Raw genomic sequence first — 57,671 nt, forward strand, 5'->3', positions numbered from 1 at the left:
CTCGCATCTCGCATCTCGCAAGCATAAAAAAACGCACAACCTAAGTCATGCGTTTTATATTTAAGCCTTTGATTTATCAATCACTTCGTTAGTGCATGACCTCTTCTTTAGCACCAACATAGATGAAATCCAATTCGTCTTTTTTCAGGGATACTTTAACCGTACCGCCATCAACCAAGCTACCGAACAGTAACTCGTTAGCAAGTGGTTTCTTAAGCTTCTCTTGAATAACACGTCCCATTGGACGAGCACCCATGGTCTTGTCATAGCCTTTATCAGCTAACCAGTGACGAGCATCCTCAGAAACCTCTAAAGACACGCCACGAGCGTCCAGTTGAACCTGAAGCTCGACAATGAACTTATCAACTACTTGGCTAATCACACTTGGGTCAAGGCTGTTGAACCAAATGATATTATCAAGACGGTTACGGAACTCAGGAGTAAATACCTTCTTTATTTCGCCCATCGCATCTGGCGCATGATCTTGTTGGATCAGGCCGATCGATTTCTTCTCGGTTTCAGCCACACCTGCGTTGGTCGTCATCACTAGAATCACATTGCGGAAGTCCGCTTTGCGACCATTGTTGTCAGTTAGCGTGCCGTTATCCATTACCTGCAGTAGCAAGTTAAAGATATCTGGGTGAGCTTTCTCGATTTCATCCAGTAACACAACAGAGTGCGGGTTCTTGATTACGGCATCCGTTAGCAAACCACCTTGGTCGTAACCAACATAACCAGGAGGCGCACCAATCAAGCGGCTCACTGAGTGTCGCTCACCGTACTCAGACATATCAAAGCGCAGAAGCTCAATACCCATCAACTTAGACAGCTGAACAGTCACCTCTGTTTTACCGACACCAGTAGGACCAGCAAACAAGAATGAACCAACAGGTTTATTGTCTGCACCCAATCCAGCACGGGTCAGCTTAATCGCTTCACTCAATACATCGATTGCAGGGTCTTGTCCGAATACCAACATTTTCATGCGCTCATCCAGTTTCTGGAGTGTATCTTTGTCTGAAGACGATACTGACTTTTCAGGAATACGCGCCATTTTCGCAACCATTGACTCAATATCAGCCACGCTTACCGTTTTCTTACGACGGCTTGCAGGTGCCAAACGACTACGAGCGCCCGCTTCATCGATTACGTCAATGGCCTTATCAGGAAGGTGGCGTTCATTAATGTATTTAGCTGACAGTTCCACAGCGGCACGCAACGCTTTGTTGGTGTAGCGCACTTCGTGGTGAGCTTCGTATTTTGGCTTCAAGCCAATCAGGATCTTGGTCGTATCGTCTAGCGATGGTTCAATAATATCTATTTTCTGGAAGCGACGAGCTAAAGCACGCTCCTTCTCAAAAATACTGCTGTACTCTTGGTACGTTGTTGAACCGATGCAACGTAATTTGCCACTGCTTAGTAGTGGTTTAATTAAGTTTGCCGCATCAACCTGACCACCCGATGCAGCCCCGGCACCGATAATGGTGTGGATCTCATCGATGAACAGAATCGCGTCTTCTTCTTTCTCCAGTTGCTTAAGAATCGCTTTAAAACGTTTCTCAAAGTCACCACGATATTTGGTTCCGGCTAACAGTGAACCGATATCTAGAGAATAAATTACGCTGCTCTGAATGATTTCAGGCACTTGTCCTTCAACGATGCGCCATGCAAGACCTTCCGCGATGGCAGTTTTACCTACCCCCGCTTCACCCACTAACAGAGGGTTGTTCTTACGACGACGACACAGAACTTGGATAGTGCGTTCTAGCTCTTTGTCACGACCGATTAGTGGGTCAATATTGCCCTGCTTTGCGACTTCGTTAAGGTTAGTAGCAAAATTTTCTAAACGGTCTTCAGAGTTAGCTTCTTCAGCATTTTCTGCACCACCAAATGAATCGGATGATGAAGGACTGTCGCCTTCGTTGCTCGCTTTGGTAATACCGTGTGAGATGAAGTTAACAATATCTAAGCGACTAATGTCGTTTTTCTTGAGAAGATATGCCGCGTGAGATTCTTGCTCACTAAAAATAGCCACAAGTACGTTAGCACCTGTTACTTCGCTGCGACCTGAAGATTGAACATGAAAAACAGCGCGTTGAAGTACTCGTTGGAAGCTCAACGTAGGCTGAGTTTCGCGAGTTTCGTCGCTTTCAGGGATAAGTGGGGTCGTTTGATCGATAAAAATATCGAGCTCATTGCGAAGAGCATCGAGATCAGCCTGACAAGCTTGGAGCGCTTCCTTGGCCGCATCATTTTCTAATAATGCTAGTAGGAGGTGTTCGACAGTCATGAATTCATGTCGCTTGTCTCGCGCACGAGCAAATGCGCCATTTAAACTCGTCTCTAATTCTTTATTTAGCATAAGTACCTCCTAAGGGAACAACAGTGTTGTTCGAGCAATTTATAATTGCTCCATTGTACATAGTAGCGGATGCTCATTTTCCTTTGAGTACATCGTGACCTGCGCTACCTTTGTTTCCGCTATTTCAGCACTGTATGTGCCGCATATAGCTTTACCTTCATAATGAACCTTGAGCATCACTTCCGTTGCTTTTTCGATATCTAGTGAGAAGAATCGCTCTAGGATCTCGATTACAAAGTCCATGGGCGTGTAGTCATCGTTATTCAACACAACGTTATACATCGCCGGTGGCTTTACTTTTGTTGCTTCTTTCTCCAGTAAATCTGAGCCTGGAGATGCCCATTCAAAGTTTCTGCTCATATCGCTTTGCTAAGGGTTATTTTTCGGAAGTCGTGAGTGTTTACCTAACTCAAATTTACCACATTCACGCTTTACGGTGTACTAAGAAACTGCACCTAGAAACAGTACCAAAAAATATTCCTCTATACTGAGCCTAATCCACCATTTCCATCGCTGCAAATAAAAGATCTCGATTAACAAGATTAACATATGTGATTGATTAAAAAGACGCCATAACTATTGATGCTAACGATAATATTACCGCTAAGTTACTATTTGGTTAATAGTTTGCGGTTAATCTCGAATGTGATTTGTTATTAAAATTGATCAATTTTATACCAATTTACTATTGACTGTGCTCAATCATTAGCTACATTGGAGCTAAAAGGTTTTTTAATACACTTTTGCAACATGAATTAAAATCAGTAACACGCTTCAAAAATTAACAATAAGGAATAATTACGCAGGGTAGCGTTAATTTCCGTAAGCAATGTACGAGATTCAAGCTATTAGCTGAAATTCTTTAGCTGGTAGGAATGATATCAATCGCACTTACAACAATTGATATAACAACGTTAGTAACAAAATGCATGAGGGATGTATAGCATGGCTACAGGTACAGTAAAATGGTTTAACAATGCCAAAGGGTTTGGCTTTATTTGTCCAGAAGGTGAAGACGGCGATATTTTCGCGCACTACTCCACAATACAAATGGAAGGTTATCGAACCTTAAAGGCTGGTCAGCAGGTCGACTATGAAGTAGAAAGTGGACCTAAAGGCTCGCATGCTAGCTCCGTTGTTCCTGTAGAAGGCAGCGCCGCAAAATAGGCGAATGCAAACTCATGTTAACCTCCATCAGTCGTCATTAACGGCTGACAGGTAAACAGAATATTGAAACCGCTCATTTAATACCTGTAACACAGGATTACGTGAGCGGTTTTTTTCGTTTTGGGGGCTCTAAAGTTGCTCACTGGACAATGAGCTCGAAGAGCTACTCCCCTTAAGCTAGGTCTTAAGAAGTATTAGACAGAAAAAAGACGCTTTAACATTATCGTTAAAGCGTCTTTCGTTTTGACTTTATCTATAACTTAGCTATCAGCCTAAGCAACTCGTTAGCAAATCACGTTCATGAGTGACTAACGATGAGTCCAATCACTATGCATCAATAAACGCGTTTAGCGTTGAGCTTGGGCGCATTAGTGTTGAAACCAATACATCGTCAAGTAGGTAGTAACCACCTAAGTCGCCAGCCACACCTTGAGCGTTGTTCAGCTCTGCAACGATCGCTTCTTCACTTTCAGCCAGTTGACTTGCCACACCTGCAAACTCAGCAGCAAGATCAGCGTCAGCCGTTTGCTCAGCAAGCGCCTTAGCCCAGTATGCCGCTAGATAGTAGTGGCTACCACGGTTATCAAGCTCACCTACTCGACGTGAAGGAGACTTGTTGTTATCAAGGAACTCACCCGTCGCTTTATCAAGCGCATCAGCTAGAACTTGTGCTTTAGCGTTACCTGTTACTACGCTCAGGTGCTCTAGAGATGCCGCTAGTGCCAAGAATTCACCTAGAGAATCCCAACGCAGGTGGTTTTCTTTCTCTACTTGTTGAACATGTTTAGGAGCAGAGCCGCCAGCACCTGTTTCAAACAGACCACCACCGTTCATTAGTGGAACAATCGATAGCATCTTAGCTGATGTACCAAGCTCTAAAATCGGGAACAAGTCAGTTAGGTAATCACGTAATACGTTACCAGTAACCGAAATAGTATCTAGGCCTTCTTTGATACGAACCAGTGAGTATTGAGTCGCTTCAAGTGGAGCAAGGATCTTAATTTCAAGACCATCGGTATCGTATTCAGGAAGGTATGCTTCAACTTTCTTGATAAGCTGAGCATCATGTGCGCGTGACGCATCTAGCCAAAATACCGCTGGAACACCCGATGCACGAGCACGCGTTACCGCAAGCTTAACCCAGTCTTGGATTGGTGCATCTTTAACCTGACACATACGGAAGATATCGCCTTCCTCTACGTCTTGCTCAAGAAGCACAGCGCCTGAAGCGTCAACAACTTGAACCTGACCAGCAGCTTCAAGGATGAAAGTCTTATCATGAGAACCGTACTCTTCCGCTTTTTGAGCCATCAAGCCAACGTTTGGTACGCTACCCATCGTTGTTGGATCGAACGCGCCGTTCTCTTTACAGAAATCAATAACCGCTTGGTAAATGCTCGCGTAGCTACGATCTGGGATCATTGCTTTGGTATCTTTTTGCTTACCTTCTGGATCCCACATTTGACCAGAAGAACGCAGCATTGCAGGCATAGATGCATCCACAATGATATCGCTTGGTACGTGTAGGTTAGTAATGCCACGGTCCGAATCAACCATCGCTAGTGGTGGCTGAGTCTCGTATACCGCTTGCAGGTCAGCTTCGATTGCTTCTTTCTGCTCTTGAGGAAGCGCATCAATCTTCGCGTAGACATCACCGATGCCGTTATTTACATCAACGCCTAGCTCTTCAAACAGCTGACCGTGTTTAGCAAATACGTCTTTGTAGTAAACCTTAACCGCGTGACCAAAGATCACTGGGTCAGATACTTTCATCATCGTCGCTTTCAAGTGAAGAGAAAGCAGTACACCTTGCTCTTTAGCCGATGCGATTTCTTTTTCGAAGAATGCAACCAAAGCGGCCTTATTCATCACTGACGCATCAATGATCTCTTTATCTTGCAGTGCAAAAGCTGGCTTCAATGTTTTCTTCGCACCATCTTTGCCAACGAATTCAATGCTAACTTCTGTAGCACCTTCAATGGTTACTGACTTTTCGCTACCGAAGAAGTCTTTGTCGTCCATACTTGAAACGTGCGACTTAGAATCTGCAGACCAAGCACCCATTGAGTGTGGGTTCTTCTTCGCGTAGTTTTTAACAGAAAGTGGAGCGCGGCGATCCGAGTTACCTTCACGCAATACTGGATTTACTGCACTGCCTTTGATTTTGTCGTAAGTCGCTTTTACTGCTTTCTCTTCGTCAGTGTTTGCTTCTTCTGGGTAATTAGGAAGTGCGTAACCTTTTGACTGTAGCTCTTTGATTGTTGCTTGAAGCTGAGGTACAGATGCAGAGATGTTTGGAAGCTTGATAATGTTTGCTTCTGGTGTCTTAGCCAATTCACCTAGTTCTGCTAATGCATCACCAATACGTTGCTCTTCGTTCAAATAGTCAGGGAAGTTGGCAATAATACGCCCTGCAAGTGAAATGTCGCGAGTATCAACGTTAATACCAGAAGAAGCTGTAAAAGATTGAATGATAGGCAGCAGAGAGTATGTTGCTAGCGCCGGAGCTTCGTCTGTAATGGTATAGATGATCGTTGGTTTTTCAGTAGGCATGAAATTTCCCTATAGTTCTTACAAGCTCATTTAAAGTAGTGAGCGTGTTATAAATTGACCAGTAAGCCACTCTAAGAGTGAAAACTGCTTACTCGATAGTCTTACTCTATCTTATTTTTCATACAATCTTGATGACAGCATGAACCAAATCCGTGAGTGCGTTGTTATAATAAAACACGAAGGTATAATTAAACAAATCAGGCTTAAGAGTCCATCAACTTGTTCTATTTTGTGTCTTTTAGGCGCGCAAATGATAGCTCAATTCCGTTTCAGTGAAAACTTTTCAGCACACTTCGTTTACATTTTTGCAAGGTAGTTAACATGTCTACTCGCTCACGCAGCGCATCTCGTTCAGACAAACCGGCTCGTTCTGGTGCAACATTAAAACAAAGCGGTAATAGACAAAGCCGAAGCAGTGATAAGAATAACACTGGCAATTCGCACAACAAATCTCACTCAAGCAAGCACCGATATAAAGGCAAGCCTACCAACACAAAACCTAAGGTAGCACTCGAGGATCGCAAAGTAATTCTGTTCAACAAGCCTTTCGATACTCTAAGCCAATTTACAGATGGCGAAGGGAGAAAAACGCTAGCGGACTTTATTCCAGTGAAAGACGTTTATGCTGCAGGTCGCCTTGACCGCGACAGCGAAGGGTTAATGGTCTTGACCAACGATGGTATTTTTCAAGCTAAGCTAACTCAACCAAACTCAAAATCCCCAAAGACTTACTGGGTACAGGTTGAAGGCGCACCTTCTGAGGAAGATTTAGATAAATTGAGAAAAGGTGTCGAACTAAAAGACGGCATGACACTGCCCGCTCAGGTTGAGGTGATGTCTGAACCTGTTGTGTGGGATAGAACCCCTCCAGTACGCTTCAGAGCCGCGATACCGACAACATGGTTGGCTATTACAATCATTGAAGGACGTAACCGCCAAGTAAGACGCATGACAGCCAATATCGGCTTCCCTACCCTGCGTCTTATCCGTTACTCAATGGGTAATATGAATGTGGGGCAGCTGCAGCCTGGTGAGTGGAAAGAGATTTAACTCATAGCAATATAAAAAAGCAAGATATTTATTATATCTCGCTTTTTTACACATGAAGATTGATTACTCTTGGTCAATCATCCACTTACGGAATTCTTTGCGCTCTTTTTTAGAAGCTTTTAGATACCAAGCTTTCAATTGCTCGACATTTTGAGTAACACTTCCCACAACGCTTGGGGCAGTTTTAAGATCTAGTTTCGGAGTATCCGATTGAGTTGTAACTGGAGAAGGAGCTATCGCAGTAGTCGTGGCAGTGACTAACGCACCATCGACAAACGTGATTCCTCGTTGATCGTTATGTTCTTTTACAAGCTTGTCCATTCCCATAAATGGAAGTAGACCTTTCTTGCCTTGAAGTAACTCTTGTTGATAGACAAGTTCGTTACCGTCTTGAGTTAAACGCCAATCGGGGTTTTGCTTTCTGAAAGCTTTTTCCGCTTCGCTTTTACTTCGAGCAACCGGGTGATCCAATTTAATTTCATTCCCACCTGCTTCAAACGTTAATAAATATGGCTTAGAAGTAAATACGCTATTACCACTACCACGACCAACTTCTTTGTCCATTCGGACAACAACTTGAGTCGTACCATTTCTTATTATATTCGTCCCCAATTTAGAATCAGCCTCTACACCATTAATGTAAAGAACAGAGACACCTTTGCTAGGAACCAGAGTTATAGCATGTGCAGAAAATGCAAGCATAGTTAAAACAAAGAATAATTGCTTTTTAAACATCACAGAGATTGACTCCTTTCATCAGGCACGTTGCCAAAAATAATTAAGTAATTATTATATGAAATATTAAACTGTAAAAATAAATAAAGCCACCCTGAGGTGGCTTTATAAGAAAGTTTTTAACTAAACTCAATTAGAAGCTAGCTTTAACACCTACAGCAACACCAGTGTCCGTGTTTTTCTGGTCTGTACCACCAACTTCAATGTAAGCCGTAGTGTTCGGAGCAAAGCCGTAACCAGCATTTACAAACCAGTTGTCGGCGTCATTGTCATTGTTGTCACTATCAGAAGTGCTGTAGCCAGCACCGATAGTTACTGCATCAATAGTGTAATCAGCAGCAAAAGCGATAGTATCTGCATCTACTTTTACAACTCCTGTATCCATTGTTGTCGCGTAATAGCCCAACTCAAGATTCAAGCTTTCAACGCCAGAGAAACGAGCTTCTAATGCCCAAATAGCGTCGTCCGCGCCAGGCGCCATCTTTTCCAATTCTGCGTAGCCATAGTATGCAGTGAAATCAAAATCAGCTACACGACCACCAAGTTTAAGATCGTAATACGCTCCATCTTTGCCAAGAGCATCTGTGCTGTCATTCTCATCTTGAGCAAGAGATGCTGTAGCATAGAATGTCCCTGTATCGATATCATAACGAATCATTTCATCTTGACAGAACTCACTACCATTTTCGAAGAAAGAGCTCACACCAAACTGGTAATCAGAACCAACACCAGCATCGTCTAGCGCGCCACACGTACGACCAACCTTCACAGAACCGTAGTTTTGAGTATATAAAGCCACATAGACATCACCAACATCTGCAGATGTAGAAGAACCGCCAGTTACTTCACCAGATGCTCCATCAAACTCCCAATAACCGCCAAAAGTTAGCTCGTCATTAAGCGCATAACGAACATCAAATCCAAAGTCAGCATCTTGAATTTCTTGCTGGAATTCTGAATCTTTTGCAAAACCTTTAACGTAAACAACTTCGATGTCGCCACTTAGGTTAACAGATAAGTCTTCCTGGTTGTAAATTTCGATTGCTTGTGCCGATGTTGCTGCAAACATAACACTTAGTGCTAATAGAGTCTTTTTCATAATAAATCCACTGCCTTTTCTAAGAATGGGAGATCCTTGCCCGGTTCCCTTTTATTTTTATGACTGGTCATTACCACTCTTTGTTGGTTAATCACCGTCACTAAATTTCGAGGTCTAGATTGCAAAAGATTATCCTGCGTGTCAAATAAACTAAAAACAAACCTAAAAAAAACACAAAGCAATCAAAATCAATCACTTACATTTTTTTTCATAGTTTTACGAGCAGCTTATCCTTAGTTTTATCAGGAAATATAATAATCCAAAAAAAGAACAAAACAGCATTTAACACCACAAACAACTTGTAAAAACGCCACACCTCAGGATTTAACACCTACAAGCAAGTCTTTTTTAATATTTATATTTCGCAACATAAATAAAATAGTTAAGTTCCTGATGGTTCAGTTTTTTTTTGTGAACAAGATCTACCTTTGATTCAAAAGCAAGCTATTTCACCGTAAATGTACCGACTAGTGATATGTGCTACTATCCTCGCTCCGTTACGTAGGTCACAGTATGCTAACTACTAAAATTCAAAAATCTATTCGCACCAGTTATCAAAACCTCCAAGATCAGTTGGACAACTTTGTACCTCGACGTGCTCAAAATTACCTTGTTGCAGAAATAGCGAAGACACTTTGTGGTCAATACCACAAAAGTAATCGCATGATTGTTGCAGAAGCGGGAACCGGGATCGGGAAATCACTGGCTTATTTAATGGCAACTATTCCTGTCGCTGTGCTCAATAACCGAAAAATAGTCATATCAACGGCGACGGTTGCGCTACAAGAACAGCTCGTCAATAAAGATCTCCCTCTATATAGAAGACTGACTGATCGAGAGTTTTCTTTCATATTAGCGAAGGGCAGACAGCGTTATTGTTGTTCCGAAAAGCTAGCCGCTGCCTGCGGGGTTGATGGCGGACAAATGGCCATGTTCGAATCTAAGCCAAAGAAGAAGGATATCGACCAACTTCAAACCATGTATCGTAGCCTAACCCAAGGTAAATGGGATGGTGACCGTGATTCGTGGCCAAAACCCATCGACAACATGATTTGGCAGATGATTGTCAGCGATAAGCACAGCTGTAACAACAGTATGCCTACGCATAGAGACTGCCCTTTCCAGAAAGCTCGCTCAGAGCTAGATAAAGCAGACGTGATTATCGCCAATCACAGTTTAGTGATGGCTGATGCAGACTTAGGCGGCGGCGTGATACTGCCTGAACCAGAAAATAGCATCTATATATTCGATGAAGCTCACCATTTACCGCATGTAGCCAGAGATCACTCTTCTGCGGCTGCGAGCTTAAAAGGCGCAGCATCGTGGTTGGAGCGTTTGAATCAATCAATCACTAAGCTTTCAGGCCTCGCTGACGAGAAACGTGTCCATCGATTTCGAAATGAGCTGCAAGACTCAGTGCAACAGCTGATCCCTACCCTGACTCAAATGAGTAAACAGTTTGACGCTAACCACTTTGAAGACGGCTTGTATCGCTTCGAACATGGCGACTTACCTGAGTGGCTTGAGAATGAATCAAAAGACCTCAAGCAACTCACACAAAAGGCGAGCCAAGCAGTTGCGAAGATTGCAGACCTGATTGCGGAACGAGTTAAAGACGGCGAGCTTTCAGCAAAGCTTGCAGAGCCGGCACTGGCAGAAATTGGCTTCTATATACAAAGAACAGAGAACCTTGCTCAAGTTTGGCGCTTAATGGCTGAACCGAAGAGAGAAAAAGGTGCTCCTTTGGCTCGTTGGCTCGAACTTAACAAAGAAAGCGAAGGCGATTTCGTTGTGAATGTTTCGCCACTAGAGGTAGGTTGGCAACTGGATCAACAAATCTGGAGCCGCTGTGTGGGTGCCGTATTAGTATCTGCGACCATGAGGGCGCTCAACTCTTTCAGCTTTTTCTGTCATCAAGCAGGTATCAGCCAAAAAGCAGAAGATGGCGTACAATTTTTGGCTTTGGCATCACCGTTTGATTACCAGAATCAAGCTGAGTTGATCGTTCCGGCAATGAAGTACGAACCACAAGCACCTCAGTTTACCGAATATCTTATTGAAATTTTGCCTAAGGTAATAGAAGACAAAAAAGCCAATCTCGTTCTATTCTCTTCTTACTGGCAAATGAACAAAGTTGCAGAGGCTTTAACAACAGATTTCGTTAAAAAGTCGTGGGCATTGCAGGTTCAAGGCGATACTTCACGAACTGAAATTCTAAAAAAACATAAAAAGCTAATAGACCAAGGTAAAACCAGCGTTCTTTTTGGAACTGGCAGCTTTTCTGAAGGTCTTGATCTACCGGGTGAGCTTCTTGAAAACCTCGTTATTACCAAGATTCCTTTTGGTGTTCCTACCTCTCCCGTAGAGCAAGCACATTCAGAATATATTGAATCACGCGGTGGTAACCCTTTTATGCAGATTACTGTTCCAGATGCGAGTAAAAAGCTTATTCAATCTGTGGGTAGACTACTGCGTAAGGAAAGAGATTCTGGTAAAGTCACGATCCTTGATAGACGCATAGTAACGAAGCGATACGGAAAGTCCCTACTCGATTCACTACCGCCTTTTAAAAGAACAATAAAATACTAATATCCCCTGCCCTTGAGGTAGTTATGGGCCTTCATCGCTAGGCCCTTGCATTCACAACCCAACATGACTAATCCATAGATTTTTCATGTGGCTGCCCTATCAGCCGATAACGAGAACACTAGCTATTTATGGAAATGATTGAGCCAACCATGTTGGTCATACTTGCTCTGGTTGCATTTGCAGCAGGCTTTATTGATGCTGTCGCAGGTGGCGGAGGGATGTTAACCGTTCCAGCTTTACTGTCACTTGGTTTACCGCCACACATCGCATTGGGTACTAACAAGCTTGCAGCAACCTTCGCTTCATCTACAGCTGCATTCACTTACTACCGTAAAAAGCTGTTCAAGCCTGAGTGTTGGGTCAATGCATTCATATCTACTTTAATAGGTGCGACCATCGGCACACTCACTGTTGATGCCATTAGCACCGAGTGGTTAGAGAAGGTATTGCCGTTAGTCATTCTTGCCGCAGCGGTCTATACCATTTTTCATAAGACTCCAGATGTGAGCCATAATGTGTCTCCTAAGCCATGCCCTGTGCTTAAGAGAAAACAAAAGTACCAAGGATTCATTCTTGGCTTTTATGATGGGGTTGCTGGCCCAGGAACTGGCGCGTTTTGGACGGTAAGCTCTATGGCGCTTTATCGCTTAAACATCTTACTTGCCTCTGGTCTATCCAAAGCCATGAACTTTACCAGTAACTTTACCTCTTTGGTGACCTTCGCGATTCTTGGTCATATTGATTGGGTTCTAGGTTTAACCATGGGCCTTTGTTTGATGGCCGGTGCATTTGTTGGCGCTCACTCTGCTATTCGGTTCGGTGCTACATTTATAAGACCTGTGTTTGTTACAGTTGTAAGCGTACTTGCAATTAAACTGGCATACGAAGCTTGGTTTGTGAACTTATAGGCAGTAGCCAACGGGAAGTGAAATGAATCAATTTTCAAAGCTAAAAAGTGTTATTGATACCTTGATTGGCCATTGCTCGCAGGTTGACAAATCTCGAGGGGCTTATCATCAAGCCTTGTTTGACCGAGCCTTATTTAAATGCGGCGCCTCTGTTTTGCTTCCCTATGCACTTGAAACTCAGGCAACGTACCGCACCATTGTACGTGAACAAACCTCAAATCAACTGACCGCGTCCAGAGCCAACTACCTGACAGAAAAGCTGACCAATCAGATTGCAGCAATCCAAAGAGAGTTAGCCAACCACGATTTACGCTTGGACCGAAAAAGCAAGTCAGGGAAAACCCTGAACGACCTATACAACGAACTCGCCCAGCACCAAGACTGGCAAAAGCGATTGGTCGATTTAGTACGAGTACGAAAGTTAGCGTTTGATTCTGCGCCTCGCCACAGTAAGAAAAAAGCGGAAGAGGCTTGGCAGTTAGCAAAAGAGCGATTAGAACGCTGTGAAGACTCAATGAAAAATATTGAGAGACTGATTAACTTAGAGAACCCTAAGCGAAATGAACACTGATAACACACCATCACCACTGGATAACGCACCAGAAGAAGTTAAGTTAGCTGTCGACCTGATCTATCTGCTCGAAAGCAACGAAATCGATCCAAAAGTCGCGTTAGAAGCAATCAAAATTGTCCAGCAAGATTTACAAGCCAAACTAGCATCTAGCATCTAGCATCTAGCATCTAGCATCTAGCATCTAGCATAAAAATATACAGGATTCACATGTACCAACTCAGCTTTTCTATGCCCGAGTTTCTTGAAAACTGCTGGCATAAAAAACCAACCATCTTAAAGGGTGGCTTCCAAAACTTCGTCGACCCAATTTCGCCGGAAGAACTTGCTGGTTTATCGATGGAAGAAGAAGTGGATTCTCGCTTTGTCTCTAACCTCGACAATCAGTGGACTGCAGAACACGGCCCATTCTCTGAAGAAAAGTTTGGCGAATTAACCGAAACTCATTGGCAACTGATCGTTCAAGCAGCGAACCACTGGCACCAAGGCGCAAATCAGCTGACTGAGGCGTTCCAAGCGTTACCAAACTGGTTATTCGACGATCTCATGATCTGCTACTCAGCACCTGAAGGCGGCGTAGGCCCACATATTGATCAATACGATGTCTTCATCATTCAAGGTCAAGGCAAACGTCAATGGAAGGTTGGCGCTAAAGATGTTGGCCAATACAAAGAGACTGTTCAAGCGTCTGCACTTCGTCAAATTGAAGGTTTTGACCCAATCATTGATGAAACTTTAGAGCCGGGCGATATCCTTTATATCCCACCAGGTTTCCCACATGAAGGGAGCACGTTAGAGCCGTCAATGAGCTACTCTATTGGCTACCGCTCGCCTAAAGAACAAGAACTGATCAGCAACTTTGCCGATTTTGTGCTTGCTCATGATATGGGTGACGTACACCTGCACGATCCAGAATTCAAAATGCAAGAAGGCTACGGAAAAATTCGTTCATCGGATTTAAGTAATCTCGCAGGCATGTTGAAATCTGCACTAGAGCAACCTGAAACCATCAGTGAATTCATGGGTTGTCTGCTAAGCCAATCACGCCACCAGCTTGATATCGTTGCTCCAGAGCCACTATGGACTCAAGAAGAGATCGCTCAACACATAGAGTCTGAAGGTGAGATTCACCGAGTATCAGGCTTAAAGGCGCTCTACCACGAAAATGAAAGCAACACGGCTTACATCAATGGCGAAGTGGTTAAGGTTGATGAAGCGGATTCTTCGTTACTCAACATACTTTGCGATGAGACCATGATTACCTCGGCTACTGCCCTATCTCCTTCGGGCATAACTGTCGTGACTGAATTGGTCAACAAAGGCTACTGGTTTATCGAAGAGTAAGCAGCGTCAACCGCTGGTTATTGCATAGCCTCTAAATAAACAATTAAAAAAGGGACAAATGAAATCTTCATTTGTCCCTTTTTCTATTCAAGAACTGGTTAAGGCTTAATGCTTATACCTTGAACTGATTGACCAACTTCTGTTGTTGTTGAGACAGTTGGTCAATTTCATTGCCGACTTGCTCAGAAGCCGCGGCTTGCTCCAAGATCTTCGCACTCAAATCGCGAATATTAACCACGCTTTGATTTACTTCACCGGAAACCGATTGTTGCTCTTCGGCTGCTCGAACGATCTGACTGTTCATATCACTGATCGCCTCAATAGAAGTAAAGATCGACCCCAGATCTTCAACTGCTTTCTGAACGTGTAGTGCTGTATCGTTAGCTAGGATATTGCCTTCTTGTATTGCTTCAACGACATCTTGAGTTCCAGCATGAACCTTGTCGATCACCGCTCTGATCTCACCAACCGATGACTGGGTGCGACTTGCGAGGTTTCTTACCTCATCCGCAACAACCGCAAACCCACGACCTTGTTCGCCAGCACGAGCCGCTTCAATCGCCGCGTTCAATGCCAGTAAGTTAGTTTGCTCAGAGATCCCTTCAATCACACTTAAGATCTCGGTGATGTTTCCGTTATTTTTTGCCAATTCTTCAACAATAGGAACAGCACTCGACATACGCTCCACCAGCTTTCTCATTTCACCTGCTGAAAGTTCGATGACTTGTTGCCCTTGTTGAGCAGAACGATTCGCTTCGCACGCTGCATCAACGGCCACTTCTGCATTTTGTACCACTAAGCCCGCAGTTTGAGTCATCTCTTCGGCCGCTGTCGCGACTAGATCCACTTCTTTAAATTGAGACTCGCTGCTTTCACGAGTACTTGATGCTGATGCTTTCGCTTGGCTGGTAGTATTTGCCACTTGTTCTGTGGTGTGAATGACTTCTTTGATTGTGTGTTGCAGCTTATCTAGGAACAGGTTAAATCCTTTTGACAACTGACCGATTTCATCTTGAGACTTCACTTCCAAGCGCTGCGTCAAATCACCTTCACCTGAAGCGATGTCATTCAACCTTTCCACAACCTGACGAATCGGCTTCACAATAGACAACGAGGCAAACGCGATAATGGCTAAGCCAAAGATAATAAACACTGTACCGGCGATCACTTCTGTTTTGATGCCTTCACTTAGCTTAGTGCTAATGATGGAATCCAATTTATTTGCGTCAGCGACGACACTGTCTCTTGGGATCTCAAACAACACCCCCCAAGTTTGGTTAGCTGCAACAACAGGTGCAAAGGCAAGTAACCACTCACCGTTCTCGCTCCATTGCGTTGTCACTTCACCACCAAAGATAAAGTCGGTCATTAAATCACTGTTTGTATTGCCACTTTGGAAAGTTGAACCGACTGCAATGCTTGAATCATCAGAAGCGATGACCGAACCATCTAGACTAACCACGTAAGCTTTACCCGCACCGTTAAACAAGCTCTGGTCAGATTGAGTAATCACACTGGTTAAACCATCAAGTCTTAGATCAATACCAAGAAAACCAATAGCAACGTCGTCAACCAAAATAGGGACTGAAATAGAGGACGTAAGTAGTGCTACACCACCACTGTTCACGACTCTCGGCGTACTAATACACGTTTGCCCTGAAGACAAAGGACAGTAAAAACGTTCGCTATTGCTGTCATCATTCAAGATAGATTCTGAAAGAACGTTCGCTAGAACATTTTCACCGTTATCTGCCACCTTCCAGTAAGGAGCAAAACGACCTTTTTCGTTAGAACCAACATAATCAGCATCGACATAATTCGCATCTTCACTATCGAGCAAGTCAGGCTTGAAAACTAGATACGCTCCTTGAATAGAGTCGAAGTTTAAAACCGAGCGACGAACCATTTCATCCAAGGCGGTACGAAGCTCTTCACTTGGTGTAAAGTTTTCGTCTGCATTGTTTTTTAGAAACTGAGCACTGGCCGCAAGCATCTCTGCGCGGTAAATAGCTTCGTCTACATAACGTTGAGTTTCTTGAGCGTTTAGCTGAGAAACAGACGCCAGCAACTGCTGAGTTTTATTGATAACTGATTCTGAACTTTGAGATTTGATGACTTGTTGATTGCTCGTCGCGTTGTAGATCGAGAAACCAATAAGAGACAGTGACGTAATGATTAAACAACAACCTGCTAAGAGGGTTATTTTCCACTGTACCGATAGAGAGCGCATTTAATATCCTTATTTAAGCCAAAAGACTTCCATAACCATAACTATCACATCGACAACGAATTGCTGTACACAATGTAAATGAGTTAGACGAATAGCTTAGCGGATAATTACAGCACAAATTGCTTACATATAAAACGAAAGTTTATACAAATGTTAATAGAGCGTGTTTTCTTCCTTTTTTCTGTGATTTCAAATGATGTACTCATATAATCATTAGCTGTGTTGCTTAGGTTTTAGCGCTTTGGACATAGCCAGAACATCGATATTTAAAGGAAGCCCACTCCACCCTCTCCCTCTTTAAAATGCAGTAACTTCGGATTAGTTTTTATAATCCAAGTTATAGATTTTTATCTTGATCAACTTCACACTTTTTGATTGCTAAGCCCGCAATCAAGCTCTAATATCTCACGCCTAGATTCCCTGAACACTTTATTCATTTGGCTCTCCTTTAATGGAGCGCTAAGGCTTTTTACGTCTTAATTTTTGGAGAGATACGCAAATGTCCGCCTCGTTTCCATTAGCGAAACTTACCTTTTTAATCGCTATTCTGACTGCCGTAGGTCAAATGACTCAAACGATGTACGTGCCTTCTATCGGTCATATGGCAGGTGAGTTCTTAGTTTCGGCATCTTCACTGCAGGCAGTGATGGCGTGTTACTTGATCCCTTATGGTCTGTCGCAATTTGTTTACGGCCCACTTTCAGATCGCCTAGGTCGTAAACCGATCATCGTGATTGGTTTGATCATCTACATCATCGGTACTTTGGTAGCATTGTTCGCTCACGAATATGAATGGTTCTTAGCGGGCAGCTTTATCCAAGGTTTGGGCATCGGTTGTGGTGGTGCGATGTCTCGTACATTGACTCGCGACTGTTTTGAAGGCGCAGAGCTGCACCGTGCAAACAGCTTGATTAGCATGTGTGTGATTTTCTCACCATTGATGGCTCCTGTACTGGGTGGTTACCTAACAGAAGTTTTCGGCTGGCGTTCTAGCTACTTATTCCTTGCGCTGTTTGGTATTGCTGTTGTGATCACTATGATGACGAGCATGATGGAAACACTGCCGAAAGAACGACGCAAGCATGAATCGGTTGCCAACAGCTACAAGTTCGTTCTGTCTGATAAACGTTTCCAAGGTTTCTTATTGGTATTAGTCGCAACCTTTGCTGGTGTAGCCGTATTTGAAGCAGCGGCAGGTGTGTTGCTTGGTGGCGTACTTGGCTTACCGGCAACCACAGTAAGCTTGCTGTTTGTCTTGCCTATTCCAGGTTACTTAGTCGGTGCAGGCTTATCTAGTTACATCGCACAACGTCGCTCTGAGCGCCGTGCATTGAATGTTGGTCTGGTTGCGATATTGGTAGGCTCAACAGTGGTATTGATACCGGGTCTGTTTGGTCAAACAACAGCATTAACTTTGATTGGCGGTGCCACAATTTACTTCTTGGGCGCTGGCATATTATTCCCAGCAGCAACAACAGGGGCACTTTCGCCATTCCCGTACCACGCTGGTACTGGAGGTGCGATTTTAGGTGGTATGCAAAATCTAGGTGCTGGCATCGCAACACTATTGGCATCGTTCTTCCCAGCTCAAGACCAACTGCCACTCGGTTGCTTGATGATTGCTATGTCATTCATCGCTATGCTTGGTTTACGTTGGGTTAATCGTAAACCTGACCACTCAAACGAAATGCCATTGGCTATTTAACGTAAAACTCGAATCTTGCTAAACAAAGGAAAGGGACATACTGAAAAGTGTGTCCCTTTTTGTTGCACATTTATTCCTTCCACTCTCACGTATCAGTAATTTCATTTAACATTGCTTTGATTTTTTGAAAACAATAACAGACACTTACGATGAAGGTGCATATCTAGAATCCAATTATAAATAATATCACTGGAACAACACCAACGTACCTGAACTCTCACAACAAAGGATGCTGGCATCAAAAAGAGTAAGGTGCACACTAGGGATATATAGATGCGTATCGCTTTAACCACATTAGTCGTATCAATAGCGCTTGTCGCCGGATGCAGCAATCAAGGAATATCAACCATGAACCACTACGCTCAATCACAGCTCGTCGCTCAGCAAACCCAAGCACCCGTTGCTAAGAAAGTCCCTCACGCAATGACGATTCATGGTGACTCCCGAATCGATGATTACTACTGGATGCGCGATGATGCACGCCAAGATCCAGAGATTTTGCAACAGCTTGAGCAAGAGAATCAGTACGCAGATACAGTGTTAAAACATACAGAAGCAGCACAAAAACAATTATTTCAAGAGATCAAAGGCCGAATCGCAAAAGACGACAATTCGGTACCGGTTCGCAAAGGCAGTTACTACTACTCGAATAAGGTCACAGGCGACAACGAATACCCAGTTCACCTGCGTGAAAAAAACTTTTTAGGCACAGACAAGCAAGTCATCTTAGATGTTAACGAGCTAGCAAAAGAGCATGAATTCTTCAGTATTGGTGGCTTAACGATCAGCCCAGACGAAAACTTGTTGGCCTATGGCGAAGATACGCTGAGCCGACGAATTTACACCATCAAGATCAAAGACCTCACAACAGGTGAATACCTAAAAGATGAAATTGAAGGCGCTTCAAGTGCAATCGCGTGGCAAAACGACAACCAAGCCTTCTACTACATCAAAAAAGATCCACAAACATTGCTGGGTTATCAAGTTTACCGCCACGTTTTAGGCAGCGCTCAAGCAAGCGATCAGTTAATCTACGAAGAGACCGATAGTGCTTACTACACCTCTTTGAGTAAAAGCAAAGATGGTGAACAGGTCTACATTTGGCATTCGAGCACAGAAACCAGCGGTGTCTCAGTCATCGATGCCAACAACCCAAAGGCTACAGCTGAGGCTTTCTACCCAAAAGAGACCGGCATAGAGTACAGCATCGCTAAGCTAGGTGATTGGTATTACATCTACACCAACTACCAAGCGGTCAATTTCCGTTTAATGAAAGTCACAGCTGAAGAGATGCATGATCGCTCAAAATGGGTCGATGTCATCCCAGCAGACGATAATACTCAGCTTGTAGATTTCGAGTTGTTTGATGACCATCTTGTCTACGAGCAACGCGCGGATGGCTTGTCTACAGTGAAAGTTCGCCAACTCTCAACAGGCCACGAGTTTCCACTTGAATTTAACGACACCGCATTTGCCGCTTACCTAACGAGTAACTATGAATTAGATAACGCAAAAGTTCGTATCTATTACAGCAGCTTAACCACGCCAGGTACTTACTATGATTTCGACCTAAGTACAGGTGAATCCGAACTCATGAAGCAAACACCCGTATTAGGTGATTTCGAAGCGGATAACTATCAATCAGAGCGAATCATGATTACGGCTCGCGATGGTAAGCAAGTTCCTGTCTCTTTGGTTTATCGTAAAGACTTATTTAAGAAAGACGGCACTAACCCAATCTACCAATACGGCTATGGGTCTTACGGCTCTACGATTGAACCTACCTTCAGCTCAACTCGCCTAAGCCTACTGGATAGAGGTTTTGTTTATGCCATCGCACATGTCCGCGGTTCAGAAATGCTTGGTCGCCCTTGGTATGAAGATGGCAAAAAACTGACCAAGCAAAACACGTTCAACGACTTTATTGATGTAACCAAAGAGCTTGTTGAAGAAGGCTACGGCGCGAAAGATAAAGTGTTCGCCGTTGGGGGGTCTGCTGGCGGTCTATTGATGGGAGCAATCATCAACCAAGCACCAGAACTGTACCGTGGTATTGGTGCACATGTTCCGTTTGTAGACATTGTGACAACCATGCTCGATGAATCGATCCCTCTAACCACCAATGAGTATGACGAATGGGGTAACCCGAACGATAAAGCCTACTACGATTACATGCTGGGGTACTCACCGTACGACAACATTAAGGTACAAAACTACCCGAACATGTTGGTAACGACAGGCCTGCATGACTCACAGGTGCAGTACTTTGAGCCAATGAAATGGGTTGCGAAGCTGCGTGAAATGAAAACAGACAACAACGTATTGCTGTTCAAAACCGATATGGAAGCCGGTCACGGTGGCGCTTCTGGCCGATTTAAACGATTAAAAGAAGACGCACTTGAATACGCGTTCTTTTTGGATTTACTTAAGACTCAATAGATTCTACGTAACTGTAAGTATTCACATCATTTAATGTCGCCATTTTGTCTCTACAAAGTGGCGACAGAAATTATTAAGCATGGTTAAATACGATGAACCATGAAATCCACCAAATCAAAAACCTTTAAAAACAAGCAGTGACAAAGGTTTACGAGAGGTATAAAAACAAATGAAAGTAATTAGCTTCAACATCAACGGTCTTAGAGCCCGCCTTCACCAACTGCAAGCTATTATCGACAAACACCAACCCGACGTGATTGGTCTGCAAGAGATAAAAGTGCACGATGAAGCCTTCCCAATTGCTGATGTTGAAGCAATGGGCTATAAGGTTTACTTCCACGGTCAAAAAGCCCACTACGGTGTGGCAATGTTGTGTAAGCAAGAGCCTATCTCTGTGCAGAAGGGTTTCCCAACAGATAATGAAGACCATCAAAAACGCATGATCATGGCGACGTTTGAAGATGAAAATGGTGAAAAGGTTACCGTGCTAAATGGCTACTTCCCTCAAGGGGATAACATCAAGCATGAAACAAAATACCCGTACAAACGCCAGTTCTACAAAGACTTAATGACTTACCTAAACGACTATCACAACAGAGATGAGCAAGTGATTGTGATGGGCGACATTAATATCAGCCCTATCGACGCAGACATCGGCATTGGTGAACCTAATGCGAAACGTTGGTTAAAGACAGGTAAATGTTCTTTCCAACCAGAAGAGCGCGAATGGTTGAAAACATTGATGGATTGGGGCTTTGTAGACAGCTTCCGCTTGCTGCACCCTGAAGTGAATGATCAATACTCGTGGTTTGATTACCGCTCAAAAGGCTTCGTAGACAACCGCGGCCTGCGTATTGATGTAGTCCTAGCGACTCAAAAGCTTGCTGATAAGTGTACTGAAGCTGGCATCGATTACGAGCTACGCGGCATTGAAAAACCGTCAGATCACGCTCCGATTTGGTCGACGTTTAAGTAAAATCCAAATTAAATTTCAAATCAAAAATGCACAAGCTTTTGTTTAGCTTGTGCATTTTTTTTACTTAGCTCAAATCCACTCAAAAAGCTTGAGATAGTTCACATTCTCGCCACTGCCCATCTATACTATTTGGACAACCAATGGAGAGAGTTTTGTATGGACGCAAAGCCTTGGGCCGGTATAAATCCAATTAATCTGCGTAGTTTACTTCCGATGATGGTGGTCAGCGGAGCGATCAGCGTATTGATGTTAGTCGTTCCCTTATTCAGCCTTCAAGTGTTTGATCGAGTCCTCTCAAGTCAAAGTTTAGATACGCTTCTATTCTTGGCTTTCATTGCTGTGTTCCTACTTACAGCCCAAGCGTTCCTTGACGCGTCTAGAGCCAAGTATGCACAAAAGAAAGCGATCAAATTTGAATTTATCGCGTCTCAGCAGCTATTTGAACAAACCTCCTTCTCATCGAAATCAAAAGAAAAACATCTGTTCAACGATATAAGTGAGGTAAAGAGCCTACTCTCTTCTCCAGCCTACTTTGTCATGTTTGATCTGCCATTCACTCCCCTTTTTCTTATTATTATGTTTGCGATTCATCCATATATAGGATTAGTCGGTGTGGGTGCCGTTGTTTTTATTCTCATGACAACATTGCTTTCTCATTGGGTTAAATCTAAGCACTTTAAAACCACTTACTTAAGCCAGCTCGCAACACAAAGAAAAAACGACGAGTGCTTTCAAAAACACGCCACGATCTTTAGCCAACATCAACAACAAGGTTTAAGTCAGACCTACCAAGAAATATTGGCGGAGAAGAGCTGGTCTCGAAGCCATTTAGATCAAGCCACCTGTTCACTGAGTGCATTTTCTCGTTACATACGTATGGTCCTTCAACTCATCATCATGGCTGTCGGAGCAAGTCTAGTCATTCAAAATGCCATGTCTGCTGGTGGAATGATTGCGGGTTCAATCCTAATGGCGAGAGCACTCCAGCCAATTGAGATGCTCTCTAGTGGTATTCAAGCATGGAAAACTGGTTTGGATGCAAACAAACGCTTAGCTAAGGAATTTGCTTCTCATACTAAACATACCGAGCGAACCGAGTTGGAAACAATTAAAGGTGATCTGGTCATCGACAACGTCACATGGTTCGCGTCTGAAAAACTTAACAAGCCGACTCTTAATGGTTTGAAGCTAAGACTGGAATCAGGAAATCGAGTCGCATTGATAGGCCCTAGCGGGTCAGGTAAGTCTTCCATCTGCAAAATGATCACTAACGGCATATCGCCCTCAAAAGGTGGCATTTCTATCGATGGACTCAATGTTGAGTTGTGGAATCTGAATCAGTTCAAACACACCGTCGGTTATGTTCCTCAGCACATCGACTTTTTACATGGCACTGTCAAACAAAATATCGCCCGATTTGATTCCAACGTTACGGATAGCCAAATCGTCAGATCCGCTATTCAAGCCGGTGTGCATGATGCTGTTGTCGCCTTACCGAATGGATATGAAACGATTATCGGTTCTTTTGGTCATCAGTTATCTGGTGGACAAGCCCAGAAACTTGCCATCGCAAGAGCATTGGTTTTCTCACCTAAGCTACTCGTGCTTGATGAGCCTGATTCCCATCTCGACAAAGAAGGCGAAGAGTTTCTTGTTTCGCTATTACAATTGGCGAAAGAGAAATCCATTTCTGTCGTGATGGTAACGCATAACCCAAGCTTACTCAGACATGTCGATTGGGTTGTTGAATTGAAAAACGGCCAGATAACGCAAGCAGGCGAAGCGAGTAAAGTTGTCCGGTCGCTCTTCAATGTCGCTTCCTCGGAGGTGTCGAATGGCTAGTATTCATCATGACGATAAAGGTATTCACTTCGACGATGGTAGAAAACTGATCTTTTCTACATTCAAAATACAGGTGTTCATCTGGTTAGTTCTTGTGACTACTCTTGGTGGCTTTGCTGCTTGGGCATACCTAGCCCCGCTTTCTTCTGCTGCCATTGCGCCAGGCGTGATTATCGTAGAATCAAAGCGAAAACCCATTCAGCACTTAGAAGGCGGGATTGTAGAAATCGTCCATGTTTCTGACGGCGACCATGTTCAAAAAGACGAACTGCTCATCACGTTAAGTCACACACAAGCTCAAGCATCGCTTCTAAGGCTAAGAGCTCAGTGGCAAAGTGATTTAGCGCGGCTGAACCGCTTACAATCAGAGTTAGCGAGTCATCAAGAAATTCAATTTGATATGAGATTACTCTCCCTTATGAGTGACCCAAACGTATCAAGCTTACTTGATACGCAGAGTAAACTTTTCAGCAAAAGACAATCGTTAAAATCCGGTGAATCCGATGTGTTACAGCAAAAAGTCGAGCAATCAAAACTTGATCTGCAAGGCTTCCAACAACGATTCTTAGCCGGAAATCGAAGCCTGAAGTATTTAGAAGAACAGGTACAAATGCACCAAGATTTGCTTGTTTCCGGTAACACATCCAAATCTCGCTTATTGGATTTACAGCGAGAACGCTCTCAATTACAAGGTAACGTTGCTGACCTCAAAGCTAGAATCGGACACGCCAAGCGCACCATCGCCGAAGCGAAATTAGAGCTGATCAACGCGGATTATACTTACGCCAAAACGCTCGGCGAAGAGATACAAGATTTAGAACGAAAGCTGAATGAAACCAGAGAAGCTATGGTCAATGCTCAAGATATTCTTACCCGGGTTGAAATAAGAGCACCTCAAAGTGGTGTGGTGGTTGGACTTAATGTGGTCTCCGAAAATGCCATTGTTCCACCCGGTGAAACCTTAATGGAATTGGTTCCGCAAAATGACGAGTTGATTGTAGAAGCGTTAGTCAAGCCAGAAGACATTGAAGCCTTACGAATTGGCTTGGATACCCAAGTAAGACTGACTGCATACAGTTTCCGTAAAACACCACCGATTCGTGGAAAATTAGTCCATATTTCGGCTGACCGCATTAGCGATCAAGCTACAGGATCTTCTGCTTACTTAGCGAGAGTATCGTTAGATAAGTCTGAGCTAGAAGCATTAGAAAACATCTCATTGTATCCGGGCATGCCCGCAGAAGTGATGATATTACTTGAGCAACAAACACCGCTCGAGTATCTACTCAACCCACTCTCTGTGAGCGCCTATAAGGCAATGAGAGAAATTTAACCAAGCGCACAAAGAAGATAAAGCCAAACTCATCGTGAGGTGAGGACGGAAAGCTCCAGATCTCAGGGATGAAGCCGAGATGGCTGGGCTGCCTCTATGTATCGAATGATATGTGAGGAAAAAACGATGGCAGAAGTAACCAATACAGCAGCAGGACTGAAAAGTAATGGTAGCAATGATACCAATATACTAGTAGATGGTCCTAACCTCCCCCCCCCAGAATCTAGAGATGTCAACAATGACCTTTCTAACCTCAGCGGCGATAACCTCGAAGTACGAGCCGGTAAAGGCGACGACATTGTGCATGCCGGCAGCGGCGATGACTTTATCGCTGCTGGACGTGGATCGGACACAATTAAAGCAGGTGCCGGAAACGATGTGGTTGAAGCTTGGAATCATTCGCTCAATGCTGGTGATGAAGCCGGCGTTAACCGCGATTTAAGCGCGGCACGCGATAAAGATTTAGAAGCGCTAGGAGAAGAGTGTGTTGACGACATTGTGGTTGCAGGTGCCGGTGATGATTATGTTGAAGGCGGTGCGAACAATGACATTATTTATGGTGACAGAGGCGCTGGTGCAGAATTTGGCGAAAACCTAATCAGCGATGGTGATTTTGAAGCTTTTGACCTTGGCAATACATGGGGAACAGCGCCAAGCGCCGGTGCATGGAACGCCGAGGTTGGCAGTATCGAGATTCAAGAACAACTGCATGGCGGTGTCCCAGCAGATGGTTACGGGACTGATATCGCCAGTGGTCACTTCTTAGAATTAGACTCGCATGGCGCGAATTCAAATTCAACCGTCTCCCAAACATTTACGGTCGATGACGACGGTATATATCAACTCGATTTTTCCTACGCTTTCCGTAATAAAGGAGGCGATAGCACCACCGCTCCTTTCACAGTCCAAATAATGGCGGGCACCGACGTTGTATTCGAGAAGTCTTTCCAAGACATTGACGGCGTCGATGATGATTGGGATCTGTTTAGCGAAGATGTCGATCTCTCTTCAGGAAATTACTCACTCAATTTTATTGCCGACGGCGCAGAAGACACCTTTGGGGCTCTGATTGATAATGTGTCATTGAAGCAGGTACTGCATAACGATGTGCTCATTGGTGATAACGGGCCAGACGCTGCAAATGAAGGCGCCGCTGGGAACGACTTGATTCGAGGCGGTAAAGGGAATGACGTAATTATCGGCGATAACTTTGAAGCGCTGTCGTTTAACGAAGGAACCGGCGAGTTTGAATTAGCGGAGCCAACGACATCCGTCGACCTATCAGCAAATTCAACCGCCTACAACGCTGATGGATCTGTCGGTACCGTTGATACAGGTAATGCAAGTTCTGGCGGTACAGGTTATGGGGTAGATGGCGCAGCAGAGGCTGGCGTGCTTGCTCAAATTGGCTTCAGCTACGACGGCGGTTCTGGTGAAGGTGCATCAGAGATGTTTTCTGTCAGCTTAGACGAACATACAATGATTGCTAAAGTCGGTATATCCAACCTCTACTTAAATGAAGGCGACAATGGCGTAGATGAGGCTGGCCATTGGGCAGCATATCGAGAAGGTATTCTGGTCGCTGAGGGCGATTTCATTGCGAGCGATTTAGCGGATGGCAATAACAACAGCGGTTATCTAAACATCGGTCCTGATGAGACTGGCTTTAAAGCCTTTGATGAACTTCAGTTTACTGCCATTGGTCCTGCATTTGAAAAAAACGGAAACGCTAATGCCGATTCAAGTGACTACTACGTCACTTCTGTTACCACCGATGGCCTAACGGGTGACGGAACCGATATATTGCGCGGTGGTCGTGGCGACGATGTCATTCTTGGTGGCGACAACGCCAAGGGTGGCGTACCTGAACTCGATCCTGATACGGGTTACTACGATGTAAGTAACTTCAGAGGGACTATTGATGTCACTATGGAAGGCACCGAAGCGGGCTTCGAAAATTCGTTTGGTTACTTCACAAAAGACAGTGAAGGCAATATAAACGCTGAAGTCATTTGGGGAAATGTGAAGGATCACCTTCCAAACTCTGAAGCTGGCAACAGCTTTAGTCTCGATTTGGGGCACTGTGATGATTGCGTTGATACGCTCGGGTTCTTCATTATCCCAGATGGCGGGAATGACGGTTTCGTCTCAGGCGAAAGTATCGCAATTGACTTAAACACTCAACAAGCGACAAGCTCTAACAATAGTGACCACCCCTTCTTGCTGGGCGTACAAGATTTAGTCGGTAGTAACGGCAACCTTACCTTAGATGTTAGCGGCATTAACAACTTCAATCCGGGTACAGAACTCGGAAATCAGTTCTGGAATGACAACCCTGGCGGTGATGGTGACTTCGATGATGTGGTAACCACCGTTGAAATCGACGACCAACCAGAGCAATTGTTTGGTGGTAAAGGCGATGATTGGCTTGATGGCGGAGACGGAATCGACCATATCAAAGGCGGTAAAGGCGATGACATCATCATTGGTGGTGGTGGTGCAGACGAAATCCGTGGGGGTAAAGGCAACGATACAGTAGCCTTTGATGCAGAGGATACTCTAATTCATGGTGGTAAAGGGTTCGATGTACTGGTCGCCAATGACCCTGGTGGTGTCGATATCGACATGTCGAAGGGGTCAAACATCAATGGGTTTGAAGCAGTCATAGGGGGAGACTCAGCTAATGACAAACTGACTATTTCTCTAGGTAAAACCTTCAATCAAAACCATGACCTTGATGGTAATAGAGCAAAGAACGACGACCAAGTTGCTGAATTCTTTGCTTTAGGAATTGAAGATATCGACGCAAGTCATCTTCAAGGATTCCAATACCAAACCGCAACATCAGTGACGCTAGACCAAGATATGCAAGATAAACTTGGACTCGATGGAACTGAAACGATTACCGCTTATAGCTTCACCAAAGGAGGCAAAGAAGTCATCATCTACACTGATGCATCCTTTGATGGTGATTTCATTGGCGTTAATGAAGTTTAATTGCTTTTTGAACTAGTAAATCAGAAACAAAGTTAAAGGACTTATTGCTTGTGTAATAAGTCCTTTTTGCTTCAAAGAGCTACTCAACTAATTCCTATACAAACCCTAAATAAGAACGGCGCTCAATGAGCGCCGTTTTGTTAACTGTGTGAATACCGTGCAATTAGCTAAGGGGTCTTAGATAAGCAAGGAAACGCTTCTCTGCGAATTTGAAAATCGCGATGATGATGAACGTTAGTGCCATGTAGAACAGACCTGCCGTTAGGAAAGACTCGAATGGAGCGTAGTAACGTGAGTTAACCAAACGTGCTGCACCGGTTAAGTCCATAATGGTTACGATACCCGCTACCGCAGAGCCGTGAAGCATGAAGATAACTTCGTTACTGTAAGCCGGTAATGCACGACGTAGAGCACTTGGTAAGATGATACGACGGTAAGTCTTAGGTGTGCTCATGCCGTAAGCTTTTGCTGCTTCCACTTCACCTTTCGGTAAGCCATTAATCGCACCGCGAATGATCTCAGCAGTATAAGCTGACGTGTTAAGAATGAATGCCACCAAAGCACAGAACCACGCGTTTTCCCATAATGTGTCTTTCACTGGGAAGAATTGGTCCATACCGTAGTAAATCAGGTACAGCTGAACCAGTAATGGCGTACCACGGAAGAAATAGATAAATGACCAAGCCGGAGCATTAATCAGCATATTTGGACTGTTACGAGCGATAGCTAGTGGTATGGCGACGAATAAGCCAATGATCAAAGCAACGCAAACCATCCAAGCCGTTGTCCATAAACCACCAAGGTAAATCGGCAGGCTTTCAATTATCAATGAAAAGTCCATAACTACCTCGCGTGGATACTGAATTTACGTTCAACCAGCTTAAGTAAGCCCGTTGAAACACTGGTGAAGAATAAGAAGATAATCGCCACAGTCATGTAGAAAGTGAATGGCATTTTGGTTGAACCCGCCGCCAGTGCACTAACACGTACCATGTCTTCTAGGCCAATAATCGAAACCAGCGCAGTGGTTTTAAGTAATACCAGCCAGTTATTCCCAAAACCCGGTAATGCGTGACGAATCATCTGCGGTAGCAGTATGCGGTGAAACGCCTTTACAGGGCTCATACCATAAGCTTTTGCCGCTTCCATTTCACCGCTGTCGACAGCCATGATGGCACCACGGAACGTTTCTGCCATATAGGCACCGAAAATAAAGCCTATGGTTAAGACACCAGCAACAAATGGGCTGACATCAATATAATCAGGTAAGTAAGCGGTCCATTCGTGGTTAGGATCACTGGATGCAAACCACTCGTTGAGCCACTCGTTGATGGAATACAAACTGTTGTTTAAAAGGATTTGTCCACCAAAGAAAATCAGCATCATCAGTACGAGATCTGGAATGCCTCGAATGACGGTTGTGTAGAGGGTTGCAATAGCACGAGCCCAGCGATAAGGCGCGAGTTTTGCTAAGGCACCTAGCATACCAAGAACCATAGCTAAAATTAGCGACAGCAAGGCAACTTCGATTGTGAGCACCGCCCCTTTCAGGATCGACGCTTCATATCCTTGTAAATCAAACATAATGGATTCCAACAGAACTGCGAAAAAGTTGGTAAGACAGGGAGAGGAGAACCTCTCCCTTAAGAATTGACGCTAAAGATTACTGACCGTATACGTCGTAGTTGAAGTATTTAGCCGCGATATCTTGGTAGATGCCTTTTTCACGTAGTGAAAGGATTGCCGCATCTAATTGCTTAGTCAGATCTTTGTCTTGCTTACGAACAGCAATACCCATACCTTCACCGAACCACTTAGGATCCGTTAGAGAGGGGCCAACAAACTCGTAGTCTTCACCACCAGCTTTGTTCAGCACGCCTTCTTCTAGAGCAGATGCATCACCTAGTACAGCAGCAACACGACCGTTTGCTAGATCAAGGTAAGCTTCGTCGAATGAACCGTAACGAACGATCTCTACTGTATCGCCGTAGTTGTCTGTTAGGTATTTATCGTGAGTTGTTGCACGTTGAACTGCAATCTTTTGACCGCTTAGATCATCAAAGTTAAGGCCTGCACCTTTCTTAGCGATGAACTTGTTTGGGATAAGTGCGTATTTACCAGTGAAGTCGATTTTTTTCTTACGCTCTTCCGTGATAGACATTGCCGCGATGATCGCATCATATTTACGAGCAAGTAGAGAAGGAATGATACCATCCCAGTCTTGTGCAACGATCTTACACTGCACCTGCATTTCAGTACAAAGTGCGTTAGCCATATCGACATCGAAGCCTTTCAGTGACCCGTCAGCTTCTGTCCAGCTAAATGGAGGGTAAGCACCTTCAATACCAAAGCGTACTGTTTTCCATTCTTTTGCTTGAGCTACGCCCGTTGCAGCAGTTGCAGCAAGTGCCGCGACTAATAACCACTTTTTCATATCCCTACTCCTGTGATTTAGGTTTTTATGTTTTGCTAGTTTTAATATTGTGTTTGTTGTTGCTTATTAACTTACTTGTTGTGTTTTATTGTTCACACCGTCGCTGTTTACCGTTGGCAACGGCGTTTCAATTCTGATTAGTAAATCGATGAGATAAATTGTTGTAAACGTTCAGATTCAGGTTCCGTAAACAGTTTAGCTGGATCGCCCTGTTCTTCCACTAGACCTTGGTGCAGGAACATCACATGGTTTGATACGTCACGAGCAAAAGCCATTTCATGTGTTACCACAAGCATGGTTCTTCCTTCTTCTGCTAGATCTCGCATTACACCGAGTACTTCCCCTACTAACTCAGGGTCAAGTGCTGATGTTGGCTCATCAAACAGCATCACTTCCGGATCAACCGCTAACGCTCGAGCAATTGCCGCTCGTTGTTGTTGTCCACCGGATAAATGACCTGGGTAGTAATCTTTGCGCTCATACAAGCCTACTTTTTTAAGTAGTAGTTCTGCATTTTCAATCGCTTGAGCTTTAGGTACACCTAATACGTGAACGGGTGCTTCGATAACATTTTCGAGAACGGTCAGGTGAGACCAAAGATTGAAGCCTTGAAAAACCATCGCTAAGCGTGAACGGATACGCTGTACTTGTTTTTCGTTGGCAGGAACAGATACGCCTTGGCGGTTGTTTTTCATTTGAATTAATTCGCCATTAACCCAAATCTCGCCTGCAGTTGGTGTCTCTAAAAGGTTGATACATCTAAGGAAAGTACTTTTACCCGACCCTGAAGATCCGATAATCGATACAACATCGCCTTTATGCGCAGAAAGTGAAATTCCCTTTAAAACTTCATTTTGACCAAACGTTTTGTGTAGATCCTTTATGTCCAGCGCTGGTACATCTTTCATGCGCTTTCTCTCCCAAGTTTGTGAAAATGCAAGGTACTCCGACCTTTTCATGCGATACAAACTAGCACCACACGAAACAACATGCAACAAATTATTAACCTGATAAATTGGAATAAATAGCGATTCACTCTGACTTATTATGCAAAAGGTAGCGTTTTCGCCTCAATTTAATGAATGAGTTCTATCAATAAGCTGCAATTACACCCCTTACATTGTTTAAATAAAGTTAATCAAAATGAGATTCACGTAGCTTGATGTCTCACAAGAAAAACAAGTTTTGTGAACTTAGATACGCCGAGATCTGCAAAATATAATCTGCACGCTCAACACTACATACACACCGTAAGGCACAATTATTTTAAGGTTATTACATTGTAAACATTTCACTCGGAACAGTTGGGAAGCAAGTAATAGTGAAATAACTCAGTAAGAATTGAGTATTGAACTCGAGCCATGACGACAAAGGCTCGAAGAAGATAGGTAAACGTCAATTTGTGAAAACTAATTACACGATTCATCAATGGGAAGTTAATGAATCGCTGCGTTTTGTAGCTTTCTTTCACATATACTCATAAAGTGATCAAGATCAATCACCCTAAAGGGTAAGCTTGTTAGACTCCTCAGCAAAGAATAAGGCATTAAAAATGCCAAACATTTCTTTTAACTTAGCTGCATAAAGCACAGCAAAACCGTGCAACATAATGTTAATGAGTTATAACTAAGAAATAACGCAATTACGCAATTACGCGAACTTATAGAATTCAATTTTAGAATTACTAACAAAAAATATGAGGAATCTATGTCAGACGTTGTCAATAATGCGAACTCTGAAGTAGAAGAGAAAAGCTATAAAGAGCTACACCGTCCTGCTTCTGAATTTGAGAGCCGCTCAGATTATCTAGATCACGAACTTCAAATCATGAAGCCTCGCCGCTTCGGTTTAAACCTTCCAGGTCGTGACTTCCGCTTTGAACTTGAAGATCTTGTTCCTGCACTTGCTGGTACTATTGGTATCATTGCGATGTACTCTGCAGTAATGATGTCGTGGGCTGATGGCCTAACTCAAGCTTGGGATCACGTAAACCTAGGTAAAGACTTCGCAATTGAAGTCGCTCGTGTAGAAATGCTTATTCCTGCACTACTGTTTTGTATCCTTGCTTCTGGTTTCTTTAACCCTAAAGCAAACCTTGCCGGCAACCACGGCCCAATGATCCCTCTTATCGGTACCATCGCTCTCGCTGGTGCTCACCCTCTTGCATTGGCCATCCTGATCGGTGTGTTCGGTCTCATCCTAAGTTTCCTAAAAGGCGGATCTAAACTTGTTAACCTAACTTCTGAAGGTACAGCAGGTGGCTTGCTCATATTCTTAGGCTTAACCGGTACCATGAGCCAAATCAACTCAATTCAAGAGTGGGCGGTTGGTCTTCAATCTTCTACCGTTGAAGCGGGCAGCATGGGTTACGTTGGTTTAATCGTTCTTGCTATTACTATTGCTATCTACGCTTTCTTAGCAAAAGTGAACAAGCGTTGGTTAGCTATCCCTGTTTGTGCATTCACAGGCCTTGCTATTGCATTAGTTCTAGGTGCTGGTTTCGACATCGTATTCGAAACTGAAATGGGTATTCCAAACCTAAACCCAGTTTACTGGTGGGGTTCTACTTCTGAAGGTTGGATGCTTGGCTTGCCAAACGTTGAACACTTCATCGCATCTCTACCATTTGCAATCCTTGCTGTAGCAATGTGGTCTCCTGACTTCCTAGGTCACCGTATCTTCCAAGAACTGAACTACCCTAAACGCTCTGAAAAAGTTCTGATGGATGTTGATGACACAATGACTATGTGTTCTGTTCGTCAAATGGTAGGTACTGCAGTTGGTGGTGGTAACATCACATCTTCTTGGGGTACTTACATGATCCCAGCAGCAATCGCGAAACGTCCAATTCCTGGCGGCGCAATCTTGCTTGGTTCTCTATGTATTATTGTTGCGATTCTTGGTTTCCCGATGGACGTAGCAGTATGGCCACCAGTGATGCGTGTTGCGCTACTTGTAGGTGTATCTCTACCTCTACTTGAAGCAGGTATGCAAATGGTTAAGGATTCAAAAGATTCTCAAGCGGCTGGTATCTGTATCTTTGGTTCAGCGGTTGTTAACCCAGTATTAGCATGGGCACTAACTATGCTTCTTGATAATAATGGTCTAATTGGTGATAAAGAGCGTGCAAAGCGTCTATCATTTGTAGATAAGATTGTTATCCCTGTTGGCGTTTTAGTTATCTGTCTAGTGGCAATGCTTGCAGTTGGTATGCTAGAAGGTCAGTATGGTCTAAAAGCTTGGCTATAATAGTCCTTACTACACAAAAGTAGTATTAGGATTAAAAAAAAGTTTGGGTGGCAACCCCTGCCACTCAAATTTTTTCAACTTTTTTTGGCATTTATTGATTTAGTTTAAGGTTTGCAGAAATTTTTTAGCGTAGTCTTGAATACATAGAGTAAAGACAACATATAAAAGGTAGTGACAATATATATAACCATATGATGCTTATATGCTCATATATATTGTTATTAATAAGAGTGTACTACCCTTACGAGGGGCGCTGGCTCAACAGTGTTAATGTACGTATTTTTTCTACTAAAAAGGTAGGTATGTCATGGCAGAGCAATTTGCTAAAGCTTGGGAAGATTTTGCTGCAGGTGAGTGGCAAAGCGAAGTAAACGTTCGTGATTTCATTCAAAAGAACTACACGCCGTATGAAGGCGACGAGTCTTTCCTAGTTTCTGAGGGTACTGAAGCAACTAACAAGCTTTGGTCTTCGGTAATGGAAGGTATCAAACAGGAAAACGCAACTAAAGCACCTGTAGATTTCGATACTTCTGTTATCTCTACCATTACTGCTCACGATGCAGGTTACATTGAGAAAGATCTTGAGACTATCGTTGGTCTACAAACTGAGAAGCCACTAAAACGTGCAATCATCCCTAACGGTGGTGTGCGTATGGTTGAAGGTTCTTGTAAAGCATACGGTGAAACTCTTGACCCAATGGTTTCAAAAATCTACTCAGAATACCGCAAAACACACAATGCTGGCGTTTTCGATATCTACACTCCTGATATCCTAAAATGTCGTAAGTCTGGTGTTCTGACTGGTCTTCCTGATGCTTACGGCCGTGGTCGTATCATTGGTGACTACCGTCGTGTTGCACTTTACGGTATTGATTTCCTAATGAAAGACAAGCAAGCTCAATTTGCTTCTCTTCAAGAGCAATTCGAAAACGGTGAAAACCTAGCAGAAACAATGCAACTGCGTGAAGAGATCTCTGAGCAACATCGTGCTCTTGGTCAAATCAAGCAAATGGCTGAGAAATACGGTTTCGATATCTCTGAGCCAGCTCAAACAGCTCAAGAAGCTATCCAGTGGACTTACTTCGGCTACCTAGCTGCTGTTAAATCTCAAAACGGTGCTGCAATGTCTCTAGGTCGTACTTCGACTTTCCTAGACATCTACATCGAGCGTGATATCGCTGCTGGCAAGATCACTGAAGAACAAGCACAAGAAATGATCGACCACTTCGTAATGAAACTGCGTATGGTTCGTTTCCTACGTACTCCTGAGTACGATGAGCTGTTCTCTGGCGACCCAATCTGGGCAACAGAGTCTATGGGTGGTATGGGTATCGACGGTCGTACGCTAGTAACGCGTTCGAACTTCCGTTTCCTAAACTCTCTATACACTATGGGTCCTTCTCCAGAGCCAAACATCACTGTTCTTTGGTCTGAGCAACTACCTGACGGCTTCAAGCGTTTCTGTGCGAAGGTATCTATCGATACTTCTTCTATCCAGTACGAAAATGATGACCTAATGCGTCCTGACCTAGAGTCTGATGATTACGCTATCGCTTGTTGTGTATCTCCAATGATCGTTGGTAAGCAAATGCAGTTCTTCGGTGCTCGTGCTAACCTTGCGAAAACAATGCTTTACGCAATCAACGGCGGTGTGGACGAGAAACTTAAGATGCAAGTTGGTCCTGTTTCAGACAAGATCACTGACGAAGTTCTTAACTACGATGACGTAATGGGTCGCCTAGACACATTCATGGACTGGTTAGCTAAGCAATACGTGACTGCACTAAACAGCATTCACTACATGCACGACAAGTACAGCTACGAAGCGTCTCTAATGGCTCTTCATGACCGTGACGTTCGTCGTACAATGGCTTGTGGTATTGCTGGTCTATCTGTTGCAGCTGACTCACTGTCTGCAATCAAGTTCGCGACTGTTAAACCAATCCGCGACGAAGATGGCATTGCAACTGACTTCGAAATTGAAGGCGATTACCCTAAATACGGTAATAACGACTCTCGTGTAGATGATATTGCTTGTGAACTAGTTTCTACGTTCATGAACAAGATCCGTAAGCTTAAGACTTACCGTAACTCTATCCCTACACAGTCAGTTCTTACTATCACGTCTAACGTTGTATACGGTAAGAAAACTGGTAACACTCCAGACGGTCGTCGTGCTGGCGCTCCTTTCGCTCCTGGTGCAAACCCAATGCACGGTCGTGATGAGAAAGGTGCTGTAGCATCACTAACGTCTGTAGGTAAACTACCATTTGCTGACGCACAAGATGGTATCTCTTACACGTTCTCTATCGTGCCAAACGCACTAGGTAAAGAACAAGACAGCCAACGTGCTAACCTTGCAGGCCTAATGGATGGTTACTTCCACCACGAAGCTGGCATTGAAGGTGGTCAACACCTTAACGTTAACGTTCTTAACCGCGAAACTCTTGAAGACGCAGTTAAGCACCCTGAGAAATACCCTCAGCTAACAATCCGTGTATCTGGTTACGCTGTTCGCTTTAACTCTCTAACTGCAGAGCAACAAGCTGACGTAATCGCACGTACATTTACTGAGTCTCTATAAGCTCACGCTCAATAGACAGTAAATAATATTAGCCTCGCCAATGTGCGGGGCTTTTTTATATCTGAAATAAATCGCACTACACTCACCTATCCCGCGAAATGTTAGGTTGAGCAAAAAAGCACCCTGCCATTCACTTTTTTTCCACAAATTCTGTCAAATTACGGTAATATCGCGGTTCATAATTTAAGAGTAACTGCTCCATGAAATACCTGCGTTGTTTACCCCTGATTCTTCTCTCTTTCTCATCTTTAGCCTCTGAGCGTTCTACGTTAACTTTTGCTTTAGATAATGATGGTATTTTTGGTGTCGACCAAGACTATACCAACGGCTTATTTCTGGGTTACACATCATCAAGTATTGCGCCATATAACTGGGTAAAACCATTGAGTCTTTCCTACTGGGGCGCAAGCTCTCTAGACAAGTGGGAAATCACCATTGGCCACAAGATGTATACGCCTTCTGACATTGAGTTAGAAACGCCATCGCCTAATGATCGCCCATACGCAGGTTACCTTCACACTGAATTCAATTACATCAGCTTAAACCCACAGCAAGCCCAGCGTTTTAATATCACGTTTGGTACTACGGGCGAACGTGCACTGTCTGAAGATGCTCAAAAGCTGGTTCACTCAATCACTAAGTCGGATGAGCCGATGGGTTGGGAATACCAAGTCGATGATGAATGGGCGGGAAGCGTTGGTTACCTAAGCCATTTCAACCTAATGCGTAATCAAGCTCTTGCGAATACTGACTACGAAATCTCTAACGTTTCTGAAATCAACGTCGGTAACTTTAGAAGTGACATTTCAACGGGCTTCATGTTTCGTTGGGGTACAGACTTAGGCGGTAACTTTGGTGCAGCTAACATCACCACAGAAAACCCATTCAAACCGGGCATGATCGGCGCATCAAACGCTGGTTGGTTTACCTATGCAGGCCTCGAAGGTCGCTACCGATTCAACGACCTGACTATCGAAGGCGATCGCTCAGGTGTTGATGAGTACGCTAATAAAAACAACGAAGATCCAGCGATCTACGATGTGACTTTAGAGAACATTCAAGCAACTGCTGTATTGGGTGTCGCTTGGTATAACCGATACGTTGGTGCCTCTTTAGCGCTAACCGCAAAAACACCGGATTACGAAGAAGCGAAAGAGTCAGTGTACACCACTGGCGGTATCACAATGTTTGCTTTCTTCTAGCCACCAGTAAGGGCTTTCGTCCTTTACTTTTCAAGTTTAATAAAGGCAATCATCTTCACAGGTGGTTGCCTTTATTTTTAAAGGTCTCGTTACCATTTGACCCTATTTTATGTACCGTTTTTGTAATAAAATAAACGGTATAAATTCCTCTACGAGAATAGCTCATGTCTACAACTGGTCGCATTCACTCATTCGAATCTTGTGGTACTGTCGATGGCCCTGGTATCCGCTTTATTGTGTTTCTTCAAGGCTGCTTAATGCGTTGTATGTACTGTCATAACCGTGATACATGGGATCTTCATGACGGAAAGGAAGTAACGGTCGAAGAGATCATCAACGAAGCAAAATCATACCGTCATTTCATGAAAGCATCGGGCGGTGGTATCACCTGTTCTGGTGGTGAAGCGATGCTACAACCTGAGTTTGTTCGTGACTTTTTCCGCGCAGCTCAAGCTGAAGGCATCCACACTTGTCTTGATACTAATGGCTACATTCGTAAGCACACTGAAGTGGTTGATGAAGTCCTAGAAGCCTCTGATCTAGTTATGTTGGATCTTAAGCACATGCGAGATGAGATTCACCACGATTTCATTGGTGTATCAAACAGACGTACTCTGGATTTCGCACGCTACTTACACAAAATCGGTAAGAAGACGTGGATTCGTTATGTGATTGTCCCTGGCTACACGGACACACCTGAAGATGCTCATCTGCTAGGCGAATTCATCAAAGACATGGATAACATCGAGAAAGTAGAACTGCTTCCATACCATAAGCTTGGTGCACATAAGTGGGAAGCACTTGGTTTTGACTACCCTCTTGAAGGTACAAACCCGCCAAGCAAAGAGAAAATGGACGAGATTGTTGCTGTTCTTAGCCAGTACCATTCAAACGTAAAATACTAATACTGCAGACGATGCTCAACCTCTATTTTAAACGCCTCAATTTCGATTGGGGCGTTTTCTTTTCTAGCGCTAACTATCCTTTCACTTTTCTTTACAACTTTTGTTTATCAATTAAAAAAATCATATTAAATCCGTGTTGAGATCATGTTTCCACGCGTAGGAATGCTGTTACTCTTACTGCAACAAAAGAATATAACATTTAGTTTTTTAGTGAGGCTCATCCCATGGAAATGACCAATGCTCAGCGTCTAATTCTATCAAATCAATACTACCTAATGTCTCAAATGAACCCTGAGAACTCGGCGAAATACCAGCGTCTACAAACGATTGTAGAACGTGGTTACGAACTCCAAATGCGTGAGCTTAACAAAGAGTTTGGTTGTTTGACTGAAGCAGAATGTCGCGAAATTATCGACATCATGGAGATGTACCATGCAATGCAAGAGTCGAACAAAATGCTTGCAGAGCAAGAGCGTGCTGAAGTAGACCAACGTCGCCTGCAGTTCTTAGGTTTTGATATCGCTTCTGAAGCGCAGATCGTACACTACGTGCGTTTCCTTGTTGATTCTGAAGGTCTTTACCCTCAATTCGACAAAGCCGATCACCACTTCAATAGCCAGATGCCAATGCTAGAGAAGTACCGTCGCATGCTAACAACATGGCGCAACTGCCCTCGTCAGTACCACCTATGTGCGACAGAGCTATCTCAAATCTTTAGCGCTTAATTCGTTAATAGATCAGCGATAACTTTTAAAAAGTTTCAAGAAAAAGGGTTACTCATCATGAGTAACCCTTTTTTAATGTTCGCACACAAAGAGAAAAACCAAAGCAACTAGAAAACGTAAGCAACACCAACGTTCGCGGCCATGTTGATACCACTTTCAAGTATTGGGCTATTCTCTATATCACCTTCAAGGTTGGTATAACGAACGCCACCAGTTACTCGAACATTTGGCGTAACATGCAGATAGCCACTATTTTGAACCCATTATTCTTCACTACATCTACCTATTTATTGAGCAATTTTTGATAACTTCGCGCATTATATGGTACTCCATTCCAAAAATCAATAGAGCCCAGTTATACATCTAATGCACATAAATCCATTGTGAGTATTGTTAAGCGACCTAAAATCTCAAAACAAACGGCCAGATCCCCTCGAATGTAAAATAATTTGATTCTACGCGCCTCAAGTTGCCTATTGCGCTCGCCACGTTTTTCACACGCAAAATTGTAAATAAATACATAATTGTTAAGCAAAATTGTGGAAGCGGTCTAACCTTAAAATGTAGGGAGAGCCTATTTTTCAATCGCTCGTCAGTTTTGACTGGTTAACAAGGGGAATGTGACTATGAGTATCTTTGACCACTATCAATCACGTTATGAAGCAGCCAAGGAAGAAGAGCTGACATTGCAGGAGTTCTTAGGGCTGTGTAAAGACGATAAAAGTGCTTACGCTAATGCTGCCGAGCGCTTATTACTAGCCATTGGCGAACCAGAGGTTATTGACACTGCTCAAGACCCTCAACTGAGTCGTATTTTCTCGAACCGTGTCATCTCACGCTACAGCGAATTTAAAGATTTCTACGGTATGGAAGATGCGATTGAACAGATTGTTTCTTACTTAAAACATGCTGCGCAAGGTTTAGAAGAACGTAAACAAATCCTTTACCTACTTGGCCCTGTGGGCGGTGGTAAATCTTCTCTCGCTGAAAAACTCAAAGCCCTGATGCAGAAACTACCAATCTATGTATTGTCTGCTGACGGTGAACGAAGCCCAGTAAACGATCACCCATTCTGTCTATTCGACGTTAACGAAGACGGCGACTTATTGAAGAATGAATATGGCATTGAGAAACGCTATCTTCGCTCAATTATGTCTCCGTGGGCAGCAAAACGTCTGCACGATTTTGGCGGTGATATTTCCAAATTCAAAGTCATCAAACTGCGCCCTTCTATTCTCGATCAAGTTGCGATCGCGAAAACGGAGCCAGGTGATGAAAACAACCAAGATATCTCGTCTCTGGTTGGTAAAGTTGATATTCGTAAACTTGAACACTTCTCTCAAGATGATCCTGATGCCTACAGCTACTCTGGTGCGCTTTGTAAAGCCAACCAAGGTGTGATGGAATTCGTGGAGATGTTCAAAGCGCCAATCAAAGTATTACACCCTCTACTTACGGCAACACAAGAAGGTAACTTCAACGGTACCGAAGGGCTTTCTGCACTGCCATTTGACGGTATGATTCTCGCTCACTCGAACGAATCTGAGTGGCAGACCTTCCGTAACAACAAAAACAACGAAGCATTCCTCGACCGTGTGTACATTGTAAAAGTCCCTTACTGTCTGCGTGTGTCTGAAGAAGTTAGGATCTACAAGAAACTGCTTGAGCACAGTGAGCTATCCCAAGCGCCTTGCTCACCAAGCACACTCGATCTGCTATCGCAATTCAGCATTCTTTCGAGACTAAAAGAGCCTGAAAACTCATCTCTATTCTCTAAGATGCGTGTTTACGATGGTGAGACTCTAAAAGACACCGATCCAAAAGCGAAGAGCTACCAGGAGTACCGAGATTATGCTGGCGTTGACGAAGGCATGTCTGGGCTATCAACGCGTTTCGCCTTTAAGATCCTGTCTCGTGTGTTTAACTTCGACCAAGCCGAAGTGGCCGCGAACCCAGTGCACCTGTTCTACGTTATTGAGCAGCAAATCGAACGGGAGCAGTTCCCTCAAGAGACCGCCGAGAAGTACCTAGAGTTCTTGAAAGGATACCTAGTGCCACGCTACGTAGAGTTCATCGGTAAAGAAATTCAAACCGCTTATCTAGAGTCTTACTCTGAGTACGGTCAGAATATCTTCGACCGCTATGTCACCTACGCAGATTTCTGGATTCAAGACCAAGAGTACCGCGACCCAGAAACAGGCCAACTATTTGACCGTGCTTCTCTGAATGGTGAACTAGAGAAAATCGAGAAGACAGCCGGTATCAGTAACCCCAAAGACTTCCGAAATGAGATTGTGAACTTTGTGCTTCGTGCCAAAGCCAACAATAACGGTCAAAACCCAGTGTGGACGAGCTACGAGAAACTGCGCACTGTGATTGAGAAGAAAATGTTCTCTAACACAGAAGAGCTACTTCCTGTTATTTCGTTCAATGCTAAGACCTCAACGGATGATCAGAAAAAACATGACGACTTCGTTGCTCGTATGATGGAAAAAGGCTACACCGAGAAGCAAGTGAGACTGCTATCTGAGTGGTACCTAAGAGTTCGTAAATCCTCATAACTAAACGGTATTGAGCTGCTCAACTGAGCAGCTCGTATAAACCAATAACTTTTATACCTTAGTAAATCAATAACTCTTATACCCGAATAAAAAGTAGGATCGCGACATCAGCTGAGAGGGAGTTCTTATGGCACAATTTATCGATCGGAGGCTCAATGGCAAAAATAAGAGTGCTGTGAATAGACAGCGTTTCTTACGACGCCATAAAGAGCAAATCAAAGAATCTGTGGCCGATGCAGTTAACCGACGCTCAATCACCAATACAGAAACAGGTGAAGACGTCACTATTCCCCATAAAGACATCAAAGAGCCGAACTTTCACCAAGGTCAAGGCGGCGTAAGAGAGCGCGTTCACCCAGGTAATGATCAGTTCATCACTGGCGATAAAATCGAACGCCCTAAAGGTGGTGGTCAAGGTGGTGGCTCAGGCCAAGGCGACGCAAGCCCTGATGGCGAAGGCCAAGATGAATTTACCTTCCAAATTTCAAAAGATGAGTATCTTGATATTCTCTTTGAAGATTTAGCTCTACCTAATCTAGAGAAAAATCAGGTCAACAAAATCACCGAATGGAAAACTCACCGCTCTGGTTACCAAAGCGCGGGGATTCCATCCAACATCGCTATCGTTCGTTCACTACAGCAATCTCTGGCTCGTAGAACCGCGATGACAGCAGGTAAAAAGCGCGAGCTTAACCTACTGATGGAACAGCTTGACCAAGTTAAAATGACGGAGCCGGCACAACCTTTTGAGGAAGGTCGCCTCAAAGAAGAGATTGCCGAGTTACGTAAAAAGATTGAAAGCGTGCCGTTCATTGACACCTTCGACTTACGTTTTAAAAACTACGAGAAGCGCCCTATTCCATCTAGCCAAGCCGTGATGTTCTGTCTAATGGATGTATCGGGCTCTATGGATCAGGCCACAAAAGATATTGCGAAGCGCTTTTATGTTCTTCTGTATCTGTTCTTAAATCGCACCTACGAAAACGTCGATGTTGTGTTTATTCGTCACCATACTCAGGCTAAAGAGGTCGACGAACATGAGTTTTTCTACTCACAAGAAACGGGTGGCACCATTGTTTCAAGCGCACTGAAACTGATGAAGGAAATTGTCGCAGACCGCTACCCTGCTAATGAGTGGAACATCTATGCAGCACAAGCCTCTGATGGCGATAACTGGGCTGATGACTCTCCTCGCTGTAAAGAGTTACTGGTCAATACGCTTCTGCCAACTTGCCAATATTACTCTTACATCGAAATAACACGCCGCTCTCATCAAACACTTTGGCACGAATACGAAAAACTCGAGAGTAGCTTTGACAACTTCGCCATGAAAAACATTAAAACGGTGGATGATATTTTTCCTGTGTTTAGAGAACTGTTCCAGAAAGAGACAGCGTAAGGGAGTTTGCCATGACAGCGAAATCAAACGTTGCAGAGAAAAACAAAGCTGCAAAAAAGAAAAACGACAAGATGCTGCCTGATGGTCCAGATTGGACGTTCAACCTCTTGGAGAAATACCACGTAGAAATCAAACGTGTTGCGCAGCATTACCGTTTAGATACTTACCCAAACCAGATTGAAGTGATTACTTCAGAACAGATGATGGATGCCTACTCGAGCATTGGTATGCCTATCAATTACAACCACTGGTCTTTTGGTAAGAAATTCATTCAAACCGAGCAAAACTACAAGCATGGCCAAATGGGCTTGGCATACGAAATCGTAATCAACTCCGATCCTTGTATCGCTTACCTGATGGAAGAGAACACGGTCACAATGCAGGCGCTGGTAATGGCTCACGCTTGTTATGGCCACAACTCTTTCTTTAAAGGCAACTACCTGTTCCAAACATGGACCGATGCCAGTTCCATCATCGATTACTTGTTGTTTGCTAAGAAGTACATCAGTGGTTGTGAAGAGAAATATGGTGTTGCTGAAGTCGAGCAGCTCCTTGATTCTTGTCACGCACTGATGAATTACGGCGTAGACCGATACAAACGCCCTGAGAAGATTTCCATTGCAGAAGAGACAGCAAGACAAGAAGAACGCGAAGCTTATCTGCAATCTCAAGTGAATGAGCTATGGCGAACCGTTCCTCAAAATAAAAGTAAGGAAGAAGAGACCAAGATCCGCTTTCCTAGCGAGCCTCAAGAAAACATTCTCTACTTTATCGAGAAGAACGCACCACTGCTTGAACCTTGGCAACGAGAGTGTGTTCGCATCGTTCGCAAAGTGAGCCAATACTTCTACCCTCAAAAACAAACTCAAGTGATGAACGAAGGCTGGGCAACCTTCTGGCATTACACCATTCTTAACCACCTTTACGACGAAGGCTTGGTGAGTGATAAGTTCATCTTAGAATTCCTACACAGCCATACCAGTGTCGTCGCACAACCTGCCTACAACAGTCCTTATTTCAGCGGGATAAACCCTTATGCGCTTGGCTTTGCGATGTTTAGAGACATCCGACGCATCTGTGAAGAGCCAACCGATGAAGATAGAGAGTGGTTCCCTGAGTTAGCCGGAAGTGATTGGTTAGAAGCGGTGCACTTTGCGATGCACAACTTCAAAGATGAAAGTTTCATCAGCCAATACCTTTCTCCAAAAATCATTCGAGACTTTAAGCTGTTCTCTGTACTCGACGACGACCGTAAAAATACCATTGAGGTGAGTGCTATTCATGATGATCCGGGCTATCGCCTGATTCGTGAGAAGCTTGCGGCGCAATACAACCTAAGTAACCTTGAACCAAACATTCAGGTGTTTAATGTCGATGTTCGTGGTGACCGCTCAATGACACTGCAATATGTGCCTCACGACCGCATCCCGCTTGATAAAGGCTACGACGAAGTGATGAAGCATCTCTATCGCTTGTGGGGCTTTGATGTGATTTTGGAAGAGCTCAAAGATACGGGTCATAGAGAGATTCTGACTACTTGTCCAAAACGTAATGATTATGGAGCCAAGATTTAATATCAATCACAGTAAGTCAGTGTTTGGTATAAAACTCCGCTCCCCCTACAACATAGTGGTCACCCGCTCGGAAGTGGAGCAATAAAAAAACGCATAAGTCTGATGACTTATGCGCTTTCTTTTTAAGGCTCAAACGTCTGTAAATGAACGTAAGGCACCAAGCCTAGAACTAGAACTAGAACTAGAACTAGAACTAGAACTAGAACTAGAACTAGAACTCAATAAGCTTAAACAATCGGCTTTTGACCGCGTTCAATCAGCTTCATCAACACGCTGTCTGCAGATTTACCTGCCACGCCCGCTAGTTTGTCTGAAAGCTTTTTCTTCTGTACGTAGTGGATCGCTAGAACCGTTTTGTCCTTACATGCCGCTACGACTAAGTCATCAGAAGTGCTGATCTCATCCACCAGTCCAAGTTCATGTGCTTGTGTACCAAACCAGTGTTCACCCGTTGCTACTTTTTCAAGATCTAACGCAGGACGATGGTCACGGATGAAGTCTTTGAATAGGCCATGTGTCTCTTCTAGCTCTTCTTTAAACTTCTCACGTGCTTTATCGCTGTTCTCACCAAACATAGTAAGCGTGCGTTTGTACTCACCCGCCGTTAGCTGCTCGAACTCAATATCGTGCTTTTTAAGTAGTTTGTTGAAGTTTGGCAGTTGAGCGATAACACCAATAGAGCCAACAATAGCAAACGGTGCAGATACAATTTTGTCTGCGATACATGCCATCATGTAACCGCCGCTTGCCGCCACTTTGTCTACCGAGATAGTCAGAGGCAAACCTGCCGCTTTGATACGATCAAGTTGAGAAGACGCTAAACCATAGCCGTGAACCATGCCACCGCCAGACTCAAGTTTCAGCAATACTTCATCACCTTCACGAGCCACAGCCAGAACCGCCGTTACCTCTTCACGTAATGAAGCCACTTCTTTCGCATCAATGCTGCCGTTAAAATCAAGAACGAATAGATGTGGTTCACGCTTACTATCAAGCTCACCCTCTTTCGCTGCTTTCTTCACTTCTTTACCGCGTGATTTTACTTTCTCTTTTTCCGCTTTCTTTTCTGCTTTATCACGGGCTTTGATGAAAGCATCATCATGTAGATGGTGCTCTAGTTGTTCAATCGTCTGTTTATGATGTTCAGATAGGTTCGTGATTTCCAGCTCACCTTTAATCGCGCTTGATTTCCCACCCACAGATTTAGCAATCACTAAAATTGCGATGATGGCGATTACAACGGTCGCAATCTTGGCTAAAAACAAGCCGTAGTCCAACAAAAATTCCAATGTCATATCCCCTATTGTATGAATTAGTGTATTGTAACCATCTTGTCACGATTACCAAGAATTTCTCATCATTCCTGCGGTTATCTGTGTGATTAAACATCAATGGAATGACGAACATAATAAAAGAAAGAAGGATAAGCACAGTGGATTACCCAATCTCTACAGATGCCCTCAAAGATAAAGTAATTTTGGTTACAGGTGCCGGTGCTGGCATTGGTCGCCAAGCAGCACTAAGCTTCGCTCAACATGGTGCAACTGTCATTCTGTTAGGCCGCAATGTTAAAAACCTTGAATTCATTTACGATGAAATCGAAAGCGCTGGTTACCCACAACCTGCGATTATCCCATTGGATTTAAAAGGTGCGACAAAGCAGAACTACGTTGATATGGCTGAAACCATTCAATCACAGTTCGGTCGTTTAGACGGTCTACTTCATAATGCTGGCGTTCTTGGCACTCTGAGCCCGTTTGAGCAGATTGATGAAGAAACCTTTGATGATGTTATGCAGATCAATGTGAAGTCTGAGTTCTTGATGACTCAAGCTCTGCTACCTGCACTTAAAAAAGCAGAAGCAGGTCGTATCGTATTTACCTCTTCAACGGTTGGTCACTCTGGTCGTGCATTCTGGGGCACTTACGCAATTTCTAAGTTTGCTACCGAAGGTATGATGCAGATCCTAGCGGACGAGCTTGAAGACACGAACATCCGTGTTAACGCAATCAATCCAGGCGGCACTCAAACACGTATGCGTGCAAAAGCGTACCCAGGTGAAGATGCGAACAAGCTAAAAACGCCACTCGACATCATCCCACTGTACCTACACTTAATGAACCCAAGTGTGACAGACATTAATGGCCAATGTATCGATGCTCAACCTAAGTAACTGATATCATTGACCAATAGTAAAAAGTCGCTTCCATAGCGGCTTTTTTTGTATCTAAATCAAGCACCTAAAACTTAGTTCCTCTGATTTTCATCATTTTGCTTTGCATCTTTTTCATTGTTAAATATACTGTATAAATATACAGGTATTTAATTATGCATGAACTAATAAAAAACTTACAAGACCGCCAGCTAATCTGGAAAGGGTTACAATCAACAACGCAAGGAAGCACCACTTCAACAGGCTATCCTCAACTGGATAAACAGCTTGATGGCGGCTTCCCGACGCACGGCGTTATTGAAGTTGAATCACAACAAGGGATCGGCGAGCTTCGCCTACTGACGCCCTATTTATCTCAACAAAACTCGCAAAAACTGGCCATATTCATTAACCCGCCAGGGAAGATCTGTGCTGAGTTTTTTAACAGCCAAGGCATTGAATTAGAAAACATTCTCGTTATCCAGCCTCAACGCGATCTCGATGCGTTGTGGGCAGCTGAGCAGTGCCTCAAAAGCGGCGCTTGTCACTCTGTATTGCTATGGGGAGCCGATCTAGAAATACACCAAACAAAGCGCCTACAAGCAGCCAGTGAAACCGGTAAGTGCCTGCAGTTTCACTTTAAAGCCACCAGCCATAATCAATTATCCCTGCCCGTTTCCTTAAGCATGAAACTCTCTTCTCACGCGCAGGGATTAAAGGTTGAAGTGACTAAGAGAAAAGGCAGCTGGTCGTATGGCAGCTTTATTCTAGACATGACACACTACTGGCCGTTACTCACAGAGAAAGTCGTTTATGAAGACAATTCAGACCGCGCTTTGTCTGGTAACACTGTGCTGGCTTTTCCTATTGCGAAGCAAGGCTAACGTATGTTGTGGCTTTATCTGCACTTTCCATCTCTGCAGTTGGATACCTTGTTTAACTCTAATGAATTGGGTTCGAGCGAAGACTCACGCGAACAACCTATTATCATCGTGGATGAAAAAGATCACCATGTACTGCAAGCAAACCCAGCTGCGCTGCAATCGGGAATTTCGCTTGGTATGGGCTTAGGGTCTGCAGCAGCTTTGTGCCACAACTTACACGTCCACCCTTACAGTATTGAACTGGAGAAAAGTAAGCTTAAAGAGATCGCTCAATGGGCGTATCTGGTCACTTCCGACATGGCGTTATTGCCACCTAATGGTTTGTTGATTAAAGCCTCTAACATGCTGTCACTTTACGACGGGCTAGATAACTACTGGCATGAGCTCAAAAGCCACTTAGAAACGCTCAATATCCAGTTCAGCTTCGCTACGGGTTATTCGCCGCTTTCTGCGATCCTTTTGGGTAAGCAAGCGATCAACCAAGCAACAAACAATATTGAGCAGATGAAAACTTGGGTCAATCAACAAGCATTAATTTCCAGTGAGCTACCGACAAAGCAAGTGGAACGCCTGAACCGTGTCGGTATCAATACCGTTGAAGACTTATTAAAGCTGCCTTTGCAAGAGGTCGCACGCCGCTTTGATATCGACTTGGTGAATTATGTCGGTCGCCTTAACGGCCAGTTCAAGCACCCGATTGATTTCTATCATCCACCAGAGAATTTCCAGCAATATTTGGAGCTATTGTTTGATATTGAAAACATCCTATTTATCGAAAAGCCGTTGCTGAAATTACTGAATCAACTCGAATGTTTTTTGAAGCTACGCGATCGAGTGGCTTTCGAGTTAACTCTGACTTTACACCTAAGAGATAAAGACGATCACCCTGTCTCTTTTTATTCGGCACAAGGTGATTACCTTGCTGAAAAATGGGCGAACCTTACTCATCTCACCTTAGAGTCACTCAAGCTCACCGCACCGGTTCAAGGACTGACCCTCAGCTTGGTTCGTCATGGAGAACCCCAAATGGCCTACCATGATCTTTTTGATGGTAATACCGGAACACTTGCCGCGTTAGATTTGCTCTCACTACTGCAAGCAAAGCTTGGACAAGCCTGTATTCAAACACCAAAAATACAGCACGACCCAAGGCCAGAAAAGGCCAATCAGTATTCGCTCCCAACACTGAGTAAGTCTGTGACAAAAAGGCAAACACCCCCAGAGAGCGAGCAACAAACCATAGCTCTCAGCGTCGTTCAACAGCGGCTCAGGCCCAGTATTTTACTGCCAGAGCCCGAAGCCTTAACCGAAAGCGTCACCTTATCTCAAGGCCCAGAGCGCATTGTGTCTGGCTGGTGGGACGGAGAGAAGGTCATTCGTGACTACTTTATTGCTCACAGCGAAAACGGTCGGTGGCTCTGGATATATAGAACGCCAGATAAACAGTGGTTTTTGCACGGCTTATTTAGCTAGTCGGTAAGAACGTAAGTCAGCAAGAAACTTTGTTAGCTCCTCCGTTCTACTTATTCAATTTCAGCGTCCCTTTTCAATCATGTTCACTCGCAATAGTTAAGTGAGATCACATTATGTCTCAGCAATACTCAGAGCTTTTCTGTCAAAGTAATTACTCCTTTCTAGAGGGAGCTTCGCATGCGGAAGAGCTTGTTTTACAGGCCGATTTCTTGCGTTACAAAGCACTCGCGGTTACTGATGAGTGCTCAGTCGCGGGCATCGTTAAGGTTCACTCTGCAATCAAGCAACATAAACTGTCGCTCAAGCAAATTGTCGGGAGCATGTTTTGGTTAAATGAAGAGTGCCAAGTGATCTTGATATGCCCAAACAGACAAGCCTATGCAGAACTGTGCCGTATTATTACCAACGCGAGACGTCGTAGCAGTAAGGGACATTATCAGCTCTCTGAGTGGGATATCATGTCGGCTAAGCACTGCTTTATTCTTTGGCTTCCTCAACAGAAAAATGAAGACGCGCACTGGGGGCAATGGCTCTCCCAGCATCATTCAGGTCGGCTTTGGATCGGCTTACAACGACACCTAAAACAAACCGACCAGCAGTACACAGATTATTGCGTTGAGCTGTCACAACATCATCAACTGCCGATAACAGCTTGTGGTGGCGTGCTAATGCACAATGCTAACCGCTTACCCTTACAGCACTCACTCACTGCGATTAAATATCAAAAACCCATTACCGAAGTGGGCAGTCACTTACTCGCTAATGCAGAACGTTGTTTACGGAGTATCAATAAGCTCTCTCATATCTTCAAAGCGGAGTGGCTAGAAGAGAGCAACCGCATCGCTGAGTTGTGTGAATTTGATTTAGATAGCTTACGATACGAATATCCCAGTGAACTGATTCCTCAAAGTGAGACACCCATGAGTTATCTGCGCATGTTGGTCGAAAAGGGAAAACGAACTCGCTTCCCACAAGGTGTACCTGACGACATCCAACAAATCATAGATAAAGAATTGGGATTAATTGACGAGCTTGACTACCCTTTCTTTTTTCTCACCATTCACAACATCGTGATGTTTGCTAAAAGCCAAGGCATTCTTTACCAAGGTCGAGGTTCAGCTGCCAATTCCGTGGTGTGTTATTGCTTAGAAATCACCTCAGTCGACCCAAGGCAGATTTCAGTGCTATTTGAACGTTTCATCAGTAAAGAGCGCGATGAGCCGCCCGATATTGATGTCGATTTTGAACACGAACGCCGTGAAGAAGTTATTCAATACATCTATCAAAAATACGGTAGAGAAAGGGCTGCACTTGCCGCAACGGTCATCTCTTATCGCTTTAAAAGTGCGGTAAGAGATGTCGGTAAAGCATTAGGGCTACAAGAAACCCAGCTCGACTACTTCATCAAGAACACCAACCGTAGGGACAAAAGCCTAGGTTGGCAGGCTCAGCTCACTCAATTGGGTCTACAACCTGATTCTTTGAAGGGGCAACAGTTTATCCACTTGGTTAATGAGATTATCGGCTTCCCACGTCACTTATCTCAACATGTCGGTGGCTTTGTCATATCCTCAGGGCCTTTGTATGAGCTGGTTCCCGTCGAAAATGCAGCGATGCACGATCGAACCATTATCCAATGGGATAAGGATGATCTAGAAACCTTAGGCTTGCTGAAAGTTGATGTGCTCGCGTTGGGTATGCTCTCTGCGATTCGTAAATGTTTCGACCTGATCAAACGTATTCACGGGCGATCACTGACCATTGCTGAGATCACTCGCCTTAAGGACGATCCTCAGGTTTACGGCATGATTCAGCGAGCAGACACAGTCGGGATATTCCAAATTGAGTCACGCGCACAAATGAGCATGCTGCCAAGGCTTAAACCGAAGACTTATTACGACTTGGTGATTCAAATCGCTATCGTACGCCCAGGCCCTATTCAGGGTGATATGGTGCATCCGTTTCTCAAGCGTCGAGATGGCATTGAGCCAATCAGTTATCCATCTAAAGACGTGGAATCAGTACTGTCGCGCACCTTAGGTGTACCGATATTCCAAGAGCAAGTGATCAAACTCGCGATGGTCGCTGCAGGGTTCACAGGCGGAGAAGCAGATCAACTCAGACGGGCAATGGCCGCTTGGAAGAAAAATGGCAACGTCTTTAAGTTTAAAAACAAACTCATCGAAGGAATGCAAAAGCGCGGCTATGAGACAGAGTTTGCTGAGCAGATCTTTAAACAGATATGCGGCTTTGGCGAGTACGGTTTTCCTGAAAGCCACTCCGCTTCGTTTGCGGTGTTAGCGTATTGCTCCGCTTGGTTGAAATGCTACTACCCAGAGTGCTTCTACGCTTCTCTGTTGAATAGCCAACCGATGGGGTTTTATAGCCCTTCACAGTTAGTACAAGACGCACAACGACACAATGTGGTGATACTTCCGGTATGTGTTAACGCTTCTCAAAACGACCACACGGTTGCCCCTCATCAGAATGGTCTAGCGATTCGCTTAGGGCTGCGACAAATCAAAGGATTCAGCGAGCATGGAATTCAAAGCGTGCTCGCCAATTGTCCACCATCCGGTTATCGCCACCCTAGTCAGGTGAAACAGTTATCGATGAATAAGAAAGATATCGAGCTACTGGCATCGGCCAATGCGCTACATAACGTTTCTGGAGACCGCTTCCAGACTCGCTGGGCGATCATGGACTCGGCGTCGGATTTACCTCTGTTTAGCCAAGCCTATGACGATGCTGAGGCAGGACATGACGAACATGTACTGCACAAGCCCAATGAGATGCAAGATCTACTCGAAGACTTCACCAGTGTCGGAATTTCATTGAACAAGCACCCTATAACTTTGCTAGAAGAAGCGAATCGATTAGGTCGATTCACACACATGAAAGATTTAATACAGCAAAGACACAAATCTATGGTCACCGTTGTCGGATTAGTCACAGGTAAACAATCTCCCGGCACCGCGGCAGGTGTCACCTTTGTTACGCTGGAAGATAGCACTGGCAATATTAATGTCGTGGTATGGGGAGCAACCGCACGCGCTCAACAGCAAGCTTATCTCACAGCCAAGGCGTTAAAAGTACAAGGGATATTAGAAAAAGAAGGTGAAGTCGTGCATGTTATCGCGGGAAAACTTATCGATATTACCGATGAAATTGTTGGCTTGAAAACCAAATCTCGGGATTTTCATTAGCGAAGTACCAACTGTTCTCAATCGATCATTGGCTAAAGAAAAGAGAGAAAGAAAAACGAAAAAGGGAAGCATCCGCTTCCCTTCAATTCCAGTTGTTGAGTTATGACTCAACTTCAGCTTCCGTACGTCTTTTCTTAAATTCCCTATACAGTAATAAGCTCAAAGTCATGACGACTTTAGACGTTAACCATATCATTAAGAGGAACTACCTTAGATTGCGTGTGAAAAATTACGCTAGTAGTTGAGCATATTTCGTTAAGAAAAATATGCTACGTGAATATTAGCAAGCGCTTTCTATAAGGTCACTCAAAACAAACCGTACAGCAGCATTAATTATAAAATCTGACGCATTCGCTCTTGAGTCACTTCAACCAAGAGGTCTGGCTGGAACTTAGAAATAAAGCGGTTACACCCTACTTTCTCAACCATAGCTTCATTAAAACTTCCACTTAATGAAGTATTTAGCGTGATGAATAGGTCATGCATTCTTGGGTCAGTACGTACTTCGTGTGTCAGCTTGTAGCCGTCCATTTCAGGCATTTCAGCATCGGTGATCATCAACAATATTTCTTGATTGATGTCTTTGCCTTCATCACACCAGCCCTTAAGTAAGGTCAGTGCTTCTAAGCCATCACAACACTCAATAATGTTCAAACCCAACTGCGACAAGGTGCCTTTGATCTGGTTACGCGCTGTTGAAGAGTCATCAACGATAAGCACATTACGTCCTATCATCTCCTGAGCTAATTGTTCGTCTAAAACGCCTTCAGAGATCGAGACATCGTAATCAATGATCTCAGCCAACACTTTCTCAACATCGATGATCTCGACGATCTTGTGCTGCTCTTCTTCTTGAATATGCGTAATAGCGGTTAGGTAGTTTGCACGGCCTGTTGTCTTTGGCGGCGGCTGGATTTCTGTCCATGTCGTGTTCACGATATTACGAACTTGCCCAACCAAGAAACCTTGTACGGTTCGGTTGTATTCCGTAATAATCAGGTTGCTCTCTTGAGACTCCGCACGAGATGGCGGAAAGCCAATGGCACTGCGTAAATCGATAACAGGCACCGATTCACCACGTAAAGACGCAACACCCGTAATATGATGATGAGAGCCCGGTAAGCGAGTGAGTACTGGCACTTTGAGGACTTCTTTCACTTTAAATACGTTAATCGCAAATAGTTGACGACTATTTAAGCTGAATAACAAGAGTTCCAGACGGTTTTCACCGACCAGTTTGGTTCTCTGATCAACCGAATTTAAAACGCCAGACATACAACACCTTAGTGACAAATAATAACTGTGGCTACAATAGCCTACTTCAATAGGTTAAAGCAAAGCGCCAATGCACAGAATGCTTAAACTAAGTACAACAAATGATGTTATACAAAGCTTAAGTACATGGAAAGGTTCAAGGTAAGGCTACAAGACGAGAAAAAGGGGTTAACCTTCAATAACTTTCATTAACAGTTGGCCATCGTATAAGGCCTGCTTGATGAGCGCAGCACCTGGCATGGTTGCCTGCTTATAAAAACGAGATTCCACCAGCTCTAAGTCTTTATGGTAAACCGATAGACTCTGCTCTTCGATACACTTTTGAATCGCCGGGTATAACACGCTCTTCGCCTGATTGATAACACCACCCACCAAGATTTTCTCTGGGTTGAACAGGTTAATCACAATCGCAATCGCAGAACCTAGATAACGGCCTAACTGTTCAATCACTTCGACAGCCAGCGGATCCCCATTAGCAGCGGCAGCACAGATCTGTTCAATAGTGACGTCTTCAAACACCGTTAGCGTTGATTCTTCACCATTTACCAATCGCTCTTTGACTTGCTCACGGATTGCCTGAGAACTCGCCACCGTTTCTAAACAGCCTCGATTACCACAGTGGCAAAGCTTGCCTTCCTTGTCGATCTGGATATGCCCCAACTCACCGATGTTACCGTGACGTCCTTGCAGAACGCGACCATCAAGAATGATCCCGGCACCTAAACCGTGGTGAATCGAGATAAGAACAGAGTTGTCGTTGTCTTGTGAGTTACCAAACAGCTTTTCTGCTAATGCCCACGCTCGGGTATCATTGGCAATAAAAACTGGCAAACCGGTTTCTTTGTAGATCTCCGGCCCCAACGCTAAGTTTTCAACGTTATAGTGCGGCATCTGCAACACAATACCTTGCTCTGAATTCACCAGACCTGGCAGTGTGATAGCGATACTCGTCACCCTGTCGAGTTGCTCGGCATAGGTTTGGAAGAACTCATCGATTTCATGGAGAAGACGCGCAAGCACATCGTCTTGATCACGTTCATGGATATCAATCTTGGTATCGATAAGCACGTCGCCGCCCAATTCATGGAGCGCGATCGTCAAGTATCCGCGACCAAGACGCATCGACAAAAATTGCCAACCTTCGTTATTGGTTTGCAGACCGACAGCAGGACGGCCACGAGTCGTGGCTTCTTGAACCGTCGTTTCGTGAATAAGGTGAGCTTCAATGAGTTCACGGGTAATTTTAGTAATACTCGCCGGAGCCAACTCACTTTGCTTGGACAGATCGATACGAGAAATAGGACCTTTAAGGTCAATTAGTTTATATACACGACCAGCATTGACCTGTTTGATATGATCAATATGGCCCGGTTGAGCCATGTACATTTTACGCTCCAGAAATCATCAACGAGGTAATTTTTTTACTTTGCGAAGTAATTGTGAAGTCACTTGGTATATCGCCGTGACCAGTATCACGTATATACATGAATCTTTGTGTATCGAGTCAAATAGTTCGAGGAAAATTAACACCCACATCGATAATTTGCGACTTAATTTTCAGAATAAAACATCGCATTTGAGCCCTGAATTCAATAATTAAAGGCAAATCAAGAAATATCCTCCTAGCTCCCAATAAATTATCAATTAATGCATATACTTAATTCAGTCTTTTAAAAGATTACTTGGCCTCACTCTAGGAGTATTCATGACAGCCGAATTAAGAAAAACGAAAATCGTCACAACGCTAGGCCCTTCTACTGATAAAGGTAACGTGCTTGAAGAGATCATCAAAGCCGGTGCCAATATTGTTCGTATGAACTTCTCTCACGGCACCAGCGACGACCATATACAACGCGCAGAAAAAGTCAGAGCAATAGCAAAAAGACACGGTACTCAAATCGCCATTCTCGGAGACTTACAAGGTCCCAAGATTCGTGTGTCGACATTCAAAGATGGCAAAATCCAACTTGCCGTAGGCGACCTGTTCACTCTCGATAGCAGCCTAGGTTTAGGTGAAGGCAATCAAGAAGCCGTTGGCCTTGATTACAAAGAACTGCCTAACGACGTATCCGCCGGCGATATACTGTTGCTTGACGATGGTCGTGTTCAACTCAAAGTAACCAAAGTGGAAGGCTGTCGCGTTCATACCGAAGTCATCATTGGCGGCCCACTCTCAAATAACAAAGGCATCAACAAAAAAGGGGGTGGCCTTTCCGCAGAAGCGCTAACAGAAAAAGACAAGCGCGACATCGTCACCGCCGCACAAATCAAAGTGGATTACCTAGCGGTGTCTTTCCCTCGTAATGGTGAAGACATGCACTATGCTCGTCAGCTTGCACGAGAAGCCGGCTTAGAAGCTCACCTCGTCGCAAAAGTGGAGCGAGCAGAGACAGTAGCTACAGTTGAGAACATGGATGACATCATAATGGCCTCAGATGTGGTCATGGTGGCTCGTGGTGACCTCGGAGTGGAAATTGGCGACCCTGAGTTAGTCGGAGTACAAAAACAGCTTATACGCCGTGCCAGAGCGCTTAACCGAACTGTCATCACCGCAACTCAGATGATGGAATCAATGATTTCTGCGCCAATGCCAACCCGTGCCGAAGTTATGGATGTTGCCAACGCCGTACTCGATGGCACCGATGCTGTGATGCTGTCTGGTGAAACTGCAGCTGGTGACTACCCAGTCGAGACCGTAAAATCGATGGCTGAAGTCTGTATTGGTGCGGAAAAAATGGCAGGCATTAATAACCAATCCAATTACCGTATTGACCGCACCTTTGTTACTGCCGAAGAAACCGTTTCGATGGCGACCATCTACTCTGCAAACCATATGGAAGGCATTAAAGGCGTTGTCACTCTCACCGAGTCAGGCCGCACCGCACTGATGATGTCTCGCCTGAGTGCCGACATGCCGATCTACGCGCTGTCTCGTAACGAAGGAACGCTTAATCGCTGTACCTTATACCGAGGTGTGACACCAATCTACTTCGAGACAGAAGCCGAAGACAGCTTTGACATTGCACTATCTACACTCACTTGCTTGAAAGAGAAAGGACACCTTAAGTTTGGTGACCTAGTGATCGTCACTCAAGGCGACATTATGGATGTAGCAGGGTCAACCAACTGTATGAGAATCTTGCCTGTCACCTAATATTTGACCTTAAGGCGAAACGATTCGCCTAATCTCAAAAACTTAAAAGGGTTATCGAACCAAGTTCAATAACCCTTTTTCATTTCAGAACACGACTCACTAAAATCTGCTTAAACAGCATAACGAGCTCACAGCATGCTAGCTCATCAACTTCGGGAATTAGTTACCCGCAGCAATGGTGGCTAACTGTGGCATATGCGAGTTGCGAGCGTTTTCCGTTGAGGTATAGGTCTCCACAAATCGGTAACCGGCTTCTAAACCCAATTCGTAATCATGCAGTAAATCATCTTTATGACTCATTAATGAGCTCGATTTTAGCGGCTGACTTGGCGCTATCTGAACCACAAACGCGTCGTCTGGTGGCGAATTCAAAAAATCCTGAGTCAATGAGTAGGTCTGATAATGCACCATCAGCATGTCAGCCAACCCTGAATCAAACTTATCTCCGATTAAATGACTTAAGCGATAAATATCATCTGCACCAAATAGCCAGCGACCACCGTTCAGCAGGTCTAAATGCCCACGGTCACGCTTCTGCTCTTTTGAGCGCATAATTTGTTGTTGGAAGAAAGAGGTCCAGTCGGTTTTCCACTGTTCCACTTTCTGTTGCCAATGGCCTTGAACACTGTCGAAAGATTCGCGGAACCACTCCAGTTCTTCTGCAGATATAGGTTTAGGCGCTTTGACTGAAGATCCCTTAACTGGTGCTTCAACCAAATGGGTATTACCTTCCTCCACCACTGGCTCAGTACGAATCACCACAATAGAACGAGCTTGTCTTCGCCACGCTTCCTGAACTGGGATACACGCCGATACACCACCGTCCACATAAGCACTGTCACCAATAAAGACTTCGTCATTGTACAAGCGAGGAATAGCACAGGTCGCAATCATCACCTTGTACCAATCTTCGCCCAATAATGGGAAGTAGTGGTCTCGTAAGTCTTTGGAATCCGTTACAGCCGCATAGAAGTGGCGATCGCCTAGCGTTTGT

40 protein-coding genes, 1 pseudogene and 1 riboswitch (1 of these 42 cut by a window edge) are annotated in these 57,671 nt (G+C 44.1%); of the genes and pseudogenes, 26 read left to right on the top strand and 15 right to left on the bottom strand.

The genetic code is table 11. The features are described 5' to 3' along the window. Positions 1–88: 88 nt before the first annotated feature. Together clpA and clpS are read right to left on the bottom strand one after the other, a co-directional pair. The gene (gene clpA, locus AB4371_RS05565; protein WP_017062108.1) at positions 89–2,362 is read right to left on the bottom strand and encodes an ATP-dependent Clp protease ATP-binding subunit ClpA; all 2,274 of its coding nucleotides are present in this window, start codon (positions 2,360–2,362) and stop codon (positions 89–91) included. 39 nt (positions 2,363–2,401) lie between these two features. After that, positions 2,402–2,722, bottom strand: coding sequence for an ATP-dependent Clp protease adapter ClpS (gene clpS / locus AB4371_RS05570; RefSeq protein WP_372109827.1), 321 nt, complete (start codon positions 2,720–2,722; stop codon positions 2,402–2,404). 585 nt (positions 2,723–3,307) lie between these two features. Here clpS and cspD point away from each other — a divergent pair. Further along, a complete protein-coding gene (gene cspD / locus AB4371_RS05575) occupies positions 3,308–3,529 on the top strand; it encodes a cold shock domain-containing protein CspD (RefSeq protein WP_004736548.1) in 222 nt (73 codons plus the stop codon). Between the two features lie 327 nt (positions 3,530–3,856). Here cspD and AB4371_RS05580 read toward each other — a convergent pair whose 3' ends face one another. Continuing rightward, positions 3,857–6,082, bottom strand: a complete 2,226-nt coding sequence (locus AB4371_RS05580) for an NADP-dependent isocitrate dehydrogenase (RefSeq protein ID WP_104216126.1) — start codon at positions 6,080–6,082, stop codon at positions 3,857–3,859. 321 nt (positions 6,083–6,403) lie between these two features. On the opposite strand from AB4371_RS05580, the gene AB4371_RS05585 reads away from it, so the two are divergent. Further along, entirely contained in the window at positions 6,404–7,132 is a 729-nt protein-coding gene (locus AB4371_RS05585; RefSeq protein WP_372082691.1) for a pseudouridine synthase, read from the top strand. Positions 7,133–7,195: 63 nt separating this feature from the next. On the opposite strand, the gene AB4371_RS05590 is transcribed toward AB4371_RS05585, so the two are convergent. Together AB4371_RS05590 and AB4371_RS05595 are read right to left on the bottom strand one after the other, a co-directional pair. Then, positions 7,196–7,867, bottom strand: coding sequence for a DUF2057 family protein (locus tag AB4371_RS05590; protein WP_372149264.1), 672 nt, complete (start codon positions 7,865–7,867; stop codon positions 7,196–7,198). A gap of 133 nt (positions 7,868–8,000) precedes the next feature. Further along, the gene (locus tag AB4371_RS05595) at positions 8,001–8,966 is read right to left on the bottom strand and encodes a porin (protein WP_372082689.1); all 966 of its coding nucleotides are present in this window, start codon (positions 8,964–8,966) and stop codon (positions 8,001–8,003) included. 513 nt (positions 8,967–9,479) lie between these two features. Here AB4371_RS05595 and dinG point away from each other — a divergent pair. The 5 genes from dinG to AB4371_RS05620 all read left to right on the top strand — a co-directional run bounded on the left by dinG (position 9,480) and on the right by AB4371_RS05620 (position 14,378). After that, entirely contained in the window at positions 9,480–11,555 is a 2,076-nt protein-coding gene (gene dinG / locus AB4371_RS05600) for an ATP-dependent DNA helicase DinG (protein ID WP_136978344.1), read from the top strand. 128 nt (positions 11,556–11,683) lie between these two features. Continuing rightward, positions 11,684–12,463, top strand: a complete 780-nt coding sequence (locus tag AB4371_RS05605; protein WP_017062114.1) for a TSUP family transporter — start codon at positions 11,684–11,686, stop codon at positions 12,461–12,463. Positions 12,464–12,485: 22 nt separating this feature from the next. Continuing rightward, positions 12,486–13,034, top strand: a complete 549-nt coding sequence (locus AB4371_RS05610; RefSeq protein WP_017070024.1) for a primosomal replication protein — start codon at positions 12,486–12,488, stop codon at positions 13,032–13,034. After that, on the top strand, positions 13,024–13,194 hold the full coding sequence (rsmS, locus tag AB4371_RS05615) for a pleiotropic regulatory protein RsmS (RefSeq protein ID WP_017055021.1): 171 nt from the start codon (positions 13,024–13,026) through the stop codon (positions 13,192–13,194). The genes AB4371_RS05610 and rsmS overlap by 11 nt, the downstream gene beginning before the upstream one ends. Before the next feature lie 50 nt (positions 13,195–13,244). After that, the gene (locus AB4371_RS05620; protein WP_372149224.1) at positions 13,245–14,378 is read left to right on the top strand and encodes a JmjC domain-containing protein; all 1,134 of its coding nucleotides are present in this window, start codon (positions 13,245–13,247) and stop codon (positions 14,376–14,378) included. Positions 14,379–14,490: 112 nt separating this feature from the next. On the opposite strand, the gene AB4371_RS05625 is transcribed toward AB4371_RS05620, so the two are convergent. Further along, positions 14,491–16,608, bottom strand: coding sequence for a methyl-accepting chemotaxis protein (locus AB4371_RS05625; protein ID WP_017070026.1), 2,118 nt, complete (start codon positions 16,606–16,608; stop codon positions 14,491–14,493). A gap of 499 nt (positions 16,609–17,107) precedes the next feature. Here AB4371_RS05625 and emrD point away from each other — a divergent pair, with 499 nt between their 5' ends. The 6 genes from emrD (at position 17,108) to AB4371_RS05655 (ending at position 27,900) form a co-directional block, all read left to right on the top strand. Further along, positions 17,108–18,313 (top strand): multidrug efflux MFS transporter EmrD, encoded by a 1,206-nt coding sequence (gene emrD / locus AB4371_RS05630; protein WP_017065927.1) that lies wholly within the window; start codon positions 17,108–17,110, stop codon positions 18,311–18,313. A gap of 348 nt (positions 18,314–18,661) precedes the next feature. Next, entirely contained in the window at positions 18,662–20,752 is a 2,091-nt protein-coding gene (locus AB4371_RS05635) for a S9 family peptidase (RefSeq protein ID WP_372149267.1), read from the top strand. Positions 20,753–20,921: 169 nt separating this feature from the next. Next, positions 20,922–21,728, top strand: a complete 807-nt coding sequence (gene xthA, locus AB4371_RS05640) for an exodeoxyribonuclease III (RefSeq protein ID WP_372149226.1) — start codon at positions 20,922–20,924, stop codon at positions 21,726–21,728. Positions 21,729–21,884: 156 nt separating this feature from the next. Next, the gene (locus AB4371_RS05645; RefSeq protein WP_017062120.1) at positions 21,885–23,570 is read left to right on the top strand and encodes a type I secretion system permease/ATPase; all 1,686 of its coding nucleotides are present in this window, start codon (positions 21,885–21,887) and stop codon (positions 23,568–23,570) included. Then, complete coding sequence (locus tag AB4371_RS05650; protein WP_017070029.1) at positions 23,563–24,903, top strand: HlyD family type I secretion periplasmic adaptor subunit; 1,341 nt, start codon at positions 23,563–23,565, stop codon at positions 24,901–24,903. The genes AB4371_RS05645 and AB4371_RS05650 overlap by 8 nt, the downstream gene beginning before the upstream one ends. A gap of 12 nt (positions 24,904–24,915) precedes the next feature. Beyond that, positions 24,916–24,999, top strand: a riboswitch (cyclic di-GMP riboswitch). A 30-nt stretch (positions 25,000–25,029) separates the two neighbouring features. Then, positions 25,030–27,900, top strand: coding sequence for a hypothetical protein (locus tag AB4371_RS05655; protein WP_372149227.1), 2,871 nt, complete (start codon positions 25,030–25,032; stop codon positions 27,898–27,900). Between the two features lie 163 nt (positions 27,901–28,063). Here the strand turns inward: AB4371_RS05655 and AB4371_RS05660 are convergent, their stop codons facing one another. From AB4371_RS05660 to AB4371_RS05675, 4 genes are all read right to left on the bottom strand, one after another. Continuing rightward, positions 28,064–28,741: an ABC transporter permease gene (locus AB4371_RS05660; RefSeq protein WP_017062123.1), complete on the bottom strand. Its 678-nt coding sequence runs from the start codon at positions 28,739–28,741 to the stop codon at positions 28,064–28,066. Between the two features lie 2 nt (positions 28,742–28,743). Then, on the bottom strand, positions 28,744–29,484 hold the full coding sequence (locus AB4371_RS05665) for an ABC transporter permease (RefSeq protein WP_017062124.1): 741 nt from the start codon (positions 29,482–29,484) through the stop codon (positions 28,744–28,746). Between the two features lie 79 nt (positions 29,485–29,563). Continuing rightward, entirely contained in the window at positions 29,564–30,334 is a 771-nt protein-coding gene (locus tag AB4371_RS05670; RefSeq protein ID WP_017062125.1) for an ABC transporter substrate-binding protein, read from the bottom strand. Between the two features lie 137 nt (positions 30,335–30,471). Continuing rightward, entirely contained in the window at positions 30,472–31,242 is a 771-nt protein-coding gene (locus tag AB4371_RS05675) for an ABC transporter ATP-binding protein (RefSeq protein ID WP_004736532.1), read from the bottom strand. 799 nt (positions 31,243–32,041) lie between these two features. Here AB4371_RS05675 and AB4371_RS05680 point away from each other — a divergent pair. The 5 genes from AB4371_RS05680 to AB4371_RS05700 all read left to right on the top strand — a co-directional run bounded on the left by AB4371_RS05680 (position 32,042) and on the right by AB4371_RS05700 (position 38,999). Next, entirely contained in the window at positions 32,042–33,583 is a 1,542-nt protein-coding gene (locus tag AB4371_RS05680; protein WP_372051810.1) for a DUF3360 family protein, read from the top strand. Between the two features lie 307 nt (positions 33,584–33,890). Next, entirely contained in the window at positions 33,891–36,167 is a 2,277-nt protein-coding gene (gene pflB, locus AB4371_RS05685) for a formate C-acetyltransferase (RefSeq protein WP_017066931.1), read from the top strand. A 200-nt stretch (positions 36,168–36,367) separates the two neighbouring features. Beyond that, positions 36,368–37,369, top strand: a complete 1,002-nt coding sequence (locus AB4371_RS05690; protein ID WP_372149230.1) for a lipid A deacylase LpxR family protein — start codon at positions 36,368–36,370, stop codon at positions 37,367–37,369. 164 nt (positions 37,370–37,533) lie between these two features. Next, positions 37,534–38,274 (top strand): pyruvate formate lyase 1-activating protein, encoded by a 741-nt coding sequence (gene pflA, locus AB4371_RS05695; RefSeq protein ID WP_010437353.1) that lies wholly within the window; start codon positions 37,534–37,536, stop codon positions 38,272–38,274. 224 nt (positions 38,275–38,498) lie between these two features. Beyond that, positions 38,499–38,999 carry a YfbU family protein gene (locus tag AB4371_RS05700; protein ID WP_017070032.1) on the top strand — a complete coding sequence of 167 codons (501 nt, stop codon included), beginning with the start codon at positions 38,499–38,501 and terminating at the stop codon, positions 38,997–38,999. Positions 39,000–39,106: 107 nt separating this feature from the next. Here AB4371_RS05700 and AB4371_RS05705 read toward each other — a convergent pair. Next, a pseudogene (locus tag AB4371_RS05705) lies at positions 39,107–39,247 on the bottom strand (MipA/OmpV family protein); the annotation flags it as partial. A gap of 378 nt (positions 39,248–39,625) precedes the next feature. On the opposite strand from AB4371_RS05705, the gene AB4371_RS05710 reads away from it, so the two are divergent. The 3 genes from AB4371_RS05710 (at position 39,626) to AB4371_RS05720 (ending at position 44,533) form a co-directional block, all read left to right on the top strand. Then, positions 39,626–41,560 (top strand): PrkA family serine protein kinase, encoded by a 1,935-nt coding sequence (locus tag AB4371_RS05710; RefSeq protein ID WP_136982868.1) that lies wholly within the window; start codon positions 39,626–39,628, stop codon positions 41,558–41,560. Between the two features lie 127 nt (positions 41,561–41,687). Further along, positions 41,688–42,959, top strand: a complete 1,272-nt coding sequence (locus tag AB4371_RS05715; protein WP_017062133.1) for a YeaH/YhbH family protein — start codon at positions 41,688–41,690, stop codon at positions 42,957–42,959. Positions 42,960–42,970: 11 nt separating this feature from the next. Then, positions 42,971–44,533 carry a SpoVR family protein gene (locus AB4371_RS05720; RefSeq protein ID WP_017062134.1) on the top strand — a complete coding sequence of 521 codons (1,563 nt, stop codon included), beginning with the start codon at positions 42,971–42,973 and terminating at the stop codon, positions 44,531–44,533. A 227-nt stretch (positions 44,534–44,760) separates the two neighbouring features. Here the strand turns inward: AB4371_RS05720 and sohB are convergent, their stop codons facing one another. Next, the gene (sohB, locus tag AB4371_RS05725; protein WP_009849001.1) at positions 44,761–45,822 is read right to left on the bottom strand and encodes a protease SohB; all 1,062 of its coding nucleotides are present in this window, start codon (positions 45,820–45,822) and stop codon (positions 44,761–44,763) included. Positions 45,823–45,965: 143 nt separating this feature from the next. On the opposite strand from sohB, the gene AB4371_RS05730 reads away from it, so the two are divergent. From AB4371_RS05730 to AB4371_RS05745, 4 genes are all read left to right on the top strand, one after another. Then, entirely contained in the window at positions 45,966–46,706 is a 741-nt protein-coding gene (locus tag AB4371_RS05730) for a YciK family oxidoreductase (RefSeq protein ID WP_017062135.1), read from the top strand. A gap of 155 nt (positions 46,707–46,861) precedes the next feature. Next, the gene (imuA, locus tag AB4371_RS05735; protein ID WP_017063488.1) at positions 46,862–47,569 is read left to right on the top strand and encodes a translesion DNA synthesis-associated protein ImuA; all 708 of its coding nucleotides are present in this window, start codon (positions 46,862–46,864) and stop codon (positions 47,567–47,569) included. A 3-nt stretch (positions 47,570–47,572) separates the two neighbouring features. Further along, the gene (locus AB4371_RS05740; protein ID WP_372149233.1) at positions 47,573–49,042 is read left to right on the top strand and encodes a DNA polymerase Y family protein; all 1,470 of its coding nucleotides are present in this window, start codon (positions 47,573–47,575) and stop codon (positions 49,040–49,042) included. Between the two features lie 113 nt (positions 49,043–49,155). Next, on the top strand, positions 49,156–52,248 hold the full coding sequence (locus tag AB4371_RS05745) for an error-prone DNA polymerase (RefSeq protein ID WP_372149236.1): 3,093 nt from the start codon (positions 49,156–49,158) through the stop codon (positions 52,246–52,248). A 333-nt stretch (positions 52,249–52,581) separates the two neighbouring features. Here the strand turns inward: AB4371_RS05745 and AB4371_RS05750 are convergent, their stop codons facing one another. Both AB4371_RS05750 and AB4371_RS05755 read right to left on the bottom strand, forming a co-directional pair. After that, complete coding sequence (locus tag AB4371_RS05750; protein WP_017062139.1) at positions 52,582–53,523, bottom strand: chemotaxis protein CheV; 942 nt, start codon at positions 53,521–53,523, stop codon at positions 52,582–52,584. 168 nt (positions 53,524–53,691) lie between these two features. Then, the gene (locus AB4371_RS05755) at positions 53,692–54,909 is read right to left on the bottom strand and encodes an ROK family protein (protein WP_017062140.1); all 1,218 of its coding nucleotides are present in this window, start codon (positions 54,907–54,909) and stop codon (positions 53,692–53,694) included. 319 nt (positions 54,910–55,228) lie between these two features. On the opposite strand from AB4371_RS05755, the gene pyk reads away from it, so the two are divergent. Further along, positions 55,229–56,677, top strand: a complete 1,449-nt coding sequence (gene pyk / locus AB4371_RS05760) for a pyruvate kinase (RefSeq protein ID WP_017062141.1) — start codon at positions 55,229–55,231, stop codon at positions 56,675–56,677. Positions 56,678–56,836: 159 nt separating this feature from the next. On the opposite strand, the gene AB4371_RS05765 is transcribed toward pyk, so the two are convergent. Beyond that, positions 56,837–57,671: the 3' portion of a patatin family protein gene (locus AB4371_RS05765; protein WP_372149238.1), read on the bottom strand. It continues 380 nt past the right edge of the window; 835 of the gene's 1,215 nt are visible here — the last part of the coding sequence; its start codon lies off the right edge, out of view — the gene reads right to left on this strand; its stop codon occupies positions 56,837–56,839.

Origin of the sequence: Vibrio sp. 10N.261.51.A3 (genome assembly GCF_041471965.1) — a bacterium.
GTDB lineage: Bacteria > Pseudomonadota > Gammaproteobacteria > Enterobacterales > Vibrionaceae > Vibrio > Vibrio crassostreae_C.

Excerpts from the sequence above, each read along its gene's own strand:
- clpA (WP_017062108.1), bottom strand. The coding sequence starts at position 2,362 with ATGCTAAATAAAGAATTAGAGACGAGTTTAAATGGCGCATTTGCTCGT.
- clpS (WP_372109827.1), bottom strand. The coding sequence starts at position 2,722 with ATGAGCAGAAACTTTGAATGGGCATCTCCAGGCTCAGATTTACTGGAG.
- cspD (WP_004736548.1), top strand. The coding sequence starts at position 3,308 with ATGGCTACAGGTACAGTAAAATGGTTTAACAATGCCAAAGGGTTTGGC.
- AB4371_RS05580 (WP_104216126.1), bottom strand. The coding sequence starts at position 6,082 with ATGCCTACTGAAAAACCAACGATCATCTATACCATTACAGACGAAGCT.
- AB4371_RS05585 (WP_372082691.1), top strand. The coding sequence starts at position 6,404 with ATGTCTACTCGCTCACGCAGCGCATCTCGTTCAGACAAACCGGCTCGT.
- AB4371_RS05590 (WP_372149264.1), bottom strand. The coding sequence starts at position 7,867 with ATGTTTAAAAAGCAATTATTCTTTGTTTTAACTATGCTTGCATTTTCT.
- AB4371_RS05595 (WP_372082689.1), bottom strand. The coding sequence starts at position 8,966 with ATGAAAAAGACTCTATTAGCACTAAGTGTTATGTTTGCAGCAACATCG.
- dinG (WP_136978344.1), top strand. The coding sequence starts at position 9,480 with ATGCTAACTACTAAAATTCAAAAATCTATTCGCACCAGTTATCAAAAC.
- AB4371_RS05605 (WP_017062114.1), top strand. The coding sequence starts at position 11,684 with ATGGAAATGATTGAGCCAACCATGTTGGTCATACTTGCTCTGGTTGCA.
- AB4371_RS05610 (WP_017070024.1), top strand. The coding sequence starts at position 12,486 with ATGAATCAATTTTCAAAGCTAAAAAGTGTTATTGATACCTTGATTGGC.
- rsmS (WP_017055021.1), top strand. The coding sequence starts at position 13,024 with ATGAACACTGATAACACACCATCACCACTGGATAACGCACCAGAAGAA.
- AB4371_RS05620 (WP_372149224.1), top strand. The coding sequence starts at position 13,245 with ATGTACCAACTCAGCTTTTCTATGCCCGAGTTTCTTGAAAACTGCTGG.
- AB4371_RS05625 (WP_017070026.1), bottom strand. The coding sequence starts at position 16,608 with ATGCGCTCTCTATCGGTACAGTGGAAAATAACCCTCTTAGCAGGTTGT.
- emrD (WP_017065927.1), top strand. The coding sequence starts at position 17,108 with ATGTCCGCCTCGTTTCCATTAGCGAAACTTACCTTTTTAATCGCTATT.
- AB4371_RS05635 (WP_372149267.1), top strand. The coding sequence starts at position 18,662 with ATGAACCACTACGCTCAATCACAGCTCGTCGCTCAGCAAACCCAAGCA.
- xthA (WP_372149226.1), top strand. The coding sequence starts at position 20,922 with ATGAAAGTAATTAGCTTCAACATCAACGGTCTTAGAGCCCGCCTTCAC.
- AB4371_RS05645 (WP_017062120.1), top strand. The coding sequence starts at position 21,885 with ATGGACGCAAAGCCTTGGGCCGGTATAAATCCAATTAATCTGCGTAGT.
- AB4371_RS05650 (WP_017070029.1), top strand. The coding sequence starts at position 23,563 with ATGGCTAGTATTCATCATGACGATAAAGGTATTCACTTCGACGATGGT.
- AB4371_RS05655 (WP_372149227.1), top strand. The coding sequence starts at position 25,030 with ATGGCAGAAGTAACCAATACAGCAGCAGGACTGAAAAGTAATGGTAGC.
- AB4371_RS05660 (WP_017062123.1), bottom strand. The coding sequence starts at position 28,741 with ATGGACTTTTCATTGATAATTGAAAGCCTGCCGATTTACCTTGGTGGT.
- AB4371_RS05665 (WP_017062124.1), bottom strand. The coding sequence starts at position 29,484 with ATGTTTGATTTACAAGGATATGAAGCGTCGATCCTGAAAGGGGCGGTG.
- AB4371_RS05670 (WP_017062125.1), bottom strand. The coding sequence starts at position 30,334 with ATGAAAAAGTGGTTATTAGTCGCGGCACTTGCTGCAACTGCTGCAACG.
- AB4371_RS05675 (WP_004736532.1), bottom strand. The coding sequence starts at position 31,242 with ATGAAAGATGTACCAGCGCTGGACATAAAGGATCTACACAAAACGTTT.
- AB4371_RS05680 (WP_372051810.1), top strand. The coding sequence starts at position 32,042 with ATGTCAGACGTTGTCAATAATGCGAACTCTGAAGTAGAAGAGAAAAGC.
- pflB (WP_017066931.1), top strand. The coding sequence starts at position 33,891 with ATGGCAGAGCAATTTGCTAAAGCTTGGGAAGATTTTGCTGCAGGTGAG.
- AB4371_RS05690 (WP_372149230.1), top strand. The coding sequence starts at position 36,368 with ATGAAATACCTGCGTTGTTTACCCCTGATTCTTCTCTCTTTCTCATCT.
- pflA (WP_010437353.1), top strand. The coding sequence starts at position 37,534 with ATGTCTACAACTGGTCGCATTCACTCATTCGAATCTTGTGGTACTGTC.
- AB4371_RS05700 (WP_017070032.1), top strand. The coding sequence starts at position 38,499 with ATGGAAATGACCAATGCTCAGCGTCTAATTCTATCAAATCAATACTAC.
- AB4371_RS05710 (WP_136982868.1), top strand. The coding sequence starts at position 39,626 with ATGAGTATCTTTGACCACTATCAATCACGTTATGAAGCAGCCAAGGAA.
- AB4371_RS05715 (WP_017062133.1), top strand. The coding sequence starts at position 41,688 with ATGGCACAATTTATCGATCGGAGGCTCAATGGCAAAAATAAGAGTGCT.
- AB4371_RS05720 (WP_017062134.1), top strand. The coding sequence starts at position 42,971 with ATGACAGCGAAATCAAACGTTGCAGAGAAAAACAAAGCTGCAAAAAAG.
- imuA (WP_017063488.1), top strand. The coding sequence starts at position 46,862 with ATGCATGAACTAATAAAAAACTTACAAGACCGCCAGCTAATCTGGAAA.
- AB4371_RS05740 (WP_372149233.1), top strand. The coding sequence starts at position 47,573 with ATGTTGTGGCTTTATCTGCACTTTCCATCTCTGCAGTTGGATACCTTG.
- AB4371_RS05745 (WP_372149236.1), top strand. The coding sequence starts at position 49,156 with ATGTCTCAGCAATACTCAGAGCTTTTCTGTCAAAGTAATTACTCCTTT.
- AB4371_RS05750 (WP_017062139.1), bottom strand. The coding sequence starts at position 53,523 with ATGTCTGGCGTTTTAAATTCGGTTGATCAGAGAACCAAACTGGTCGGT.
- AB4371_RS05755 (WP_017062140.1), bottom strand. The coding sequence starts at position 54,909 with ATGTACATGGCTCAACCGGGCCATATTGATCATATCAAACAGGTCAAT.
- pyk (WP_017062141.1), top strand. The coding sequence starts at position 55,229 with ATGACAGCCGAATTAAGAAAAACGAAAATCGTCACAACGCTAGGCCCT.